This window comes from Paenibacillus sp. 598K (assembly GCF_003851045.1).
GTDB lineage: Bacteria > Bacillota > Bacilli > Paenibacillales > Paenibacillaceae > Paenibacillus_D.
Genome location: NZ_BFBX01000033.1, coordinates 1 through 57,671 on the forward strand (window position 1 = coordinate 1; position 57,671 = coordinate 57,671).

Sequence of the window (57,671 nt, forward strand, 5' to 3'; positions counted from 1 at the left end):
ATCGCACATCTCCGGGCCGCACCCGCGGATTCGGCGATACTTGCGGTGCGATTTATCGCACATCTCCGGGCCGCTCCGATGTGCTTGGGAGCTTTCGTGCTGCTAGGTCACGATTACCTGCAAGTCCGGCAGTTCCTCCTCGGCTTCGCGGAGCACCTGCAGCACACGCTCGCACGCCTCGCTGCCTAACTGTTGACAGGTGGCCTCATAATCGAGCCAGCGAAGCGTCAGAGGCAAGGCGATATATCCGGTCAACGCGTCCCATAGCGCATCGAGATTGGCGCCGTAGTGGTCCGGCAGCTCCAGCAGCTCGGCCAATCGAGCGTGCAGCGCAGCATCATCGGCGATCTTAGCGCCATCCAGTATGATCTCCCTCATCATGCGCTCTCCTCTCATTCGATCTGCTCGAAGGTTTTGTAGTGGTCCAGCGTCACATAGATCAGACCGTCGTTGGAGTAGACGACCCGCTCAGCGCCTCGATGACCGCCCTCATAGCCAATATCGGCTTCGTACCATACTCTGCCCTTGCGGTCCGGGAGAAGGCCTTCGCGATTGCCGAAGCGATCGCCCCCGATACTCATCCCCGGCGCTACCTCGTGCAGATTGCCCTGCTGTGGGTCCCAGCCCAGCTCTCTCGCCTCCCGCTTGGTGAGATAATAATCCGGAAGTTCGCCATGGGACTTGATATAATCAGCCAATGCCGTATATTCCGCGAGGAGGGAGGTTTCCCCATCACTGGCACCGTCGACGGCACCATTACCGCCGCCGGCCTCCTCATCCGTCGCTCCTTGCTGGTTGTCCTCCCTGTCGACGGGGCTCTCGCTGGACGTACCTTCATCGTCATCCGCTCGCTGCTCCGCTCCTTCCTGGCCATGCTGCGATGCAGCCCCCGACGTCTCCGTCTGCGTGGCGCTCGACGATTCGGGCTGCGGCTCATTGAGGAGCCCGCACCCCGTGAGCAACGCCAACACCAGCACGAGCAGCGCCATCGGTCGCCAGCTTGAGCGCAGGGCGGTCCGCATAGATGTCTTTAACCAACTTGTCATTTGTCTAACTCCTTTGTTGCTTTTAGCTCGCCGCCTCGAATCGAGTGGAATGCTTGATCGCGAGCGGCCTGTTATTTATTATCTTCTGACTCCGACGCGAGCGGCTACTCGCTGTCGGGCATCTCCTCCGCGTCGCGCTTGAAGCGACGGCTGTACGCCTCCGGCGTCGTCCCGATGATCGACCGGAAGTCGTGGATGAAGTGGGACTGATCGTAGTACCCAAGCTCGAGCGCCAGCTCCGTCCAGTCGCGACATGTCCCGTCCTCCAGACGCTCGGCCGCATCCTGCAGCCGGTAGAGCTGGATGACCCACTTGGGCGTCACGCCGACATAGCGATGGAACAACCGTTGCAGCTTGCGGCTATTCAGTGCCGCCGACTGACCGAGCTGCTCGACCCGGGTGATGGCGCGATCCGCATGGATGCGCTCGACCAGCTGCTGGACGAGCGCGACCTGAGGATCGACCGTCGTCTGCGCTTGCAGCAGCAGGCGGTCAGCCGCCTCAACCCTGACAGCCGTCTCCTCCGAGCCGGCCAACGCTTCGCCAAAAGCCGTCACCGCTTCGCGGTCGAACACCTCCTCCAGCAGCAAGGCACGGTCAGCCAAGTACGCGACGGGACGTCGTATATACGGATAGAAGCCCCCCGGCTTGAACTTGACACCGAACACGACGCCTCGCCCGCTGAGCCGCTTCGTATACTTGCTGCTGGCCGGTCCGTAGATTGCGCTGCGCTCGCTCTCGACGATGAGGTTGACGCACGGGTTGGGCACGACCTGCTGATCGAACGTTTGCCCGTGCGCCAGCTCCCAGCGCACGACCCAATAGTGCAACACCAGCTGGCGCAGCGCAGGGGCGGGCTCGTGGCGAGTCAGCTCGAACGGGCTGCTGTCGCCGCGCAGCCCGAGTACGCCCATCGCCGGTATTGAAGGTTGATGCTGCATGAGGACCATCCTTTCAGTCGCCATTTATCTCAGCTTGATATGGCTCAACTTGTCCGGATTGCGGACGATATAGACTCGCCGGATCCGATTATTCCATATCTCTATACTGATGACCGCATCGCCGAGCCCGTCTGCGCTGGCGACCAGCACGCCTGGTCTGCCATTGACGAGGATCGGGCGGGCTGTAGTCGTTTCGTCCAGCCTTTTGGCGAGGCCAGACAGGAACGCCGCCACATGCTGCGGGGTCGAGATGGGCCGCGTGGCAGCCGCCACCTTGCCTCCTCCATCGCTCTGTGCGGCGATATCCTCATGCATCAGGGCGATCAGACCGTCCAGATCGCCCGAGGTCGCCGCGCGCATGAAGCGATGCAGCAGCTCCGAAGCCTCGGAGACCGTCCCCTCCTCCGGTTGCACGCCGTTGATTTTTTGGCGCAGTCGACTGTAGATTTTGCGACAGCCGAGCTCTGTCTTGCCCAAGATCTCGCCCACCTCGCTGTAGGCAAATCCAAACGCCTCCCGCAGGATAAAGACGGCTCGCTCCACTGGCGTCAGATGATCAAGCATGACCATTACAGCGTAAGAGATGGAATCCTCAAGCTCCATCGTCTGCAGCGGATCGTCTCGACCCTGGCCGGGCAGCTCTCGCACCAGCGGCTCCGGAAGCCAGGGCCCTACATACAGCTCCCGCTTGCGACGAGCCGACTTCAACACATCCAGGCAGCGATTGGTGACAATTTTGCACAGATACGGCTTCCACTGGTGCTCCTCCGCGCGATCATCGTCGCTTGCGTGCTTCATAGTCAAGGTTACAAAAACATCCTGCACGACGTCCTCCGCGTCGCTCACCGAGCCTAACATCCGGTAGGCGATCGAGAGGAGCAGCGGCCGGTACATCGTATAAGCCGAGCTTAACATAGCGCCTCCTATCTCTGGCTGTTGCGGCTGCCTGATCCCGACGAATCGCCTGCCATATGGCTGGCTATGATGGACGCAGCGGCCTCCCTCGCACTGACGAGCGAAGCCGTCGCCAGCATGCCGTCCCCGACCCAATCTCCCGCCACATACAAGCCCGGTCGCCCGGCCACCGTCGCCTCAGGTCTGTCTACGCCATCAGCCAATGGCTCGGACAAGCGATGCGTCACCAGCATCCGCGGCAAATACCGCCGCTCCAGCACATGCGCCCGCCATCCCGGCTGGATCTCGTCGAGAAACGCTTCGAGCTCCTCCTGCTCCCCGCCTACGGAAGGCGGGGTTCCAGGCGAAAGATACTTCATGACATGCACAACCTGATGATCCAGCGTATCCGAAAAAGAGGAGACGGCTGAATGGTTGGCAAAATACCAGGGCTGATCCATCCCAAGCGCAAAATTCGTCCGCGGCTTGGGCAGCCGGTCCATGATGAGGTCCAAGCAAGCGGCGTACACTGACACGAGTCTATCGTATCGCGAGGCCTCCGTCTGTGCAAGCGGCGGGTCGAGCAACTTCAGCCAGGCCTGGGGGCCGATGGTTGACAGGACATGCGCGGCGTGGAGCATCTCCCCGTCCTTGAGCGCGACGCTCAGCTCTGGGGCCTCCCCCTGTATCTTCGCTACGGCTGCCCCGTTGCGGATGACGACGCCGGCGGCTACAGCTCTTCTCGCGAGCTGATCGACCAGCGTCTCCCACCCTCCACTCACATAGACGACGCCCTCCCGCAGCTTCGCCAGAGCTGCTCCGGCGCTCATCCGCTCAGGCGCATCGCTATAGGTCGCGAGTCGGATGAGCGCCAGCACGATCCGCCGGATGCGCAGAGAAGAGATCGTATCCGTCAGATAACGCTCTACCGAGACGGCTCCGAGCGTCGCCGGATCGACCTGACGGGATTGGATGAGGAAACGGACAAGCTGGATTTTCTCCGGCCATGCGAGCCACTTGCCTAGCAACAGCTGTACAAGCGGGAGCTGCTGCAACGGCTCTCCCTGCGTGCCTGCGACGAACTGAATCGTCGGCTTGGGCGAGCCTCCACGGACCTCGATGCCCTCTTCCTGCAGCAACCGGATGGCGCTGGTCGATAGGCCGCGCGCCCCGGGATTGACCGGTATGCCCAGCAAAGGCGGGCTGGCAGCCCGCCCTCCCGGTCGTATCGAGCGCTCCAGGAGCAAGGTAGTCAGGTTGGCCTTGGCCATGCGCTGCGCCGCCAACAAGCCGGCGATGCCTGCGCCGATAATAATAACGTCCCAACGCGTATGGGGGGTTGTGGTCAAGTCGATCGCATCCTCTCTTAATCGGTCATACACCTACAACGAATGAGCGTCGTATTGTGTGACCGATCTGAGAGACATTATTGCTTTGCCCGATACTGTCCCGGCGTCTGATGCTCCAGCTTTTTGAATACCCGCATCATCGTCTGAAGGTTCGAGTAGCCCGATTTCTCGGCAATCTGCGTCAAGGTCATGTCGGTGTTTTCTCGCAACAACTCCTTGACCCGTTCGATCCGACGGGCATTGATGACCTCGAGCACGCCAGTTCCCTTGTGTTGCTTGTAGACCTGGGACAGATGGGAGATCGACAGATGCACATGGTCGGCCAGCTGCTGCACGCTCAAGGAAGGGTCCGTGTAATGCAGCTCGATATAGCGATCTACAACCTCTAGCTTTTGCTCTGTGGACGGCTCCTTCTCGTCGTAGCGGGTGATCATCGCCTCGATGATGCGCATGATCTCGAGCTTCAGGCTCTGTATAGTCGAAGCGCCCAGCAGCCGCTGCACCGGGTTCATATCGAGATAGAATTGCTCCTCGAGCGGCGTTTTTTTGATCTCGATCGCGTTGAGCACCAGATTGATCAGCCCGAACATCCTGCACTGCAACAGCTGTATCGAAGCGCCGTCCGTATATTCGTAATAGCCGGTAATAACCTCCAGCTTCGTCTTGGCCATCTCATAGTTGCGTTCCATCATATAGGACATGAAGTCCTGCTCGGCCCGGATGATATCCATATGATGCCATGCCGGGGGCAGCTGCGTATAGCTCTCGTCAAAAGGGATAACCCCGCTCTTGCCGGTCATCCTCGCATAGTCCCGCGATTCCCGGGCTTGCAGATAAGAAGAGGCCAGCGTGGACGAGGCATAGCTTAAGCGACTAAGCGCGAGCTGCAGATCGACATCAAAGTAGCGCTTGATGCTTGCTCGCGTCTGCTCAAGTATCGTCGTGATGTAGCGGGCCGTCGTCGTATCGTCGATCGTATCGGACCATATGACGCCCGTAATATCGACATATTTCCAGAAATAGCAAGCGTATTGCGCGCCCAACAGCTCCTTGCCGATGTTGTTGAGGCAGAGCAACAATATATTTTCCTGTTCCTGCGCCGACAGGTCTGCCAGCTTGGCGCCGATCGCTTCCACATGGACGACGCACACCATCCCTTGCCGGAAGGGACGGGCGAAGTTTTCCTGGAACAGCGGCTGCTCCTTCTCTGGCTTCGCATGCTCACGCAGCATATCTGTGAATTTCTGGTTGAGCAAAAGCTCCTGATCTTGCTTTAGCAAGGACGTTAAACGGGTATTGTTGGCTACAACCGTCTGGATCGTTTCCTGGAGATCTTGGAAAATATCCCGATTATGTTGCAAGGCTACATTGCGGCTGAGCGTCAGCACTGGTCGATACCGCCTGCGCGTCTCGTAGTAGACGATGCATGCAGCCAAAATAACGCTAATGCCCAGATAGCCGTACAGCACGAGCCGGAGGTCATACACTTCCTTCAAGTACTGGTCGATCGGCGCAACCGAGATGTACTCCCAGTTGGCCTCTGTCATATGCTGGCTGGTAACGACGGTATTGTCGATATAATTTTCACCCGGATCGAGCTCGCCGTAGCCGTAAGCCGCAGGCGGCGGATGGCCAGAGGCGGCGATCAGCTCGCCGTCTGACGCGATAATATAACTGTAGCTGTCGCTAGTGGCAGGCACGCTGAATAACAACTCGGCCAGATCGTCGACATCCAGCTCGACGATGGCGAGACTGGCTGCCTCGCGCTGGCCGTTGCGGGAGAGCGGACTGAGGAAGTATACCCGATCCTGCAAGACGGCGAAGCCGCTCGTCGTCTGTCGCGACGCAAAATCGGCCCAAGCCCTTCGCTTCAGGCCGAATTGCCGTTCCGTGAATGTATCGGTATCGTCCGCCTTCAGTTGGTAAGCGCTTATAAAACAGTCGCAGCCCGCAAAATAGACGTAGCTATCGCGCACATTGCCATACAAATACAGGCCTCGCAGCTCCTCGCGCGCCTGATGCAGATTATAATAGTCGACATTGTCGAGCGGCTTCGTAATAAAGGAAGCGGAAAGCAGCCGGTCATTGAAAGCAAGCGCCGAGACATCCTTTTTGATATCGAGCAGCTTCAGATCGATCAAGCCCTTCGTCTGCTCCGCCGCTTGCCGCTGGGCCATGACGACGGTTTTCTCGGTCGTGTGCAGAGCGATCAGATACAGGAGCAGGCCGATAACGATAAAGATCAGGATGACGCACATCGAGCTTACGAACCATTTGCGAAAGGTGTGTTCAGCAAAAAACAAATTTTTACGCAGCAACTTCATCCGAACATGCGCCCCTTTGTCATCATCAAGCTGTCATCCTGCGCCTGCGTATCCGCATGACAAGACCATAGCCGGCCATAACTGCCGCCAAGGGCAGCATGTATACCCGGAACATCGCCTCATAGCCGCTGTTGTCCACGATGTCTCCGGCGATGACCGGGGCCGAGGCTTGCCCCAGATCGGCGCCGATATAAAAGGTGCTCGTCGCTGCGCCGCGCCGCTCGGGCGGCACTGCATGCATGACGGCTGCCTGCAGCGCGGGCTGCACCGCGCCGACGCCGATCGCCTTGAGCACGGCAGCGACGGCGAAGATCGTCGCAGCATGGTAGGCGCTCGCCCCGCTGAGCAGCAGGAGCGCCAGCGCTACGCAAGCGAGACCGGGGTACAAGACGTAGGAGAAGCCCTTGCGATCGACCAGCTTGCCGCAGAACATACGGGTCAGCAGCAGCGTAACGGCGCTTAGCGTAAAGTACCAGCCGGCGTTCGCGAGACCCAGCTCCAGTCCATACAAGGCAATATAGCTGGTCTCGATGCCATTGGCCGAGGACAAGGCAAACGAGATGATGCTGAACAGCAGCGCTTGCTTGACGAAAAAATCGCCCCATCGCCATTGCAGTCGCTTCGGTCGATCCGCTCTCTCCTCGCCGGCATCCGGCAGGAATAGCAATGAAATCAAAGACACTATAACACACAATGATGCAAAAAAGAACATGAGCCGCGGACCTGTAGCATGGGCTAGCGCCAGACCCGCGCCCGGCCCGAGCGCCATCGCCAACGTCTGCCCCATGCCAAAGTAGCCCAGACCTTCCCCCATTCGTTCCCTCGGGATAGACGACGCCACAAGCGCCATCGTCACGGTCGTCGTGATGCTGAAGGAGACGCCGTGCAGCAGCCTCACGATCAGATAGGCGACGTCCGAGACGGCTGCGCCGTAGGCGGCGATACACAGACCATTAAGCGTCAGGAAGATCAGCAACAGCTTGCGGGAGCTGAATTGATCGCAGATCCAGCCGCTGAAGGGGCGGATCAGCATCGCCGCCAAGGGCATCGCCCCGATCAATGCGCCCGCCGTCGCAACCGTCATCCCCCGTTCGGTCAGATAGACCGACAAGGTCGTAGAGATCATATAAAAGCTGATATTCAACACGGCATTCATCAAGAAAATGGCGGTATACCGTCGATTCCAGATCCGCGTCATGACCGGAATACTTGGGTCGAGCACCAGGTCATCATGTCAGGAAGGATGCGGCCCCAGAAGCTCCAGTCATGTCCGCCCGCCTGCTGATGCCACTCTCCCGCAAGTCCCAGCTCTCCCGTCACATAGTCATAGGTGCGCCGCGCCGTCTCGAAGGCCAGATCCTCGGTGCCGCATGCGACGAACAGCTTGGGCAGCGGTGTGCCCCGGAGGACGGCCTGCTCGGCCAGATGAGAGATATCATGCTCGGTGCCCCTTAGCTCCTCTGCGATCGTCGTGCGGAACAGCTTGCGATGCACATCCTCCTGGAAGCCGCCAGGCGGGGGATTGCCGAGATCGAGGAAGTTGCCCGCCGACAGCACCGCCATCCCGGCATATCGCTCCGGGTGTGTGAAGCCGAATTTGTAAGCGCCATGCCCTCCCATCGACAGTCCGGCCACGACCTGATCCTCCGGCGCCGAGCTGATCGGCAGCATCCGCCCGAGTAGCTCCGGCAGCTCAAGAGCGATATGATCATAGTAGCGGCCGAGCGGGCCATTGGCATAGAAGCTCAGGTCGGCCGACGGCATGACAACGGCGATGCCATACTCCTCGGCGTACAGCTCGACGGCCGTATTCCTCCACCATCCGCTATGATTGTCGCAGGCCCCGTGGAGCAGCCAGAGGACGGGATACGGCGCGGATGGCGCGCTGCGCTCCGGGACGATGACCGCTACCTCTGTCTGGCGCGTCAGCATCTGTGAGTACAAGTCGATTTGCATAAATGCCACTTGCCGATCACCTCTTTAGTTGGATTGGACAGACAAGGAGCTCAGGAACACCTGAATCCACTTGTCCCAGAATGGCCACTGATGTCCTGCTTGCTCGGTATGAAACTCATATCGGTATGGATTGCCGGGCAGCCCCATAAAATGCTGCCGCAAGGCGAGCCCGACCTCAAAGCCATGATCCTCCGTACCGACCGCATGGAAAATACGCGGCAGCTTTTTGCCTGCCTTGATATTCTCGAGCGACTGGTGCAACACGTCGTACTTCGTCCCCCTTAGCTCGTCGGGATCATCGACGCCCAGATGGATCTGGGGCAGACTCGGCGCGCCGTCGCCGCTGGGCGGCGGCGGGTACCCCGCGATCGTACGCAGATGCTCCAGCGGGATGACCGAGCTCGTCGAGAGCACGCAGACCGCCTCATACTGCTCGGGGTACATCATCGCCAGTTGCAGCGCACCGCCGCCTCCCATCGACAAGCCGCCGATATAGGAGTGCTCCCGCTGCAGCGACGTCTGCGGAAAAAAGCGGCGGATCGTCTGAGGCAGCTCGAGCGCGATATAATCGCCATACGCCGGTCCCCACGCCATGTTCAGCCAGCGGCTCGGACCGGCGGCCGGCATGACGACTGCGAGATTATGTGCTTGCGCATATCGCTCGATGCCCGTCTCGGTCAGCCACGTCATGCTGTTGCCGCTGCCGCCATGCAGCAGGTACAAGACCGGGACAGGCGTTGTAGCCTTGTCGGGCATGACTACGGTCAGTCGGGTTTGCAGATTCAGCGCCTTCGAGTAGGTAAACATCGTAATCCGTGCCATGAGCAACGGCCTCCTATCCTTTGATGGCGCCGATCATGACGCCTTTGGCAAAATACTTCTGAATAAACGGATACACGCACAAAATCGGCAGCGTGCTGACGATCACCGTGCAGTACTTGATCAACGACTTGTAAATGCTGATCGCCGCATTGGCGCCGCCGGAGGTCATGTTCGTATTGCCGTCGATCAGAATCTCCCGCAGGATAATCTGTAAGGGGAACTTGGCCCGGTCGGCCAGATAAAGCGAAGCCGGGAACCAGGAATTCCAGTGCATAACGGCAATGAACAGTACAATGACGGCAATCGACGCCTTGGATACAGGCAGGATGATCCGCAGGAAAATCTGAATCTCGTTGGCTCCGTCGAGCTTCGCCGACTCCTCGAGCGCCGCAGGCACGCCCTGGAACGCCGAACGCAATATAATGAGATGGAACACATTGATCGCTGCCGGCAGCAGCAGCGCCCAGGCGCTGTTGTACAGCCCCAGCTTCAAAATCAGAATATAATTGGGTATCATCCCGCCGTTGAACAGCATCGTAAACACGATGAGCAGCATCAGCGTATTGGCCGGCATAAAATAACGGCGCGACAGCGTGTAGGCGCCAAGGGCCGTCATCGAGATGCCGAGCGCGGTGCCCCCGACTACATACAACATCGTATTAAGGTAGCTCTTCCAGATCGACGGATTGGCAAACACAATCTCATAACCTTTAAAGGTCAAGTCGCCGACCGGAAAAAACAGCAGCGATCGGCTGGCGTTCAACTCCACTGGCGATGAAAGCGATGCTGCCAGCGTGTGCCACATCGGGGCCAGACAGAGCAACGCGATCACCCCGAGCAGCACATAATTAAAGCCGAGAAACAGTCGCCGGCCGACGTTTTTTTCAGAACTCAACGCTTACACCCCCTAGAACAGTCTCGTTTCCGAATATTTCTTGCTCACATAGTTGGCGCTGACGATCAGGATCAGACCGATCACGGAGTTGAACAGGCCGACAGCAGTGCTGTACCCGTAATTATGGCTCAGGATGCCCTGCCTGTAGATAAAGGTAGAGATGACGTCGGCTGTCTCATAGACGGCGCTGTTGTAGAGCAGCAATACCTTCTCAAAGTTCACGTTGAGCATCTGGCCGAGATTCAGAATGAGCATAATGATGATCGTCGACGATATGCCGGGGATCGTCACATGGATACATTGCTTCCAATAGCCTGCGCCGTCAATCTTGGCCGCTTCGTATTGCTCGGAATCGACGCGCGACAAGGCAGCCAGATAGATGATGCTGCTATAGCCCATGAACTGCCAGATGTTCGTCGATACAAAGATCGTCCGGAACATCTCGGGCAAGCTGAGCAGGTTATCCGACCTGCCGAGCAGGGTCGTGATCGGTCCGCTAGACGACGTAAAATCATGAATCAGACCGGCTATAATCGCCGTCGACAGGAAATAGGGCAGGTAGCTGATCGTCTGCACGGCGCGTTTGAACAAGCGGCTGCGGATCTCGTTGAGCAATAGCGCCAGGATGATCGGCGCCGGAAAGCCGAAGAGCAGATCGAGCAGGCTCAGAGCCAGCGTATTGCGCAGCACCCGGACGAAGTTCGGACTCTGAAAAAAATCAATAAAGTTCTGCAAGCCTACCCACTCGCTGCCGAAAATTCCCGTCTTGGGCGAGTAATCCTGGAAAGCCATCATAACTCCGGCCATCGGCACATAATGGAAAACGATAAAATAGAGGACAACCGGCAACGTCATCCAGTAAATCATCGTATGGCGCTTGTAGTTCATCACCAATGCTCTCATAGGCTTATGCTCCTTATTAACGCGCGTTGTAACGGTCCAGCGCCGCCTGGTATACCGCCATCGCCTCTTCGATCTTCATGCTGCGCACTCTCTCCACGAAGGCGTCGTACTTGTCGAACTTCTCGATGCCCATAATAAATTTGATCTGCATCTCTTCGACGTAGTCGATAATATTCGTCATGACCGAGTTGTACACCTTGGACTCCTCGTCGTTCAGCGTCAGGGAGGAGCTGATGATATAGGCGTTGTCGTTCAGCGAATCGTACAACTGGGCCTGCTCGAGCAGCCACGGATCGGTAACCGTGCGGTCGCTGACGATGACGGCCGGCGAATCGGCGATCGAGGTAATCATGTCAATCGGCGCAAAGCCGTCTTCGTTGGCGTACACCTTGGCGTTGAAGCTCATCTTGACCTCTTCATCGACGTCATAATAGCTGGCGTCCGGACCATAGTTGCTGACCAATATCACTTCCGGCGAGTAGAACAGGTCCGCCCATTGCAGCGCGACATCCAGATACTGTGTCTTGGAGCTGATCTGCATGCCCGAGCGGACGAGACTCGCCTGTGTGCCGACATGGATTTTGTCGCCCTTGTTCACAACCGGATGCGGGACGGCGATATAGTCGACGTTTTTGTCTGGCGTCAGCTCGCGGATGACGTTGACGATCGAGATCGGCGCCACCATCGAGCCCGTGCGCGGGTCAGGATAGGCCGAGAATTCGGCATTAAGCGAATTCAGCGACAGGAAGTCCTGGTCGATCAGCCCTTCGGCGTACCATTTGTTCATCATCTCCAGATAGGTTTTGAAGCCCGGCTCGAGCGGCGCATAGCGGATCTTGCCGTCAACCTGGTAGAAGGGCTGAACGGAGCCGCCGTAGTTCATATAGCCAAAGCCAAGTCCGCCGGTGAACATATTCAGCTTGGGAAAGCCGTCGCTATTGAGCAGATAAGGCTTCTCGATGCCTGCTCCCTTAAAGGCGGTCAGCACCTCGTACCATTCGTCATACGTCTGGGGCGCTTCCATGTCAACCTTGTCGAGCATATCCTTGCGCATCAGGATGCCGTACCAGGTCGAGTCCGGGATGTCATCCTGCATGAAGCGGGATAACGATGCCATCTGACCCTCGTCGGAGTAGCTCTCGATCTGCCGGATCTGGCTTCGTTCGAGCTCTCTCTTATAGTTGGGCAGCTTGTCGAGATGCTGCGCGACATCGATGACGACGCCGTCCTTGAGCAGGCCGTAAGCCCCGGTAGGATAGACCAGTCCCGCGTCGAAAAACAAGTCCGGGTATTCGCCCGAGCTGACGAGCATCGCGAGGTTATCCCCTTCGGTCCCGCTGACTGGCGTGATCCATTCGATATGGACGCCGGTCTGCTCCTCCATCCAGCGATTGAACAGCGTATCGTTCCAGCTCTCCATAAGCGTGCCGATCGAGGTGTGCGTCGGCCGCCATGCTTTCAAGGTGACGCTCTTCCCTTCAGGAACGAGGCGGCGCAGTCCTGTCCCGCTCTCGCCTGCTTCGAGATGCTGCTGCAGCTCCTCCTGCGTCACCTTCGATGTCGTCGCATCGCTGCTGCACGCGGATGATAGCGTTGTCAATAATAAACTGCCGACGGCCAATGTTGACCATGCCATACGTCTTTGCTTCTTTTTCATGCTTGCTGCTCCCCGCTTTCGTTTGGTTGTTGACTCCGAACGTTCGCCTTCAGTGTAGCTTATCGGGAGTCGGTTGGTACATCCGCAGTATTTCTTTCCGAATTCTCATTTTTTAAGACCAGGCCGATTGGCGGAATCCCTTGCGCCGCAGCGGTTTTCAGAGGATTGTCCAACAGGAGCGATAGTCATTTTTTTAGGGAGAACTCCCATTTTTTCAGCGCCAAATCTCCTAACAAGAGGAGGGACGCCAACGTTGAAAAGCTGTCCTTGTCCCTATTGTTTGGCGGATTGGCAAATGCTAAACTGGTTGGGCAAGGCCCATTCCATGCTAGGGAGTGAACATTGTGGCGGTTGAAGCCTATCTGCACGCTAAACGCCCCAGATCCCGCTCGATACTGTCCGGACTGTTGTCTGCAAGTCTGCTGTTGGCGCTGCTGCCAGCCTGTACGTCCGGGTCGGACAAGCCGCCCGATACCGATACGCAAGCGCGCATCCTGGAGGTCAAGACCAATCTGGAGGAGAGCAATGGCTGGCTGATTGTCCCGGAAGGCGGCACGCAGCTCCGGGTGGACGTCACAGCCGAGGAAGTCGACACCGTATTGTTCTGGCTGGCTGCCAGCGGTACAGACAGCTGGGAAGCGCGCGAGCTGATCGGCACGGATACGGATGGCAGCGACGGCTGGGCGCTGGATTGGCCGTTCGGCGAGCGCGACTTCCATGATCATCTGCTCATCCAGGCGCTCGGCAGCGATGGCTTGACGATGGCAAGCGAGACGCTTAATCTGACCTCGGCGGAAGAGTAAGCTGTCCCTTTCCTGAGGACGATACACAGCAAGCGAACAAGCAGCGAGAGGAGTATGTTATGACTACTGCTGTTACCCCGGAATTCTCGGTCGAATGCGCAGCCCCGTTCGCGTCATGCCAAATATTCGGCACGGCTGTAACGGCCCGAGCGCTGCCCGTCACCTCCACCTCCCCGTCGCTCAGCGTATGGTCGCTGGATGCGGATGAGGACGAGACGCTGGCGGATCGTCTGTCGGACATCATCGCTGATTATGGGCGGGTGCTGGAACGGCGTCCTGTCGCTTACGCCGGCTGCGAGGGGGAATATGTCAAGCAAGAGGATCGGCTCGTCTATGAGGACGAGGGCATCGATATGAGCTGGTATCGGCTGCGGGCCCTGCTCGCCTCGCCGTATGGCGGCTATATCCAGGCGAGCGCGATGTGCGGCGGCGACGAGCTGGCGTCGGTCGAAGCGGCATTCCATCAGACATTGGGGTCGCTGCGTCTGCTTGGGCAGGAGGATGACGCTCAGACAGCCCGCGCAGCGCACGAAGCACAGGTCGCGGCATTGCTGGAGCAGGCGATGTCCCGCATGGAGCAAGCGTCCATGTCGGCTAGCGATATCGAGGAGCTGGCGGAGCCGCTCGATGCCGAGACGCGATTCGCGCAGACGCTCGGAGCAGCCGGACTGCTCGAGCACGAGACCGCGCTGCGATCGATCGCCCTGCCTGCCTGGACGCTGGTGGAGGCCGGTTCCGCCGACGAAGCGCCGCCCGGCGCGACGCGGATCGGCGGCGGGCCCGACCTGCCCGCAGGCGCAGCTTGGCCGCGCAACGAAGCCGGTCTCTATTACAACTTTCTCGCCCAGATTAACCTGGCCGAGCTGCCGGAGCTTCGCTATCCGATGCCCACGCGCGGCTTGCTCACCTTCCTTTCGGACACCGATCTGCTGGAGGGCAAGGTATGCTACTGGTCAGACACGGATAAGCTGCTGCACTATCCCTTGTCCGAGGATGCGGAGACGACAGCCATTGCAGCGTCGTCCATGCTCGTCTGGGATGAAGAGCAACGGCGGCTGGTCGTAGACCGCCCCGAGAGAGACGGCTATGAGGCGTTCGTCGAGGCGGATGGACGTATCCGGTTCGAACGGAATGGCGGCACCGTGCTGGCGCTCGCCTCCGAGTATGAGATCAGCCACGAGCCGCAGCTGCTGCGCGTCCATCCGTGTCTGCTCGTGCCGTCCGACAGTCCACTCTATGCGAGCTGCGGCATCGCGGAAGGCGAGCTGCTGGCGGAACGTGTCGAGGAGGCGATGCGGATCGGCGAGGGTCCGCAGCACCGTATGCTTGGTCCGATCCGCTCGACCTTGCCGGTAGTCGAGCGAGCCGTGCAATACGCTCGCCGCCAGGGCTGGGACGAGCTGACCGCCAGCGAGGACTGGTTCGTCCTGCTGGCGCTGCGGTCTGGCGGCCGCGCAGGCTTCGCGTTTGGCGATTACGGCGACTTCGTGTACATGGCCAATGCCAGAGATACGGCGCGCGGCGACTTCTCTCGCGTCTGCGCGTTTAATCTATTGGATTAGTGAGATTTTTATTGGAATAGTGAGCAATAGAAAGAAACAACCGGTCCGCTAGCGGACCGGTTGTTCGATTGTACGGATGTGCGGGATGTGTGAGGCTGGCGACAGAGGACTATCCAACCTTATGCGGCCCCCGTGTTGCCGTGCGGCTGGGCTGAGACGCCAGGCTGCGCCTGCGCTCCCTGTTGTGCCTGCCCGGGTACAGCCCCCTGAGACTGCGCGGCACGCGAACTGGCATCGGCCGACGCTGTCTCCGCGAAGCGGAAACGGCTGATCTCGCGCATCAGATGATCGGCCATGCCGCTGAGCGTCTCAGCCGACGCCGACATCTCCTCCGACGAAGCGAGCTGCTCCTCGCAGACGGCGGCGACGCTCTGCGACTCGTCGGAGATCGTCCCGGACAGTTGCACGAGACCTTGCTCGGCGGAGAGGATCTGTTCGGTCATCGCTGTGATCTCTTCGGTCGCCGCAGACACCTCCTGCGCTTGCTCGGCAACCGTCGCGACCGCTTCGCGCACTGCGGCGAAGGCCGCTCCGGTGACGCCGATACGCTCGGCGCCTTCCTTCATCTCCGCTGCGCCGCGCGCTGTCTCGGCCATCGCCTCGCGAATGCCGCGCACCATCTGCTCGATCTCGGCCGCGATCCGCCCGGAGGCGTCGCCTGACAGCTCGGCGAGCTTCTTGACCTCGCCGGCGACGACCGCGAAGCCTCTGCCATGCTCGCCTGCGCGAGCCGCCTCGATCGAGGCATTCAGCGAGAGCAGATGGGTTTGCGACGCCAGCTCCTTGATGAACACCGTGATCTCGTCGATCTTGCGTGACTGCTCGCCGAGCCGATTGATCAACCCCTGCTGCTGCTCCAGCGTCTGGCGGACTTGCTCGATCTGGATGACGGTACGCTCTAGCTCCCGCCCGCCTTCCTCCGCTCGCGACATCGCGTCGGCTGACGACTCCGCCGTGATCGAGGCCGATTGGGCGATGCGCTGCAGACTCTCTACGCTCTCTTGCATTGCTGACTGATTATGCTTGATCCGTGCGACCTGCTCGCTCGCCGACTCCGAGATCGCCTGGATCGCCTCGGCGATTGCCCCGGCTCCGGCAGCCGACTGCTCCGATCCGGTCGAGAGCTCTCGCGATGAGCCACTCACCTCCTGCGCATTGCGATGGATCGTCGCCATCAAGCTTGCCAGTTGATTTTTCATCCGGTTGAAGGCATCCGCCATCTCCCCGATCTCATCGCGCCGGCGCAGCGCCATGTCTGCTCCGGTAAGATCGCCGTCCGCGATTCGCCCCGCCGCCTCGGACACCGCGATGACCGGCCTGGAGATCGAGCGAGTGATGAAAAAGGCAAGCAGCGCCCCGAGGACGATGGCCAGCAGCACCGTAAACAGCAGCGCCTGCTTCACGCCAGATACGACGGCATTGGTCTCCAACTGCGTCTCATGCAGCAGCATTTGCTGATAGTCCTCGAGCTCCTGCGCGGTCTTGGCGATTGCAGTCGCCATCGGCACGCATTTCTCGGCGACCAGTTGTATGTACATCGCATCGTTTCCAGCTTTTTTGTAGTCTGTAATTTCAGTGACTACGGTCGCATATTGCTCTTCCTGGTCGCGTAGCTGGCTGGACAGCGCGATGGCCTGCTCGCTTTCCAGCATGTTGTGCAGCTTCTCCCAGGTCTCGGCAAATACGACGCGATCTTGGCTATACGCCTCCATCTGAGCCGTATCTCCGGTGATCAAGTACCCCCGCACGTATTTCGTCTGATCGGCCGCCAAATATTTGAGATCTTTGACCCATAATATCTTTTGCACCCGGTCGCCCAGCATCTGCTCATACGATTGATTGACGGAGGTTAACTGATACCAGCCGAGCGTGCCGACAACAAGGGTGAGAGCGAGAATAAGGCTAAAGCTGACCATCAGTTTGCTACCGATTTTCATGGGGACATTCTCCTTCGCAGGTCTATAGAATCAGGTCTATTATCCTCTTCCCCACAATACCAAGTTTTGAAACGGGCCCATAGATCTAAATATGTCGAATAAACGAACATAATTCCCTTTGGTTCGACAATTAATACAATTATTCGACAAAACCCCTTTAATTCGAGACTTCCCAGCTTACCGTCACAGCCCCGCTCGCCCGCTTGCAGCTAATGATGACCTGCACCTCCATATCCCGATCCGCCGTCACCTGCAGCCGTCCATCGGCCAACTGCTCCATCCCTATCAACTGTCCATTCGGTCCGGCGAGCGAATAGCCGTAACTCCCGCTCTCGATACGGAACTCAATCTTGTACGTAACCGTCTCCCCTCGCCGCAGCTCGATCGGCACCGGGAACTCGCCATGCAACCAATCAAACTGCGCTGTGAAGGCGGTCTCGCTGCGCTGCTCTGTCCACCCCTCGACCCGAGTGTGATCGGCCAACGCAAGCCACCCGAGCGCTGCGAGCATAACCAGCGCCAAAATGCCGCCGAGCGGCCATCTCCGTCGCAACGAGGCATCAATCCCGTAAAAGCACAGGGCGCATACGAGACCGTATAGTCCGGCGACCACGATAAGCATCGGCTCATGGGAGAAAAACAGAAAAAACGGCGCATACCCGCCTGCTACATATAACAGCACAGAGACCAGTCCGGAATAAGGCCGCCGCAGCTTGAGCGCCAAAGCGTCTACAACCATTGAAAATACAACCGCATAGCCGTAAAAAATCGTCCAGAACGGCATGAAAAACATCGTCTCCTGCAGCTGCACAATATCAAACCGCGACAGAAGCAGCATCAAAGACAGAAATACGATGCCTGCTGCCGCAAGCTTTGCCGACAGATAACCGAGCGCTCGACGCAGAGGATGATCCGCTTGGTGCGCTGAATGGTGCATGGTCGATCACTCCCTCCGTAGTTGGCTTTAGCTTATCAACAAAGCTGCAACCAGGGGAGTTCTAACTTTTGTAGTACCTGCTCGCCAAAACGCCAAATCCCCCAGCCCTTGGTAGTGTAAGGACTGGGGGATCGCGTTGCTCAAGCTGTGAGACTAGATGCGCTCTGTCAACCGGAGGAGCGCGACGACGGCTTCGGCGCGCGTCGCGCTGCCCTGGGGCTCGAATCGGCCTCCGCTGCGTCCCTGGACCAGGCCTTCGGCGGCCGCAGTCGCGACAGCGCCCTTGGCCCAGGCGGGGATCTCCTGATCGTCTGCGAACGAAGTCGCGTCTGACCCGGTCGGCAGCCGCAGCGCCCTGACCAACATCACCGTCATCTCGGTTCTTGTCATCCGGACGTCGGGACGGAACGTCCCGTCCTCAAACCCGTTCACGATGCCAGCCTCTACCGCCAATGCGACGGCATCGCGGGCCCAAGGACGAATCGCCTCCTGGTCGGCGAAGCTCAGCTCGGCTCCCGAGCCTTCCAGCCCTAGCGCGCGCACGAGCAGCTGGGCGAACTCGGCTCGCGATACCAGCGCGTCCGGACGGAAGGTCTGATCCGGATAGCCGCCGGCTATACATTGCTCCGTCGCCCGGATGATCTGGGCTGCCGCCCAGTGGCCAGAGAGATCGCTCAGCGATACTTCCGGGCAAGACGGGGACGGCGCTGGCGCCGCCTCGACGAACACGGCCAGCACTGCAGGCCTGTCGAGCTCAGCCCGGATCGCTCCATCGACGGCCATTCCGCCGAGTGGATACCAGGTATCGTCATCTGCAAGGGCGTACAGCGTTGGCGTTCGGTAATCCGAAGTCAGCGACTCGACGTACGATACGGATACGGTCGCCGGCCGGAGGAACGTGTCGACCTCGCTGGAGGTGATCTTATACACCATACTCGCCAAGCTGTAGCCGGTCATTGTCGGCACCTCCGCCATCGTCAGACGATCGATGGCAAGACGCGTCTGGCGATCCGTCGCTCCTGCCGGTACCTCCAGCTTAATGCCGCTTCCGAGACTCACGATGCCAGCTGCGCCAGCGGCTAGTAATAGCACGCCTTCCGGCTGCTCCGATTCCCCGTCTGGACCCGGTACATAGGGCGGATAGTAGATCGGCGGATTCGGACGCTGGCCAGCAGCAGCTACAGTCAGTGGACGACTGGGGTCGCTCTCATGATGCAGACGATCGACAGCGGTGACCACGTACGTATACGTGCGGCCGGAGATGACTTCGCTATCCGTATAACTGGCGCTACCCGTTCCTTTACGCACGACAGCATGGATCTGCGACGGATCGGCGGTCGATGGCGTCGTCTCGCCCTCCGCTCGATAGATGACATAGTAGGCCGTCTGTTCGTCAGCGTCTGTCCAGCGCAGCTCCATCGACGGATGGCGATAGGTGCCGGATAGCTGCTCCGGAGCGGCCGGCTGCGCGCCGCCCAGCCAAGGCATCGCCGGCACCAGCGCAGGCTGCTGCTGGTATTGTCTCAGGATCTGCTGCAGATGCGTCTTGGCGAGCAGGTCGCGCGTCGTGAACTGGATGCTGCCATGCACATGATCGAAGTTCAGATTATAACGCATCTGATTGATGATCTCATACGGATCGGTGAAATTTTCGTTGTCCTCCACCTTGTAGGCAGCATGGCCGATATAGAGATGGACATCAGCGTCATGCTCAGCGATCAGATCGTCCCACCACTTCACCAGCACCTCGTAGGCTGCGGGCGAGAATCCGAAGTTCCAGTAGATCTGCGGCGCTACATAGTCGATCCAGCCCTCCAGCACCCACTTGCGAATATCTGCATGCAGATTGTCGTAGCTCGGCTGACCGGCTGTCGTATCGGAGCCGAGCGGGTCGACCGATTTGTTGCGCCAGACGCCGAACGGACTGATGCCGAACTTGACATAAGGCTTCTGCGCCTTGATCGAGGCGTTTAACCCTTCGATCAGCGTGTCGACATTATGTCTGCGCCAGGCATTAATATCCGTGTAGCCGTCGCCGAATTGCTCGTAGGTCTGCTGATCCGGATATCCTGTGCCGTCAAAACGGTTCGGGTAGAAGTAATCGTCGAAATGTATCGCATCGACATCGTAATTGGCCACCACCTCATCGACGCTCCGGGTAATGTAGTCGATGACCTCCGGGTGGCCGGGATCAAAGTACAGCCGGCCGCCGTAGCTCATCACCCAGTCCGGGTTCAGCCGCGCCGGATGATCCTCGGTAAGACGGCTCGCGTCGTTATGCATGCTGATGCGGTAAGGGTTGAGCCAGGCATGGAATTCCAGGTTGCGCTTGTGCGCTTCCTCGATCATAAAAGCCAACGGGTCATAGCCCGGGTCCTTGCCCTGCTCGCCGGTCAGCCAGTGCGACCATGGCGCGAGCTCCGAACGGTAGAAGGCATCGGCTGTAGGCTTGATCTGGACGACAACAGCGTTCATGCCCATCGACTGGTGAAAGTCCAACAATGCGATGAAGTCCCGGCGCTGCTGCTCGGGATCGTAGGTTTTGGGCCAGTCGATCTGCTCGACGCTGGCGATCCAGGCCGCCCGCAGCTCATGCTTGGGCTGCTCGACGCCAGCCTTGTTGACCACGACAGTGAAGCTGACGCTCTTGTCTTGGAAGAGCGCCGTAATCCGGGCGATGCCCATCGACAGCGCCTGCACCTTGCCGTTCGCAGTTACAGCGGCAACCGCCGGCTGGCTGGAGGTGAAGGTCACGCCCTCTGTCACCGCCTCCTCGCCCGTATTATAGATAGCCGTAATTAGCGCCTGCCCTTCCTGCCCGATCTCGAGCGGCCCCAGACCGCCGAGCTCGATCCGCTCCAGCACCGGGATCTGTGCACCCACGCTGATCTCCACGGCAGTCGTGCGCCCCCGATACTCCGCCTGCAGCGTCGCCGCGCCTTCGCCCAGAGCGCGAATCACGCCTTGCTCATCGATGACAGCTACCGTCTCATCGCTGCTGGAATAGGCAGCCCCTTGGGTGATCTGCACCCGTTCTCCGCTCCCCGCCATGACAGCAAAAAGTGTCGTAGGCGCCTCCTCGGCTACCTTCATCTCGGCCGGACCGGTCAACAGCAGCTCCTCCACGACAGGCACTTCGTCGCTGACAGTCAGCGAATAACTCGCCTCGAAGCCGCCAGCTTGGGCTGTAATGCGAGTGGTGCCTGGCGAGAGCGCCTGGACGCGGCCCGCAGCGTCAATGCTGGCTACCATGGGATCTTCACTCGCATAAGTTACACCGTCCTCCAGCCGCTGCGGCGCCGAGGCATTCTGACGTGTCTCGAACACGGTGGCGGTCAGCTCCTCTCCCGTCTTCATCGGTGCGAGACCCTGCAAGTCCAGACCGTATCGTCCGTCGGTATCCCCGTAGAACACGCTGACGCGGTCCAGGAAAACGACGCCATCAGTTTTGTTGTCGTTGTTGGTCTGGGTCATGTAGATGCGGCGCAGCTTGATGTCCGTGACCTCGGGTACGCGCAGCGCTACCGGGAGGTCGGCGACAATATAGCGCCAGCCCGTCCAGTTGAAGCCGGTGCTGGTCGTCAGATCCGCAACTGCCGAAGGGATCGGCGATGTCCCGCTCATCGCCGCAAACTCGGCGCGCAGCCAATGCTTGTTGTTGCCGTCGCCGTGCACCCACATGCCGATCTTCGTCGGCTTGCCCGGCAGCTGACGATACGTCGCCTGATCCGGCTCCCACAGGTTGACATACGCTGCCGCCGTCCCGCTCTCTCTGCCAACGAACTGATAGCGCAGCCTGGCCGAATGATTGCCGTACAGGACCGGCTCCGGCCTGTTGGCCATCGCCAGCTCGACACTGGCGCGGACGGCGCTGGCCGTCACCCCTCCGGCTTCGAAGTCCTCTACAATGACAAAAGGCGCAGCGGGCGAGGCAGCAGCAGGTAATAAAGATTCGGTATCAGGCTCGCCTCCGGGGGACAGACCGGCTGCGCCGGCCAACGTGGAACACAATAGTACGATGATGAGTACAAAAGCGGTCATGCCATACATCTTGCGATAAGGCAGATTCATCTCTTACATCTCCTCCTCGTGATATGTATACCATCAGGGCAATGCGAGCTTCCCCATGATCGTCGGTCGCGCGGCTCCTGTCGCTGCAGGTATGTTGTTCGGGACGCCCTGCAGGAAAGCATGGCCGAGCAGCGCGAAGATGACCGCCTCCTTGGCATCGTCAGGCATGCCGAGCTCGCCCGCCCTGCGCACCTGCTGCTCCGGCAGCAGTCTCGCCAGCTGGACCATGAGCGTCCGGTTATGGGCGCCGCCGCCGCTGACGATTACTTCGTCGACCCGGCAGCGCGGCATGACGAAGCGCCTGCACGCATCGGCGATCGAGCTTGCCGTAAGCGCTGTCACTGTGGCGATCGTATCTACACCCGAGAGCCCCCTCTCCGCAGCGAGGTCGAGCACCCGGAGGGCGTAGTCGGCCCCGAACAGCTCCCGCCCCGTAGACTTGGGCGGCGCCAGCGCAAAGTAGGGATGACCAAGCAGCTCGGCCAGCAGCGCCTCGTCCACTGCCCCCTCAGCCGCCCATTGCCCGCCTTCGTCGTAAGCGAGGCGACCGTCCGTCAGGGTATGGACGACTTGATCGATGATCATATTGCCTGGCCCGGTATCGAAGGCCAGCAGATCGTCGGCGCCCGCCCCGGCCGGGATAACTGTACAGTTGCCGATGCCGCCGATATTTTGCAGCAGCCGTCCCCGCCGGGGATCGCCAAACAGGATCAGGTCCCCATACGGGACAAGCGGCGCGCCTTGACCGCCCACCGCCATATCTGCCGGGCGGAAATCGCCGACGACAGGGAGGCCCGTATGCTTGGCAATGACCGACAGATCGCCGATCTGCAGCGTGGCGCTCGGCTTGTATAGCCCCTCCCGCTCCGGCATATGCCAGATCGTCTGACCATGGGAGCTGATAAAGTCGATCTCGGCGACGGCCAGTCCAGCCGCCTCAACCGCAGAGAGCGCGCTATCGGCGAACAGCTGGCCCAGATAGACATTCATCCCCGCCAGCGCCGCGACGTCGGCGGCTCCTGGCGAACAGAGCTGCTTCAACTGCGCGCGCAGCTCCTCAGTGTATGGCAAGGTCGCATAATGCAGCAGCTGAACCTCGGTGTTCGCGCCGCTACCCGCGAGCTGCACGACGGCGGCGTCGATCCCGTCCAGCGACGTGCCGGACATCAGCCCTACGCCGATCTGGAAGGGACGTTCGGATGACCAGCTCATCTTCATCTAGTGGCACCTCCCCTTCGCAGCTGCTCCATAGCCAACAGCACCGCGCCGTACGAGGCGTCGTACTGCGGCTCGACGATGGTCATCCCCGGATAGCGCCCGGCAATCCGTCCATGCAAGGCATCGCGGACATGGCGGTTGGACGTCAGCACGCTGCCGAGCAACGCGAGCGCTCCCTCCTGCAGCGCAAGGCGCTCGGCCACGGCCGCGATCGGCTGCAGCAGCTCGTCCGCGCTCCGCTCGGCGATCCGCAGCGCCTGCTCGTCGCCGGCCTCGCAGGCGACGGAGAGCAGCGGCGCGAGAGCGGCGATGTCCCGCTTGCTGCGCGCCGGATCGTACACATAACCGATCAGCTCGGATACCGTGGAGACGGCGAGCCGTCCATACACCAGCTCCGTGATGAGCGTCGGACCGATGCGACCGTCCGCAGCCTGCACTACCGCAGCGAGCAGGTCTCTCCCGATCGCATAGCCGCTGCCGCCATCGTCGATCAGATGCCCGTACCCGCCGGCCCGATGCGTGTCGCCAGCCGGACTCCGGCCATAACAGATCGCTCCGGTGCCGGCGATCAGGACGATCCCGCTCCGGCCGCCGTGCGCCCCGCAGAGCGCGGTCTCATGGTCGCCGACGAGCAGCAGCTCCCCCTCATAGCCGTATCCGCGCAGGATGGAGGTCAGTCGTCCGGCGACGAGCGGATGACTGATGCCCGCCGCCCCGATGCAGATCGCCAGACAGGAGGTCAAGTGCGATGCAGCGCCCTCGCCTCCGTCCACGCTGCCGCGATCCGTCCCGGAGGTCAAGTACGATGCAGGCCTCTCTCCTCCGCCCGCAATGCGTCGATCCGTCCCGGCAGAGCCGCTCGCAGCAGCGATCGCTGCCGCGAGCCCGTCCGCGAGCGCTTGCAGGCTGCGGGCGACGACCGCTTCGTCCTGGCCGTTATAGTTCAGCGGACCGGCGCTGAAGCTGTGGACGATCTCGCCGTCCGTCCGCGCCAGGACGACGCTTGTGCGCGTCCCGCCGCCGTCGATCCCCGCTACATAATTCATCCCGCTCCCCCCTTCCTTTTTGAACTACCTCTAATAGAGATGGTATGCGCTCTTGCGTTGGGCAAACTGCTCGCTCTCCGCCTCCCACGTCTCAATAATGCTGCGCGGGTCGGCGTTCTCGTCGCGGAGGATCGCGTCGCCGCACAGCAGATCGATAAACGGCCGGCCTCCCTCTCTCACAGGCGGCAAGAAGGCAAACGGCGCAAACAGCTCGCGTATCGTAAACAACAAGGTCAAGCCAAGCGCAACCGGACGGACCGCAGCCTCATCCAGTACATGCACCTGCACGCCCTTGCAGAAGGTTCCGGCATGCTTCGACGTCGAAGGCTTGAATGATACCGGACGGAAAAACACGCCGGGAAGCCGGTGTCCATTCATCGCCCGGGCCAGGCGCTCGCCATCGACAAACGGAGCTCCAATGATCTCGAACGGAGCAGTCGTGCCTCTGCCCTCCGACAGATTGGTCCCTTCGAAGAGACAGGTGCCGGGATAGAGCAGCGCCGTATCGAGTCTTGGGATGCCCATCGAAGGCGGCACCCATACCCGGCCTGTCGCGCTATAGCGGAGCGTACGCTCCCAGCCTGAGCAGCGGACGACGTGCAGCTCGGCTCCCCAGCCGGACTCTTCGTTGGCCATCGTCGCTACCTCGCCGGCTGTCAGCGCATACCGGATCGCCAGCGGATAGTTGCCGACGAAGGAGGTATAGCCGTCCTTCAACACGTTGCCCTCAACCGTCACGCCGTCCAGCGGATTGATCCGGTCGAGCACGACAAACGGCTTGCCGGCCCTCGCGCAATCCTCCAGCGCATACAGCATCGTATAGATAAACGTATAGTAGCGGGCCCCGATATCCTGGATATCATAGACGACGACATCGACCGCTTCGAGCATATCCGCCGTCAGCCGCTTGCTGTCCTTGCGGTACAAGCTGTAGACAGGCACCCCTGTCGCAGCATCGGTGTAGCTGTCTACCAGCGCGCCCGCATCGAGATCGCCGCGCACGCCGTGCTCCGGCGAGAACAGAGCGGCCAACCGGTAGCGCTCGTGGAGGATATCCACAGTCGGCCGGAAGTCCGCCGACAGTCCCGTCGGCGAGGTGATCAGTCCGACGCGTCTCCCCTTCAACAGAAGATCGATACTTGAGATTCGGTCGATTCCGCTGGCGATCATGGACGATGTCCCCCTCTCGTCACGCGTATTTCGCACCACTCGGTGGTCTGTCGTCGATTCATCGACTACAGCTCGCCCTGGCGCAGCTTCATCGTCTCTGGCGGCACCATGAACGTCTCTGCATATTGCTTGCGAGCTTCCAGACCGCGGACGCGGGCCAGCGACTTGTAGTAATCCATGTAATTAAAGGACGTGCTCCCGGTGACGAACCAGTGCGTCGACAACGCTTCGATCCACAGATCGAAGGCTTGCTGGTCGAAATCGACGTACACATACGGCACGTAATCGACCGCATCCTCCCAATTTTCGCCATAATACAATTTCGCGGCAAAATGCGGGGGCAGCTCTCGCTCCAGCGCTCGCAGACTGGCAAAGTAGCGAGCATCGTTGACGATCCGGTGCGTCGTCGCGTGATCCTTATGCATGCTGTTGCAGTGATGCGTAATAATGATATCCGGCTTTACCTCGCGGATGACGTCGGCGACGCGCATCCGGATCTCCTGATCGTCCGGGATCTCCCCGTCCGGGATCTCGAACACGCGCGCCGCGCCTCCGAGCATCTCTGCAAATGTGTGCGCCTCCCTGACCTTCTGTTCCCGATAGGCATGCACATCCTGTCCGGCCGGCACGCCGCGCTCGCCCGCAGTTAGCGCCAGCGTGAAGATCCGGTCGCCCTTCAGATGGTGGCTCGCCATGACGCCTCCGGCGACAAGCTCCACATCGCCGACATGGGCCCCTATGCCCATGATGGTCTTTGGTGTACGATTAGCAGTCATTTCGCTATCTCCTTCCTCATCGTAGCAAATGTTTTGACCGTGCGGAATCCGGCGCGTTCGTAGATGCGCAGCGCTGGATTGTTGCTGCCGGTATACAAGCTCATATAGTCGGCGCCGATCGTCTGGAACGCCTCGCAGAGACGGGAGAACAGGATCGATCCGAGCCCATGCCCCTCATGCTCCGGATGGACGCCGATGCCGGCGAACCGCCCGCGTCCGCTCGGCTCGCGCACGACAGGCCCGGCAAATCCGACCGGCTCGCCATGCAGACTCGCGATGACAACAGGAATGTCCGTTGCAGCTGCGGCAGCAATCTCTTGCTGCCAGAGCGGATTGCCAAGCGCCGCCAGCAGCGCATCAGGCTCGCGATGCTGCCGCCTGTCGAATAGCCCGACCTCGTATCCTGATTCGGCTGCCTTCCGCTCCTTGGCGACAATCGCTTCCGGCACCTCGAAGCTGCCAAGCCGCAAGTACATCGCGCACTGTATGGCTCGCTCCGCATAGTCATTCTTTAGCAAAGCGTCGTGAAACGCGCTTCCGACCGGTACGCCGGGAGCGTTGTTATGTTCATGCCGGTCCGTACCCGGCACATACCACGGCAGCTGCATCGGATTGAAGAAGAGTACCTCGGCCTGCCGTTTGCCGAGCGACACGAACCGCGCCTCCATCGCTGCCAGCAGCCCGGCATAACGGTCTGGCGCTCCCTCGTCATCCGCTGTCACGATACAGGTCAGGTACCCTGCAACATCGCCCAGCGGCAGGTCATCCCCGGTACAGCCGCAAGCGAAGGCGGTTACACGACCCTCGTCCAGCCACACCCATGTTGTCTGCGGATCAAAGTAGCGGCTCTTCGTGAAAATCGCCTCGAACCGCTCGGTATTCATCTCCCGATAGCCGTCGCGCGTCGCATGCGCATTCCAGAGCGCGATGACCTCATCAGCATATCTATTCTCCCATGTAACTATCATGCGAGACCCCTTCCCGGCTGCATCAGCCCTTGACCGCTCCGACAGTCACGCCCTCCAGGAAGTAGCGTTGCAGACTGAAGAACAGGATGAACATCGGCAGCGCCGAGATCGTCGCCCCTGCCATCATCGGAGCAAAGTATGTCGTATTGGCGAAACGGAAATTTTTGAGTCCGACCTGGATCGTCTGCATATCCATCGAGTTGGTGACCAGGAAAGGCCAGAAAAACGTATTCCACGTCTCCATAAAGGTCAAAATGGCCATCACCGCCATCACCGTCTTGGACAATGGCAAAATAATGCGGACCAGCGTCTGGAATTGATTGGCCCCCTCCACCTTGGCGCTCTCGAGAATCTCCTTCGGAATCGAGCTCATAAACTGCTTCGCAAGGAAAATGTTATATACGGTCACCAGTGTCGGCATGATCAGCGCCTTGTACGTATTCTGGATTTCGAAAATATTGACGATCAGAATGTAAAGCGGCACCTGCGTCACCTGATAAGGGATCATCATCGAGCTCAGCAGGATGGCGAACAGCAGACCGCGGCCGCGAAAGTTGATTTTGGAGAAGGCATATCCTGCCGTAGTAGCAAATAATACATTGGATATCATCACCACCGTAGCGACAAAAAGAGAGTTCAGGATCCAACGGTAGGAATACTCGCTGTAGGCAAAGAAAAATTTGTACGATTCCAGCGTAAACTTGCCGGGCCATAAAGAGTAGCTGACCGCGCCCGCCTCCACCGGATCGCCAAATGAAGAGATGAGCATAAAGTAGATCGGAAATAACGTCGCCAGGGCAAACAGCAGAAGAAGGACGATGAGAATCGTATTGCGGACCGTTCTTGTCGTGCGGTTGCCGAGATGATTATTGTAGAGAGCCAAGTCCATTCCTCCTTCTGCTTAATATTCCACGTCTTTGCCGAGAAACTTGAACTGCAAAAACGCTACGATGCCGATCATCAAGGCGAGCAGCAGCGATTGGGCCGCAGCCTTGCCGAATTCGAAGTATTTGAAGGCCGTATCGAAAATAAGCAAGCCAACCATCGTCGTCGCATGATTCGGACCGCCGCCCGTCATCAGATAAGCATTCTGGAATACCTGGAACGAACCGATAACCCCCGTCACCAGCAGGAACAACGTCGTCGGCTTCAGGCACGGGATGACGATATGCCACATTTTCTGGATGAAGTTGGCCCCGTCGATATCGGCTGCTTCATAATAACTGCTGTCGATGCCAAGCAAGGCCGCGACATAGATGATGATCGCCGTACCGTGACTGGAGAGCCAGGACATGAGGACAAGCGAGAACATCGCCGTGGAGCTTGATCCCAGCCAGTTCTGACTGTCGATCCCGAACAACCCGATAAACCGGTTCAGGACCCCGGCCGACATCGGATCGAAGATCCAGAGCCAGACCACCGCCAGCGCCACGCCCGAAGCAACTGCCGGCAAATAGTAGATCGCTTTGAAGGTCGTCTGCAACCGCTTGTGGAGGGGCATGATCATAATCGCCACAGCGAAGGACAGGATCAGGGCGACAGGTACGGTGAGCACCGTATAGACGATCGTATTGCGGATCGATTTCCAGAACAGCTCGCTTTGGAAAATCGAGGTGTAGTTGTCCAGGCCGATGTACGTGGAGCCTCGGGGACTGTATTCCTGGAAGCTGATAATAAATGCGCTAAGCACCGGATACGCTGTGAACAGGGCATAGACCAGCAGGGCAACGATAATAAACGCATAGGCCCATGCGCTGTCGCCGCGGTTCAGACGGTTGCGCGCGCGCGCGTTAGCTCGGCTCATGATGCAGGCTCCTTCCTCAATGAATCGAATGAATCTACCCGTTAAAAGCTGGATAGCCTACCGGATGAGGGCAGGCTATCCGCTGGCGCTTAGTCTTGCACGACGCCGTCTTCGCCAAAGGCGGCAATGGCAGCTTTCTTCACGTCTTCGTACATGACCTCAGGTGTAATCTCCCCGGCCAGCAACGCTTGGAGACGCGGGATGACCGTTTCGTTCTCGACCTTGATCGCCTGGGCGCCGAGCTCTACCGGGATATCCGGGCGCGCTGGCGCAGCATGCTCGAGCATCCGCTCTACGGCAGCTACGTTATCCGGATTGCGATTGGACTCGATGCTTGCCGCCGCTTCGCGCCCGCTCTTGGTGATGTGCGCTGCGAACAGATCGCTATTGGTTGTCGCTGCGACATTGCCGCTCGCCAGGAAGTATGCAGCTTTGACGACATTCGCTTTATGCTCATCTGTAGGCTCCTTTTTGCCGCGGAAGGCGACATAGCCATCGACAACGGCGTAGGATACCGGATCATGATCGCCAAAGGAAGGCATCGGCAGCACGATATAATCGACTTCGATACTGTCAGCTACGGCACTGCCGTCGCCCGCTTTGAGCTTCTCGTTATTTTTGTTGGCGGAGTTTTCGAATACCGCCAGTCCTTTGCCCGTAATCATCGTCTGGCCGGTCAGGAACATGTTCCAGCGTTTGCCGGCATCGACCGAGCTGAGCTCCTTGGGCATCGAGCCGTCATCGATCATTTGACGGATCGCCTTCAGTACGTCCAGATAATTTTTGCTTGTGTAGGCATATTTCAGATCCTCGGTAAATGGTGACGGCATGCCGGCATTTTTGACCAGGATGGCCAGATAATCCTTGGAGGCTACACCTGCTGTAGCGAACACGAAGCCGTATCGGGTGTTTCCGTCTTGCTGTACAGTGCCGCTCTTGATCGCCTCGCGGAACTCATCATAGGTCCAGCCGTTCTCCTGGACGCTCTTCCAGTCGATGCCTGCCTCCTCCATATATTGCTTGTTGCCGCCGATCGCATGGACCTCCATGTAGGCCGGGAAGCCATACAGACCGTCGCCATTCTTCATATATTCCAGCGGCGCTTCGTCAAAGTCGGATACCATCTCGGGAGTGACCAGATCCTTGATATCCATCAGCATATCCATCTGAGCATACTTGGAGATGCCGTCCGAACCGATGAATGCCAGATCCGGCGGGCTGCCCGCATTAACCTGGGTATCGAGCTTCTGGGTCATATCCTCCCAGCTTGCCGGCTCGATCTTCAGCGTCAGGTTCGGGTACAGCTTGTTGAACTCCTCCTCCATCTGCTTGAAGTTCTCTTGGTACGCAGGAGAGACAGGCGGCAACAGCGCTGTGATCGTGTCCTTCGCATCGGAGCTGCCTCCACTCTCCGCAGGACCGTTCGTCGTGCCGCCGTTGTTGGCGGGCGGATTGTTATTGCCGGACGAGCAAGCGGCCAGCGAGCCTGTGGCCAAAGTCAGAGCGAGCAGCATAGCGGTCATTTTTCGTTTCGTCGTCATTCGAGTGAAGCCTCCCTTAATTGATGATCTTTTTGTATGATGCCCATCTGTACCAAGCGTCTCTAGATCGCTTGGTTGCAGATGCGTATAGCCTGCTTGAGATTGCCGTTGCATGCTTCCAGCGCGGCTGCAGCTTCGGCCGGACCCAGCTTGGACTTGATCATCATGATCGCCAGCTTGCAGTCCATATCGGCCTCCTTGAGATAACGGGCCGCTACCTGCTCCTCGACCTCCGCAGCCGCCATGATGATGCGCAGCGAGCGGTTGTAGAGCTTTTTGTTGCTGGCCTTTAGATCGACCATCAGGTTGTTGTAGGTTTTGCCCAGTTTGATCATCGTCGAGGTGGTGAGCATATTGAGGACGAGCTTCTGGGCGGTGCCTGCCTTCAGCCGGGTCGATCCGGCGATCGCCTCCGGCCCTACGACCGGGGCGATGCAGATGTCGCTCACCTGCTCGAGCCGGGTGTGACGGTTATTGACGACGGAGATCGTCACCGCGCCGAGCTCCCTGGCCCGCTGGAGCGCCTCGATGACGAATGCAGCCGTGCCGCTCGCCGAGATGCCGACGACCGCATCGTTTGAGGTAATCCCCAGTTGGTCGACCAGAGCCCGGCCTGCTTCCCCGTCGTCCTCGCAGCCTTCGACCGCCATGCGCAACGCTATATCGCCACCGGCGATATGACCTTGCACCAGCTGAGGGTCGACACCAAAGGTCGGCGGACACTCCGAAGCGTCCAGCACACCTAACCTCCCTGAAGTTCCAGCGCCGATGTAATGCATTCTACCACCTGATGAAAGGGATTTAGATAGCGCTTCCACGGCAAGCGCAATGGACGGGATTTCAGCAGCGACTGCTGCCGGAACCTTCGAATCTTCGTCATTCAGCATCGAAAGAATCTGTTCCGTCGAGCTTTCGTCAATGGATCGGGTACCTGAGTTGTTGCCCTCCGTGGTCAGTTTGGCTAGATCATCTGTCATCGTGTATTCCCCTTATGTTTCTGACTTCTGACTACATATTAAACGCTGAACCCCCAATTCGTCAATAAATTTCGAAATAAATTTTCAGTCTGCAATATATTTTCGGTTTTTAATTCTAATAACTATCATAGTATGTTAAGTGTGAGTTCGGTTTTATTGACCTTGAAACCGTACAGGCACAAACAAGCCCCTGCAAGAACATGGATGTCCTTGACAGGGGCCTACTGCAAGCTGCAACGTCGATTTACTTTTTACGCTTGCTGGATATAATATCATGGCTTTTGGCCAAATACGTTTTGACCTGATCGTAATCCGCACTCGCCACGCCTGCAAACAGCATGTCGATCACCGTCAGCATCGCTATCCGCGAGCCCATCGCCCCACTGCGGATCGTAATCTCGGGCGTCGAGATGCTGAGTACGGCATCGGCGCTCTCGGACAACGTGCTTTTGTTATACTTGGTAATCGCGATAGTGTAGACGCCATTCTTGCGGACGATGTCGAGCGAGTCGAGGATCTCGAGCGTCTCCCCGGAGTTCGAGACGAAGATCGCGACGTCGCCCTCGGTCATGAGCGAAGCCGCCGTCAGCTGACCGTGGCCGTCGGTGTAGGCACGGCAGTTTTTGTTGATGCGGCTGAACTTCTGCTCGGCGTCCTGACAGACGATCCCCGAGGCTCCGATGCCGAACAGCACGATCCGCTTGCTCTCCCTCAACACTTGCACCGCGCGCGTCACTGCGCCATGCTCGATGACGCGCATCGTATCCTCGATAGACTGAATATTGTTATAGCCAATATTGGCGATAATCGTCTCCAGCTCATCTCCCGGTTGAATATCGGTATATTGTTCGCCCACAGGCTCTTCCTTGGCGCTTAGCGAGGCTGAGATGCTGACGATGAAGCTGCGATAGCCGCCATAGCCCATCGTTTTGCAGAAGCGCAGCACCGAGGCATCGCTAGTTTTACTGGCATGCGCCAGATTTTTGATCGACAGATGCGGGATCTCCTCGCGGTTGGCCAGGATATACTCGGCTACCCGCTGCTCCACCGGCGTCAGACTGGCCTTGCGGTCGCGGATTCGGATGAACAGATTATCGCTTATCGTCATGGCATGCTCCCTGGCTTATCCAGACTGCCCACAAAAGAAGCCTACGGTCACGGGATCGATCTTCCGATCGCTGTTGTCCCCAGATTTCTTGATTATTAACCGCTTTTGCGGTTGAAATCCGGGGACAAAGGTGAACTACACGCTTTCTGCAAGAAAGCGACTTCGGAAGCATCATCTTCGCTTCTCCAGTAACGATCCCGTGCCTCTTCGGCCTTTGAGGGCAGTCTGGTAATTTTTGTTTATCAAAGCGCGCATAAGGTGACAAGTTTCTTATGCAGTCATAGTGTAATTTTATTTCAAAGTCACACGAAAATGCAAATGAATATTTTAAGAACAGGTTTTATTTGCGAATCTCGCTGGGCGTGGCGCCCCAATGCTTGCGGAATACTTTGGCGAAGTAGCTAATATCCCGGTATCCTACCCCCGCTGCCGCATCGAATACCTTGGCTCCGTCCTGGAGCAGCTTGCGTGCCCGTTCCATCCGGCGCTCCTGCACGTAGACGGAGAATAACGTGCCTGTTTCCTTCTTGAACAGACGGCTTAGATAGGAAGGGTTGACATACATCTGCTCCGCCAGCGTATGCAGCCCCAGATCCTCGGACAGCTGCGCCTCGACCGTCTCGACCAGCTGGCGCACGAGATGGTGGCTGGTCGTGCGCCGGCTCTCCTCGGCATAAGTGCGGATATGTCCGACGACGCGTCTGCTCCATGCCCGGATCTGCTCGCTGCTGAGCAGCGATTGCAAGGACAGGAAATAGCCATAATCGTCGCCAAGCACCCGCTGTAGCGACCAGCCTTGGCCCTGGATAAGACGGACGAAGCAGCTGCTAATGACGAGCAATTGCTCGTACACCCGATCCGACGAGCCCGCCTGCTCCAGCAGCTGCGCCATATAGTTGTCGACCAACTCGACCATATGCTCCTTGGTATCCATGTAGATCGCGATCTCCAGCTGCTTTTCGAACGCGGCGTCGAGCTGCAGCGGAGGGGGCTCATCCTTGGCCGCCAGATAGGGGATCGCCAGCTCATGCCCATAGACCGCCCGCTCCCTGAGCGCCAGACACGCCTCTCGATACGAGGTCTTCGCCTCGGCGAGTCGACACGCGCGGCCGACGCCCGCGCTGGCAGGCACCTTGAGACATTCCTTGACGACCTGCAGCAGCCTGGCGCACCGGATATGGACCCGCTTCATCAGCTCGTTGTCCGACTCGCCGGGCGCACCGACGAACAGCAACACCGCTTGCCCGTCGGCCCCGGAGAACGCGTAGCCCTCGGAGGCAGGCAGGAACTCGCGGGCGATACTCGTCAGCGAGAAGGCCAGCAGCGGCATATCGGATGCAGTGAAGCGACGCTCACCCTCGGCCAGCGGATCGATCGAGCATACCACAACTGCATAGCGGCTGTCTGCCGGCAGTCGGAGTCCCAGCTCCTCGCCATGCCGCAGCAGCTCCCAGCCGTCATAGCCGTCCTGCATCCAGCTCCGCAGGAACGTCTCCTGGAGCTGCGGCAGCCTGGAGCGCCACTTGTGCTGCAGATCCGCCAGATTATGACGCTCCACCAGCTCGGCGCGCACCTCCGCCGCCGCCTCCAGCACGGTCTGCAGAATCTCGCCCTCGCCGGCCGGCTTTAGCAGATAGCGCTTGATGCCGAGTCCTACCGCGCGCTGGGCAAAGGTGAAGTCATCATGGCCGCTCAGGATGATCATCCGAATATGCGGCGACTCGGCAGCGATCCGCTCCGCCAGCGACAAGCCGTCCAGCTCCGGCATCTCGACATCGAGCAGCACGATATCCGGCTTGCGCCGCTCCAGCAGCTCCAGCGCCTCGCGGCCATTCTCCGCTGTCGCTACCACCTCTACCCCATGCTGTTCCCACGGGATGTTGTGGACGAGCGAATTGAGGATCCGTATCTCGTCCTCTACGATCATCAGATTCATGCCATCTCCCCCTCCTGTTCGCTGCGGCAGCTGGCCAGCGGCAGCGCCAGTATAGCGGTCGTTCCCTTACCTGCTTCGCTGGCAATCGTCAGGCTGGCGCTGTCGCCATAGTAGAGTCGTATCCGCGAGGCCACGTTCAATAGTCCAAAAAATTCATCCTTGCGCTCGGCCCCGCCTGCTGGCACATTGTCCGTCGCTGCAAGCGCCTCGCGAATCAGCCGGAGCCGCTGCTCCTCCATCCCTTTGCCGTTATCGCTCACAGTGAGCAGCAGCTGTTCGCCCTCCAGACGAGCCGATATCGCCAGCTGCCCGCCTCCCTTCCGCTTCTCCAGTCCATGCAGGATCGCATTTTCCACCAAGGGCTGCAGGATCAGCTTCAGCACATAGAGGTTCGCCGTATGCGGATCGGTCACGAAGCTCACCGTGAACTGGCCGACAAATCGCAGCTGCTGCACGCGAATATAATAGTTCAGGTGGGTGAAGGTCTCCTCTACCTTAAACGTCTCTCTGCCCTTGCTTAGACTGAGCCGGAAAAACTGCGACAGATTAAGCACCATCTCGCTAATCTCCTCGGCGTCGTAGTTTTTGGCCGACCAATAGATCGAATCCAGCGTGTTGTAGAGGAAATGCGGGTTGATCTGCGACTGCAGAAACTTCAGCTCGGTCTTGGTCAGGCGGAGCTGCTGCTCATAAATATCCTGGATGAGATGACGCTGCTGTTCGGCGGTCTGGTTGAACGCGTCGGTCAAATACCCAAGCTCGTCCTGGCGGTTGTGGACAAGTCGGGTGTCGAGATTGCCTAGTCTGAGCTGCCGCATCCCGGAGACGAGCGACGACATCGGCGCTGCGATGCTGCTATAGATCAGCCAGGCGATCCATACCGCCAGCAGACAGCTGATCAGGATGATCCAGTACGTAAAAATTTGCAGCGGCCGCGACTTCTTGTAGATCTCCCGCTCCGGTTGCTCCAGGACAAGCGACCAGCCGCTGCGAGGCGAATCGATGCGCAGCATCATCTGCTTCTCTGCGCGTCCCGGGAGCTGCGCCACCGATACTTCGGAGGCCGGGATGTCCTGATCCAGATGAGGCTGAGCCGAGTCATTATTAGAGACGAGCAGCCTGCCCTGCTCGTCGTAGAGCGACACATGGGAGGCCGGGCTGGGCGCCAGATGCGCGATGTTGCTGAGCAGGGTGCGCTTGGGCAAGGACAGCATGAGCACATTGTTGCCTCTATCTCTGCTGTACAGATCCATCAGCTGCATGAGGAGCAGCTGGCCTTCATTATAGATCGGGTCCGCCCAACCCATCAGCGCTTCCTCATGACGGCTCGGGTTATACAGGACGATCGAACGGCCGGTCTGCACGAATTCGTCATACCAGTCCTCTACTGTATGCAGCGGACGGTCGAGCATGCCGATGCGGCTGGAGAGCAGCTTGCCCGAGCCTCCGTGATAGATCGAGACGCCGGAGAGGATCGGGTTGACCGCATTGACATTGGAGATATACGACATCACGGAACTAAAGTCGATGAGCATCTCCGGCGTCAGCTCGGCGCTTCGATGCTTGAGTCTGGAGGTGAGGCTGCCGTCGGTTGCCAGCATCGTCGAGAGCTGCTCGAGCGACTGCAGCGTCTGGTCCACATACTCCAGCGCCGAGTCCATCCCGCTCATCGTCCGCTCTCCCAGCTCCTGTTCCAGGATACGCTGCGATTGCTTGTTGGCATACAGGCTGAACAGGATCAGCGGCAACAGGATCAGTATAAAGTAGCAGGTCAGCCGGACCTGGATCGACCGGCTGAACCGCTCGCGCAGCGTACGCAGCCATCTCATGTTCTGCACCTCCCGTCCGGACAGCGGCAAAGTGGCGCCCCGGATCGGAAGCGCCACCCTTTCATTCACCCAGTCATTGGATGAATGCCTTGCTTGCAGTTGCTATGCCGTTATTTATTCGCGGCGTACCACTCGTTTACCTCTCGGGTAATCTCGTCGCCGCCCCGGCTTTTCCATTCGCGGACGAAGTTGTCGAACTCATCGAGCGGCGACTGACCGACGATGATCTTCGTAAAGTACTCGATCTCCAGCTTGTTCAGATCGGCCGAGTAGGAGCCCATCGCCGGGGTCGGGATGCCCAGATATTCGTCGCGAATGACGGCATCGGCGATCTTATCGATATTGGCGTTGAGATCGAACTCCATGCCCAGCGAGTCCAGACGATCGCGCTCCTCGTCCGCCTGATACGGCCGGATCGACCCGCCCAGCGTCTGACGGTAGATATGCTCGTTGTGCTTTTCGAAGTCCGTGACGATCTTGCCGTCCTCCTCCCTCCACACCTCGCCCTCGAAGCCGAGCAGCAGCGTCCGGTAGCCCTCGCCGTTCATGAAGTTCAGCATCCGGACGACGGCGTCCGGGTTTTTGCTCGTCACGGGGACGACATTATAACCGTAGATGTAACCGTAGCCCATCGTTCCTTTTTTGCCCTCGGGTCCCGCAGGGAACTCCAGCGCCAGCCATTCCGCTTTCGGGTCGTTGTTTTTGTTGGTCAGGATCGGTCCGCGGGTATCGTACCAGAAGGCGGAGAACAGGCCCACCTTGCCGGCGGCGATCTTCTCGGTGAAGTTCGCTTCCTTGTTAAGCGGCCATTCCGGGTCGAGCAGCTTGTCGCGATGCAGCTCCGCCAGGAAGCCGAGCGCCTCCTTCATCTCCGTCAGCGTGCTCATGTTCACTAGCTCGCCGTCCCGCTCGGTCCACATGCCGCGCTGGATGCCAAAGGCGCCCAGGATCGGCGCGATCCGCGCCAGGTTCTCCCCTGTGATGAAGCCGTATGTATCGTCCTGCCCGTTGCCGTCGGGATCGTCCTGCGCAAAGGCCCGCATCACCTCGCGGTACTCCTCGAGCGTCTGCGGCGGCTCCAGACCCAGCTTGTCGAGCCAATCCTTGCGCACATACATGATCTCATTGCCCGGCACGGCATTCATCGACGGGATGGCGTAGATATTGCCCTCGATCGTCACCGTCTTCCATGCGTCCTCGGGAATATTTTTTTTCAAGTCCGGTCCATACTTGTCGATCCATTCGTCGAGCGGCTGCAGCGCGTTCTGCTGGACATAGTTCTCGAACCAGCTAGAGTCACTCGAGTAGATCAGATCCGGCAGATTGTCGGAGGCCATGATGACGTTCAGCGCATCCTGATAGCCGTCCGCCGGCGGGATCTGCATCGTAATGTAAAGATTGGTGTTGTCCCGGATGTAGTCGATATAGGGGTTGTTGTTCTCGTCCATGCCGTCAGGAAAATTGCGCCCCGAGTTGTTGAAGACAACGCGGATCGACTTGCGCTCTATCCCCTCTTCGCCGTTTTTCCCGGTAGACGGATTGCCTCCTGTCGCCCCTCCCCCGCCGCCCCCGTTCGAGCAGGCCGCGAGTATCGTCAGCGCACCTGCCATCAACATGCCTGTTCCTTGCTTCCATCGTTTTGCGTTATGCATGGGATGTGCCCCTCTCTTTTCTCTTGTCTAGCCCTTGACCGAGCCTAGCATGATGCCTTTGACAAAGTACTTTTGCAGGAACGGATAGACGATCAGGATCGGCACCGTGCTTGCGATGAGCGCTGCCGCCTTGATCGATTCGAGCGCCAGCAGGGCGCTGTCCATATTGGCGGAATAGCCGGAGTTGTTGTCGATATTGGATTGATTGAACATAATCAGCTCGCGCAGGTATACCTGCAGCGGATACATCTTGCGGTCCGTAATGTAGAGCACGGTATCAAAGAAGGAATTCCAGTGGCCCACCGCATGGAACAGCGTAATCGTCGCGATCGCTGGCATCGACAGCGGGATGACGATCCGGAACAGGATGCCGAGATTGGAGCCCCCGTCGATCTTCGCCGACTCCTCCAGCTCTACGGGCACGCTCTGGAAGAAGTTTTTCATAATAATGACGTTGAATGCGCTGATCGCTCCAGGAATGATAAACGCCCAGAACGTATTGAGCAGCCCCGTCGCCTTGACGACCAGGAAGGTCGGGATCATGCCGCCGCCGAACATCATCGTGAAGACGATCAGGAACATAATCGTCGAACGTCCCTTGATGTACGTCTTGGACAGCGGATACGCGAGCAGGCAGGTGAGCGCCACATTGACGAGCGTCCCGGCGACGGTCCTCAATACGCTGATCTGGAAGGCGTTCAGAAACGCCTGTTCGCTAAGCACCCGGCGGTATGACTCCAGTGTAAAGTCAACCGGCAGCAGTGTCACGCGTCCCGTCGTGATCGCATCGTGACTGCTGAGCGACTGCGCCAGCACATGGACAAATGGCAGCAGCGCAAGCAGGCCGAGCGCGCCGAGCAGCGCATAGTTGATAAATGAGGCGAATTGCTCGCCTTTGCTTCGTCTCATGGATACGCCTCCCTTACCATATGCCCTCCTGCCCGAGCTTCTTGGCGCCGCGATTGGCCATCATGACCAGCAGCAGCCCGATCACCGCCTTGAACAATCCGACGGCTGTCGTGAAGCTGAACTTGGCCTGCTGGATGCCTACCCGGTACACATACGTCTCGATCACATCCGAGACCTCGTAGACGAGCGGATTGTACAGCACGAAGATCTGCTCGAAGCCGACGTCCAGCACATGTCCGAGCCGGAGCAGGAACAGGATGACGATCACGCCCATCATCGCCGGCAGGGTGATGTGGAGGATCTGCCTGAACTTGCTGGCCCCATCCATAATCGCCGCTTCGTAGAGCTGTGGGTCGATCCCCGCGATCGCCGCCAGATAGATGATCGCTCCCCAGCCGATCTCTTTCCAGATATCGCTGATAACCAGGATGCTGCGGAACCAATCGGGGTCGGCTAGGAAGTAGATCGGCTCGAAGCCGAGCATCGTGATCACCTGGTTGACTACGCCCGACGCAGGCGACAGCACATTGACCATAATCCCGCCGACGATGATCCAGGACAGAAAGTGCGGCAGATAGACGAGCGTCTGGATCGATCGCTTGTAGAGCATATTGCGGATCTCATTAAGCATAATCGCCAGGATGATCGGCCCCGGGAAGCCCCAGATTAGCTTGTAGATACTGATCAGGAGCGTATTGGCGAAGATGCGGTAGAAGTCGCTGTTGGCGAACATCGTCTTGAAGTGCTGCAGGCCGACCCAGTCGCTGCCGCCGATGCCGCTGAACACGCTGTAATTCTGAAAGGCGATGACGATGCCCCACATCGGGACGTATTTGTAGATGACGAAGTACAAAAGCCCGGGTACCATGATCAGATACAGGTCCCAATGCGAACGCAGCGCGTGAAAGCGTCTACGCTTCTGCGGACGTGTCGCCGCTGCCTCAACCACGACCTCGGCTATGTCAGCCATGACGGTGCCTCCTCTCGTTGTGTTTATAAATTAACTTTAAAGGCAGACGCCCGTTTTGGTTAGAGGATCGGGATGACCATTGTCGGTAGTATTTTTACCTTGTGCGACATCTAGGCGCAACTTCCACTCGCCTGCTGCCGTATAAGGTAAAGGCGGTTAATTAAGGAAGCATCTGGAATGGGGTAATAGCTATGAAGAGTAAGCTTGTACCAAAAGCATGGATACTGCTGCTTGTCCTCGCTGTCGCGGCGGTCTGGGGCGGCAATTATTACTATTATTACGCGCACAAATTTGACGGAGCGGTCATGCTGGAGCACTACTTTGAATCGCAGGTGTTGCCTGGGGAGCCTGTCCATTTCTATTATGTCACGCATCGCAGCTCCTCCAAGGAGCTGATAGCAATCCGCTTGTCAGATGAACAGTATTGGTACGCGAAGTTTCAACAGCAGCATGGGGAATACGGTCCGTATGCGCTCAAATCTGCCGTCGTGGAGATCACTCATCCCGAGCAACCTCTGCCGGATCAGACGTATGAGCGGTTCACAGAGATCGAGGCCTGGTTCAATGACGGGACCAGCGACATGCTGCCTGTAGGCAGCATTCAGTTTTTGCCCGCTGCGCCCTCTGTCTCCCACTTGATCGATTCGACATTCGGGTCCAGCAGCAACACTGGCGAGCATCGCAAAGGCTTCCGCGTGCTGGAGGATGTCCGTATTATGGATGTACAGACGACGATGGCAGACCGGATCGGCGATGCGGTCGACTACAAGTTCCTGAGCAGCCCGCCGGAATACACAAGGGTAGAACAGGCGATCGAGGCCGGTTTGCCGCTCAAGCTGAAGCAAGGCCAGGCAGCCTCCCTGGACTATACGTTCCGTGTACCCGGTCAGGACCAGAGGTCGCTCCACGTCTACCGGTCTTCGCTACGACTCTCGCTGGAGACGGCCAGCGGAGAGCGCTTGGCCTGGGATCTCCAGCTCAGGTCGACCCCGCAAGCGAGCAAAGAGGCGATTAAGGCATTGGTAGCCCAACGAATGGAGGCTTTTCGCCATGAGGACTAATTTCCGCAAGCTGTCCTGGGGATTTCTGTTCGTCCTCCTGGATATTCGTCTCGGCTTCATCGATATTTTGCCGGACTTTGTCGGGTACTTGCTGATTCTCTCTGCCCTGCGCCAGTTGGACCGCCACTACCCCGGCTACAACAAAGCATGGCCAGCGGCTGTCGTACTGTGCCTGGCTTCACTCGTCCCGGTCGGACCGCAGTTTAACCTGCTGCTGCAACCGCTCCCTCCTTCTCCGCTATGGGTGGGACTGACCGGCCTTCACCAGCTGCTGCTCCTGGCGCTGGTCGTTGCGATCTTCGGCACCCTTACACGGCATGCTCGCTCGCAAGGCAAGATAGAGCTGGCCAATGCCAGCCGCAACCGGATGCGATTGTTCGTCCTGCTGCAACTGGCATTGTTGTTCACACTCCCTTACAGCCTGAATACGACCGATACAGTGGGTTTTATCATCCCTCTGACCATCTTAATGCTGCTGGCGATGATCCTCCTCGTGTTCCTGTGCCGCAAAGCGGCTAAGACGTTCGCTGGGGAGTACACTGGAAGGGAGCATTGAAATGCTAGAAAAAACTTTCCGTAACAAACTAACTCCACATGATGAGGCCTTTAAAAAGTTGTTACAAACTTTCTTCAAGGAATTTATTGAGCTATTCTTTCCCGAATTACATCGTTTGTTGGATTATCGCCAAACCCGATTTCTCATGCAAGAGCTTTTAGTTGATATCGTTGGACAGGAGTCTCGAGATCTCGACTTGTTGTTGGAGACCAAGTACACGGAGTTAGATGCATATATCCTCATTCATTTTGAACCACAATCGGTATCGAGAAGTGGATTTCCACGAACGGATGTTCATTTATTTCAGTCGATTATTTGAACGACATCGGAAAGAACATAAATTAATTATCCCCATTGCTATTTTTACGTCTGATGATGTTAAGAATGAAGTTGATACCCTTTCTATGTCCATCCCAACACATGCAATACTGCAATTTCAATTCTTAAAGGTCGAGCTTCGCAACAAAGACTGGCGTCAGTTCATTGAATCCGACAATCCAGTAGCTGCTGCTTTGTTGGTCAAAATGGGGTATAATGAAAAAGAGAGAAGAGAAGTTCGCATAGCATATCTAAGAATGATTCTGCGCTTAAAAAGAAAAATCGATGATGCTCGACTGGAGCTCATCATGTCGGTGGCTGATTTGTATTTTAAGCCCAATATAGAAGAAGATGAAATAATATTTCAGGAATTGCGAAGACAAAACCCAGAGGAAGGTGAGCAGATCATGGAGCTAATGCCAGCATGGAAAAAATGGGGAAAAGAAGAGGGTTATGATGAGGCAACGCAAGATATTATTCTCAAAATGCTCAATAAAGGATTCGATCCAGAGCAAGTAGCCGATGTACTGGAACTACCTATCGATGAGATAAAAAAAGCGCAAACCTCCAGAAATAAATGAAGCAAAGAAAAGGAAAGGGAAGATAAACTCCCTTTCCTTTTCTTTTTCCCATCGATCCCTTACGCCCCGCTGCTATTGCTTCGTCTGCCAGAACGCCGGGCTCCACGACGCCTCCGCTCGCTTTCAGTTGATGGCGCATTCAGCTTATTTGTAGTGGGGGCCTATGCCGAACCTGTGCTATACTACCACTGATACGACTCATGAGCTTCTGGAGGGATTTCCATCGAGAGCGTTCTTATGCTTCGCGCAGCCGATTTCTTCCGGGGATCGATCCCCTTCCATATCCATACGTACCGCTATGATCGATACGACGAGCTGAAGATGCATACGCATGATTTCATCGAGCTGGTCTATGTGTGCGAGGGGCGAGGCGTGCATCAGGTTCGTCAGCGCACCGAGAGCGTGCAGGAGGGCGACTTGTTTATTATCAATTACGAGACGCCCCACTGCTTTTACCCTCGCGATCGGCACAATACGGATGGGCTGACCGTCATCAACTGCCAGTTCACCCCTGACTTCCTGCGCGCGATGCAGATCGAGCTGCCCGCGATGCGGGGCATGACGGAGCTGTTCCTGCTCAAGGGACTGTATCCCGGGGAAGCCGAGCATGCCCCCGATCTGACGCTGAGCGCCCAGCGGAGGCGAGAGTTCGAGTATACGCTGCGCAAAATGCTGGCCGAGTACAACGACAAGCCGGACGGCTACGAGGACGTCCTCAAGCTGCAGCTATGCGAGCTGCTCATCCAGATCCACCGCTCTTACAAGGACGTCTACCACGGGCAGCCGCATCCCGACTCGTACAAGCTGTCCCTCATCCGGGAGTCGATCCACTATATGCGCGGCAATCTCTCCGCCTCGCTGCAGTTGACCGAGCTGTCGCAGCAGGCGCTGCTCAGCAAGAGCTACTACTCTGCCCTGTTCAAGCAAGTGACCGGCCGCAGCGTCATCGATTACTTGCAGCAGCTGCGGATCGAGGAGGCTTGCCGCTTGTTGGCCGGGACCGACCGCGCGGTCTCCGACATTGCCGAGCAGGTGGGCTATGCCGACTATCGCTTCTTCAACAAGACGTTCCAGAAGATCACCGGGATGACCGCCTCTGCCTATCGCAAGCGAGTCGATGATGGCCTCAGATGACCCGCACGCCGGGAGGGGCCGATATCTCGGAGACGATCTTCCCGTCCTCGCCCTTCTCATGTCGGACACGCAGGATGCCATGCGGCGTCGGGTAGGTCCCTTCGACCCATGCGAGATCGCCGAGCTGCGGACGGATGCGGACGACGGCGCAGCCCGGCTCGACCACCTCGACGCCCAGTACATGGCGGCTGAGCCACGCGGTCGGGCCCGATGCCCAGCCGTGGCACAGGCTATGGCGATAGCCGATATAACAGAACCGTCCATAGGCGCCGTGCACATCGATCTTGCCCTCGGGCGTCAGCTCGTCGATCCGCGCAGCGTCCTCCATCCACGCCAGATCGAAGTCCTCCCAGAACGTCGTCGCGCCCAGCGCGAGCATCGCTCCCCAGTACTCTCGGATACAGTCCAGCGCCCCTTGAATATCCCCGGCGTCGGCCCGCGCTTCCAGCATATAGTACCCGTAGAAGGTAGAGACGCCCTGCGATCCGCCGACCGCGATGACGTCGCGATTAGCCTCTGCGGCATCCATCAGACCGGCCAGCGCGAGCAAAGCGGCCGCTTGCTTGCTGCCCGCCGGGTCCGGCCGGTGCAGACGCAGCTTGGCCAGCGCCGCCTCGCAGGCTGCGACCTCCGGCGTCAGCTCCAGGATCTCGCATAGCTTCGCTCCGCGATCGAGAGCGAGATAGAACAGCGCATGCAGCCCTGCCCGGACGCCTGCCGGATTGTCGTGCGAGGGCCAATCCAGGAACGGGTTGGGCGCGTCGTTGGTCCCGTCCTCACGGATCTCCGCGATGATCTGGGCCAGCAGTCCGCGTAGATAAGTCGTCTGTTCCTGCAGATAAGCCAGGTTGCCGTGCTGGCGGTACCAGTCGTACTGGATGATAATCCACCATAACGAGTAGCTGGGGAAGGTGTTCATCCAGCCCGGCAACGCCGTGTCGTCGCGGATAAAATCAAGGCTGGCCGGCACGATCTCCTGCTCCCCAAAGACGGCCTGCACCGTCGAGGTCTCGGGATGCAGGTCGCCGATCCAGACGAGTCGGTCCCGCTTCACCCCGTCGAACAAGTATTCCTGCATGTTCAGATGTACCGTGTACGCGCCCGTCATCCAGATCTGGTCCAGGAGCGGATCGGAGCTTGCGAAGCTGCCCTTGTACTCCAGGTCCCGATAGACAAACACGGCGCGCACGCTTTTCAGTTGGACGGCGACGTTCGTATCCATCAGGTCGATGCGGACGAAGCGGAAGCCGGTCATGCCGATCTCCGTCGTGCCGAGGAAGCTGACGTCGACGAGCTGATCCCGAACGGCGTGATCGTTGGTCGCGCCGCCCGGCCCGCCCACCTCGCTCATCGCCTCCATCGCGGACTCTCCGAAGCGGACTCGCAGCTTGGCGTTTTTCTGATCGCCCTCCATGTACAGGCAAGTGATCTGGACGCCGCCGTTCAGCTCCTTGCCATAGTCGAGCAGGACGCTCCCGCCCGAGCGCAGCACGCACGGGGAGTCCGCATGGAAGGACGCCTGACCCCCGTGTCCTCGCAGCAGCCCCTCTACATTGTCTGCTTGCTCTGTCGCCCACACCACCCGCACCGGGTTCAGGTACTCTCTGACTCTTGGATCTCTCAATTGCGAACACCTCGTTTTCGTAATCATCAGCCTGCCCTCAAATAAGGCCTCTTCGGACTTTGAGGGCAGGCTGTAATTTACTCCTATTATAAAAATAAAAGCCGCGGCTCGACTAGACGTCTGCGCGGCCTTCAAGTGTGGCGATCTTACTTTTTTGCGGTCTGCGGGTCGGTGTTGGCCATCATAGTCCGCATCGCTTCGAGATGGCGCTCGAGCGTCGTGGCGTCATACAGCCCCCAGCGGTGGTCGACGATCCTCGCCTGACCGCGGCGAGCAGCCGACTGTTCGCGCCAGCTCCGACTGTCGGTGATAGCGCGGAAGGCAGCTGCTTGGCGATCCCGATCCTCAACGGTCAGGAACATCCAGTCTGCCGCATAGTCGGCCAGCTCCTCGGTCTTAATACACCGCCACTTCAGAGGAAAGCCGCCGCTCGTCATCCGCTCGTGCAGTCGCTCAGGCGGTTGCAGGCCCAACCCCGAATAGAGCGTATGGCCAAAGTTGTGGCCCCCATACACATACAGTCGTTGCTCATGGAAGGTGAAAGCCGCTGCCGTACGATCCCGCAACGCCACCTCTTCCCTAACATGTGCGGCAGTCTGTGCGTAGCGTCCCAACCACGCCTTCGCCTCGGCGCTGCGATCGAGCAGGCGGCCCAGCTTGGCCAGGCGATCCCCGATCGGATCCTGCCAGTCCAGCAGTACTGTAGGCGCAATCGACGATAGCCGTGTATGCATCTCCTTAGGCAAATAGCTCGGACAGACGATCAGATCCGGGCGCAGCGCAGCCAATTGGTCCGGGTTGGGCGGATCATCCAGCGGCTCGCAGTCCATGTAGCCGAGCCAGGTCATCTGCGTCCGCGTGGAAGCGACCGGACGGATACCCAGAGCCAGCAAATCCCCTAGCGAATGGACGGCACAGACGCGCAGCGAAGGCACCGCCGTCATCCGCGCGTATACGCTGGGCGATACGCCGACCTCCTGCTTGAAGCGCCTGCTGAAGTAGTATTCGTCCCGGAAGCCTACCTGCTCGGCGACCGCGCGCAGACGCCGGGTTGGATCGGCAAGCAACCGCTTCGCCTGGTCCATCCGCAGCTCGGTCAGGTATTGCAGCGGCGTTCCCCCGGTCATCGATTTGAACAGTTGGTTGTATTGCCACCGGCTGAGTTTCGTCTGCTCCGACAGCTGCTCGATGCGGATATCGCGGCGATAAGCATGATGTAGATAGACGATCGTGTCCTCCACCTGCTGCCGCATATCCTCCAGCGACCTCGTCTCCTGGAGCTGCAGGAAATCCAGTTGCCTGACCATCATCGACTGGAAGCGACTCTGCGTCCGCAGCAGCCCGAGCGGATCGACGTCGTCGATCGACTCCGCCAGCTCCTCCAGATCGGCGCGCCACCCTGAGTCGCCCGGCAGCAGGACCGGCTCCGAGCGCTGCAGTGACTCCAGCTCCGGACTGACGCGGTACCTGAGCAGCCACACCTGCAATGGCAAGCCATCATCGCCATCGGCCGTTATCTCAACGTCCACGCCCGCCGGCAACAGCGCGCAGCCGGTATCCTGCATCGGGTAACTACGACCAGCGACCGTTAGCCGGACCGCTCCCTCACTTAGCCAACATAACGCTGGATGAGGCCGAGCAGCGATGATCGCCGAGTGGCGGTGTCGCTCAATCCCGAGCAAGGTCAAGCCAGGCCAAGGATGTCCCACAGACTCAACAGCTTGTGCGTCCACTTCCAGTCCCCCTCATCGACTCTCATCGGTTATTCTCCGAGCAGCTTCTTCGGCATTTCCTCGAGCAGCCACTCCAGCGTGACCGAATCGTTGAACGACCAACGACTACTGACGATATACGCGTTGCCGTTTTTGACGGCGGGCAGGTTGCTCCAGAGCTTGCTGTCGATCAGTTCGCTTGTATCTTCGGTAGAGGTGTCCTGGTTATCCGGCGTCACAAGGAACAGATGATCGCCGGCATAGTCCGCCAGCTGCTCCTGCGAGATCTGATACCACAGCTCGCCTGGCTGATCCCGGAACAGCTGCTCCAGCGCCTCGGGCGCGCGCATGCCTAGCGCATCGTACATCGTCGGACCAAACCGTTGCGGACCGTAGACGTAGAGCTGCTTGTCCATATAGACGACAAACGCCGAGACCGTCTCGTCCGAACCGATCACATCTGTTAGCTCGCGTCGCTTTGCCTCTGCCTTCGCCTTGTAGTCGGCGATCCAGTCCGCCGCCTGCTGCTGCATACCGACGATCTCTCCGAGCGCCGTCATCCGACTGAACACATCACTGCTATAGTCCACTGTGACGGTCGGCGCGATCTTGGACAACGCCTCCAGCCCCGCCTCCTCCAGGAAGTCCGGCACGATGATCAGATCGGGGTCCAGCTCTAGCACCTTCTCCAGATTAGGGACGAACGTATCGCCGCCCACATCCTCGACGCCCGCCAACTCCTGCTCCTGGAGCACCTTCTGGGCATTCACATAGTTCGTACCGACCATGTTTGCTCCCAGCGTGACCATCTCGGGCGCATAGAAATGGGCGATAATGCGCTGCGGATGAAGCGGGATCTCCACCTCGCGGTCCGACGCATCTCGATATAGCGTCGTTTGCGCGCCGCCGTCTGCTTCATCAGACGTATCTATCGATTTTTCAGTCGGGTCGGCGGTCCCAGCAGCCTCTTCGGTTGCATTGGAAGCTTGCGCCTCGCCCCTCGCCTTGGAAGATTCCGACGGAGCCGGGGACGCGCCGCATGCCGTCAAAGCGATGATCAAAAGCGACACCGTCATCCACTGGACTACCATTTTGCTAATGCCTTGCATATTTACTCTCTCCTCTTAGTTGATAATGATTATCAATTGACATTCTTCATTTTACGGGAGAGAGCACAGCTTCGGCAATGGATTATTTTTTAATGCCGTTTGGACATTTTGGGAGAGGTGATCTATAGCGGCCAATCGAGCATTTGGCCATCCTGCTCCAGTCTCGCGCGCAGTCGGCCGTAATCGACGTCCTGCACAGGCACATCGGCTTCGAGCGCCAGCGCCGCTGCCGTGGCGGCCGACTGACCAAGGATCATGAACACCGGCTCCATGCGGATCGAGCCGAAGGCGATATGTGATGATGATAGACAGACAGTTTGTCGTCTGGTGTCATAACTTCGGTTGAGGGCACATAAAAATTGAAGGAGACTTTGTAAAGCCGAGAGGAGAACTGATCGTGAAGCAAATATTGATACATAACATTTATGATGTCTATAATCGCCGCGATCCAAATTTGTCTGAGAAGCCATTTAAAAGCCTTGCGGATAACTTGGAAAAATACGGATTTGATTTAAAATTAATTTCCGAAGGAGATCCTGTTTTTTGTGATTATTTGTTATTTTACGATTTGCCCTCTTTTATCCTAAACGCAGAGAATTCTTATTTCACCAAGTACTTGGCAAGTGAAACCTTTGAACGCAAGATGCTTCTCGTCCTGTTTGAGCCTCCGCTTGTCTATGAACCTAATTGGAGTACAGCCAATCATCGATACTTCGGTAAAGTACTTACTTGGATGGATGATTTGCTTGGCGATGAAAAGTATGTCAAATTTCATTGGTCCCAATCCGATGCCCGATATCCCCGGATTCCGTTTGAACAAAAAAAACTCTGTACTCTGATTAACGCCGATAAATATTACTCACATCCTCTGGAACTCTACTCAGAACGAAAACAGGCTATTCGTTTCTTTGAACAACGATGTCCAGATGAATTTGATTTATTCGGAAGAGGTTGGAGCTCAGCTGATTACCCATCTTATCGGGGGGCCGTTGGAATTAAGGGCGAAACTCTGCGGAATTACAAATTCTCGATCTGCTACGAAAATGCCCGCGAATTGAACGGATATATTACCGAGAAAATATTCGATTGCTTTCATGCCTCTTGCGTACCGATTTACTATGGAGCCCCAAACATTGAGAACTACATCCCCTCCGACACCTTCATTGACTTCAGAAAATTCCCCGATTATGACAGTTTGTATGCTCATATCAGCGCCATGTCTGCCGAGGAGCATGAGGCGTATCTGGATCGGATCGAACAGTTCCTTGCCAGTCCAGCTTATTTGTCGAAATTCACCTCTGAAGCTTTCAGCCGTACTATTGCTGAAACGATTCTCGAAATGGACCCAAACCGGTAGGCCTTAATCGGCTTGTCGTCTGGTGCTACATACAAATTTAAGGGGACTTCGTAGAGTCAGAGAGGAGAATTGAGGGCATGAAACAGATCGTGACTCATAACCTTTATGATGTGTTTAATCACAGTAACGTGCTTTTTAATCCAGATTCGCCTTACAACCATGATAATTTACTTCAGCCGTTCCACCATCTTAAAAAACATTTGGCGAGCCAGGGATATAATTTGGTGCCAATCGCTGAAGGAGACCCCGTCTTTTGCGATTATTTGCTTTTTTTTGACATGCCCCCCTTTATTTTAACCGCCGAAAATTCTTATTTTACAAAATACTTGGCAAGTGAAAGCTTTCGACGCAAAATGCTTCTCGTCCTGTTTGAACCTCCAGTTGTCTATGAACCCAATTACATTGCCTCCAATCATCGATATTTCAGTAAAGTACTTACTTGGATGGATGACTTGCTTGTCGATGAAAAGTATGTCAAATTTCATTGGCCCCAATCTAATACCCGATATCCCCGGATTCCGTTCGAACAGAAAAAAAATTGCGTTTTGATTAACAGCGATTTATTTTCTTCTCATAATCTGGAACTCTACTCGGAACGAAGACGAGCTATTCGTTTCTTTGAACAACGATGTCCAGATGAATTTGATTTATTCGGAAAAAATTGGAGTTCGGCTGCCTATCCCTCTTATCGGGGTACCGTTGCAAGCAAAGGCGAGATACTACCGCATTACAAATTCTCGATCTGCTACGAAAATGCCCGCGAATTGAACGGATATATTACCGAGAAGATATTCGATTGCTTTCATGCCTCTTGCGTGCCGATTTACTATGGAGCGGCTAACATTGAGAAGTACATACCCGCGGACACCTTCATTGATTTCAGAAAATTCCCCGATTATGACAGTTTGTATGCTCATATCAGCGCCATGTCTGCCGAGGAGCATGAGGCGTATCTGGACCGGGTCGAACAGTTCCTTGCCAGTCCAGCTTATCTATCGAATTTCACCCAAGATGCTTTCAGCCATAAAATTATTGAAACGATTCTAGAGATGGGTCAAAACCGGTAGGTAGGATGATAATATGAAGTCTTCATTACCAGGAGGCTTCGTAAAGCCACGGAGGAGGACTGATCGTGAAGCAAATATTGATGCATAACAATTATGATGTCTATAATCACCACATTCCAGATTCACCTCAGCCATATTGGTATCTCAGAGAATATTTAGAGAAAAAGGGGTTTCATACGATTCCAATTTCAGAAGGAGATCCTGTTTTTTGTGATTATTTACTTTTTTTAGATCTTCCCTCTATTGTTCTAAGCGCACAGAATTCCTATTTCACAAAATACTTGACAAGCGAAGCATTTCGGCGCAAAATGCTGCTCATTACGTTTGAGCCTCCGGTTGTCTATGAACCTAATTGGATTACCTCCAATCATCGATATTTCAGTAAAGTATTTACTTGGATGGATGACTTGCTTGTCGATGAAAAGTATGTCAAATTTCAATGGCCCCATTTCGATGCCCGCTATCCCCGGATTCCGTTTGAACAGAAAAAAACCTGCGTTTTGATTAACAGCGATAAATTTTATTCGCATCCTCTGGAACTCTACTCAGAACGAAGACAGGCTATTCGTTTCTTTGAACAACGATGTCCGGAGGAATTTGATTTATATGGGTATCATTGGAGTCCGGATTCCTATCCATCTTATCGAGGTACTGTTACAAGCAAAGGCGAAATACTACCGCATTACAAATTCTCGCTCTGCTACGAAAATGCCCGCGAATTGAACGGGTATATTACCGAGAAAATATTTGATTGCTTTCATGCCTCGTGCGTGCCGATTTACTATGGAGCCCCTAACATTGAGAAGTACATACCCGCGGACACCTTCATTGACTTCAGAAAATTCCCCGATTATGACAGCTTATATGCTCATATCAACACCATGTCTGCCGAGGAGCATGAGGCGTATCTGGATCGGATCGAACAGTTCCTTGCCAGTCCAACCTATCTGTCTAAATTCACGCGGGAAGCGTTTAGCCGCACCATTACGGATACAATTCTAGAATTGGAGCAATCCCGGGATGCCTTTCTTTAGAGTTAAGACAGTTTGACGAGCGTGATTTGAGCAGCGCTACTAGAGACAACCAACCCTCCTGAAGAAGTAAAAATCGTATTTGTTGTACCGCCGAAACGGTACAAATCCAGCATATCGCCAGCAGCTAAACTGACCAGAACGGTTCTGGAGTTGGACGCTTGAGTATTGAAGCTTACCGTACCTGACGAAGAGCCTGTTTCAGACCCCACATCCACCTGGTTTTTCCTCAAATTCACAAAAACATATTGCCCTCCAACATCAACAGAATAATTGTAAGTAACCAGATAGACCCCCGTTTCCGGAACAGTGATAACCCCATTGAGCAGTACGAATCCAGCCGTATTAGCTCCATTGGATACATTAAGCGGTATGATTGTATTTGGAGGCACTGTTACAGTGCCGCACCAGAAGCTGGCGTAAGATGGAGAGAACACTCCATCTTCTCCGGTGGCGCCCGTTGCCCCCATTGGTCCGGTTGGACCGGTAGCACCCGTCACGCCTATCGAGCCGGTTGAACCAGAGGCACCTGTCGAACCAATGGGACCTGTGGGACCTGTAGCACCCATTGCTCCTGTCGGACCCGTTGAGCCCGCAGCGCCCGTTGGTCCGGTTGTCCCCGCTGCTCCTGTCGGCCCAGTCGAACCGATGGGACCCGTGACGCCTGTTGCCCCTATCGGTCCGGCAGTACCCGTGGCTCCCGTTGGACCCGTTGGACCTGGAGGGCCGCCGGATGGACCGACGGGTCCTGTTGGGCCTGTGGGGCCTATCATCGTACTTGCATTTAGCGCGGACTCCAGCTTGTGCTGCAAAAGAAATTGATTTCGTGTCGCGCTATCTATCGTGCTCCTCACACTTTGATTAACGGACAGCAGGTCGTCTAGCGTTGGCGCCAACGTGGTTCCTCCTGGAAGGGTGCCTAATACATATTGTATTTTTTCTCCTTCGGCATTAAGGATATGGCTTAATCCCAACTCTTCCATCGCGATAGACGACAGAATCAGATTAATGGCATCGTCTCTGGTAAGCGAAACCGCTGGCGTTATATTGGGTAGATTGGGCTGTGACATGCTAATAAGCCTCCTTGTTTCAAACTGAAGAGAAAGGCGATCTTTTCCCATCTTCTATAGCTTATTCACAAAAAATGCATGTGACCGGGCTTGCTCAATTGGACGCCTACAGGTCTGCCATAATGTAGTTGGGAGCGTCATCTGATCTGGCCGATCGCAGGGTGAAATCTGTAAAAAAGACACGAGCGCATCCGCTCGTGTCTTTGGTTTGGTATGGTTCGCCAAGCTATGCTAGCTTCACTAGGCTGTAATTTTTTTTGCCTTTGCGAATGATGATGAAGCGGCCGCCGATCGCATCCTCTGACGTGACGTCGCGGGCGACATCCGTCACCTTCTCGCCGTTCATCGTAATTGCGCCTTTCGTAACATCCTCGCGAGCTTGACGCTTCGACGGTTCGATGCCAAGATCGACGAGCCAGTCGACGATGTTTTTGGATTCCTGCGTAGCTTCGAACGTTGGCATTTCCTTGAAGCCCTGCTCGATCTCGTCTGCCGTCAGCGACTTGATGTCGCCGGTGAACAGCGCCGCCGTGATCCGCTTGGCCTGCTCCAGCGCCTCCTCGCCATGTACGAAGCGCGTCATTTCCTCAGCCAGCGTTTTTTGGGCCTCCCGCTTATGCGGCTCGGATTCGACCTTCTCGGCCAGCGCGTCGATCTCCTCCTTGGTCAGGAAGGTGAAGTACTTCAAGTATTTGATGACATCGCGGTCATCTGTATTAGCCCAGAACTGGTAGAACTCGAACGGCGTCGTCTTTTTCGAATCAAGCCAGATCGCGCCGCCAGCGGTTTTGCCGAATTTGGTGCCGTCCGCCTTGAGCATGAGCGGGATCGTCAGGCCAAAGGCTACCGCCTCCGAGCCTTCCTTGCGCCGGATCAGATCAAGACCGCTCGTAATGTTGCCCCATTGGTCGGAGCCGCCGATCTGCAATTGCACATCCTCCGACTGGTACAGGTGCAGGTAATCAAGCGACTGCAGGATCTGGTACGAAAATTCGGTAAACGAGATACCGCTATCCAGTCGGCTCGACACGACATCCTTGGCCAGCATCTGATTAATGCTGAAGTTTTTGCCGTAGTCGCGCAAAAATTCGATCACATTAATTTTGTGTATCCAATCGTAGTTGTTGACCATTCGAATCTGGTTGTCGCCCTCTGTTATGAACAGCTTGCGCAGTTGTGCAGAGAGTGCCTCGACATTGTCCTGGATCTGCTCCAGCGTCTGCAGCGAGCGCTCCGACTGCCGGCCGCTCGGATCGCCGATCGTCCCGGTCGCGCCGCCGATCAGGATGACCGGACGATGGCCCGCCAACTGGAATCGCTTGAGCACCATGAACGGAATCAGGTGACCGATATGCATGCTGTCTCCCGTCGGGTCGACGCCGCAGTATAGCGAGATCGACTTCTGCTCGGTCAGCTCCCGCAGCCCCTCCGCGTCCGTCTGTTGATTAATGGCGTCGCGCCACGTTAGTTCATCGATAATATTCATTGTGTAACATCCCTTCGTCTCTATTCTAATCCTGTCCAAACGCAAAAAAGCCCCGTGTCTACTAACACAGGGACGATTGGATAACCGTGGTACCACCCAGATTGCAAGATTAACGGAAGCCGCGCGCACTTCCCTTCTTGCCACTCGTTGACGAGATATCGTTCGCCAGACCCGCCCGGCATTACCCGGGATACTCCAGAGTGTAATTCGCCGCCGTCGTGTGTACCGGGTTCCATCAACCCCCGGCTTTCTGTTACAGGGACTAGGCTGCTACTGGGTTCCTTCAACGTAAAGGTGATATAACATTACAAGCATTATAGAGAAATAAATATCCACTGTCAACTCTGTGTTCAGGCGAAATGTTGGCGCCTGTCTCGACTAACTAAAACTTGGGTCGAGCCTGGTACACATTACCAGCGCCTGATGCGGCTGCAACTGCACCCGCTCGAGCCGCTGACCTGCAAGCGCGGACGCGGGGTCGCTGTCCACGACGACGCTCAGGTCGCATGCGGAGCAGGCCGCCACAGCAGACAGCTCGATAGGCGAGGACCGCAGCTCGCTCAGATTGAAGCAGGCCGCCATACATGCCTTCCCGTCCCGGTAGCCGTAGATGACGACGCCGTCAGGAGACTCCGCGGTGAAGAAATTCGCCGGACGCATGAGCGGCAGCAGCGCCCTCCTCACGTCGCTAAGCCGCTCCAGCAGACCGATCATCGGCGCGGGATTGGTCCAGTTGAGCGTCATCTCATGGAAGAAGGCGCGCGGGATATCCGCCCCGTCCGTGTTGTCTCCGAGGCCGCAATTCATCGGCTGCGCCTCATTGAGCTCGAAGCCGGTAGCGAGGAACGGGATCGCCTGCGGCAAAAAGTGATTGAAGACGGAGATCATACGTGCGACTCCAATCCCGCCGCGACTGACGATCCTCGGCGTATCCGCCGTCTCGGCGCAGGCGAACACATGGATATCCAGTCTCGGCAGCTCCTCCACATAAGCGAGCAGATTGTCCTTGGTCATATCCGTCATCACATTCCAGCCGCTGCCGAGCATGATATTGTAGCCTACGGCAGCGGCTTTGCTATGATTGCGGTTGAACAGATCCTCGCTGATGAGCAGCGCCTGCGGGCGGATCAAGCGGATCGTATCGAACACCTCCTGGAGCAGCGGAGTCGGCAGTACATGGCCGATATCGATCCGGAAGCCGTCGATCCCGTAGCGATCCAGATTATATCGGACTCCCTCCAGCAGATGCTCCCACAGCTCCCGGTTCGGCTGCTCCGCTGGATAGTAGTTGCACTTGATCGTATCGAACAGCACATACGGCGCCTGGTCGTCACGGATGTATGGGCGGACGACGGGCGAGAAGTCGCTGTATAGCCGCAAGAACGTAATATCGGTCCAGATCGGCTGCACGTCGTTGATCCAGTCCGAATGCGCCGGAGAGGTAGTGATCCCCATCTCCTCCTCCACCAGCGTCAGCAGCTCCTCCCCGGTCGCTTCGGCGCGCGCCCGCAAGCGCTCCCACAGCTCGGGGTCCAGCACATTGGGCGGATGCGAGAACTTGTCCAGGAACGCAGCGGTCTCCGCGCTCCGGTAGACAGTCTCCAGCTTGTCCGGCGTACACTCCTCGAAGAAGCCCAGCTCCGGGATATGCGGTGGCCGGAATCCGTCCAGCTCCTCCTTGCGTATCCAATAGACCCACTCCGGATGCTCGCGGATCAGATCGCTGTTCCGTGCGGTGACGCGAGGGATGAAATCGACGACGACCCGTATCCCGTGTAGATGACACGCCTCCACCAGCGCGGACAGCTCGTCGTGGATCGTCAGCTCCGGCATCCCGTCCAGCAGCGGGTCGTGCAGGCGAGGGTCCAGGTCGAACAGCGACTGCACGGCGTACGGCGAGCCGATATTGCCTTTGAGATGCAACGTGCTGTAGCGCGTCACCGGCAGCATATAGAGGATATTTACCCCCATCCGCTTTAGTATCGGCAGCAAGAGCAGCATCCGCAGGAAGGTGCCGGATTGGATGCGGCCGTCATGATCGTAATCCCATGCTGTTGAGTAGCGCACGAGTGAGGAGTAGATGACGCTCTCGTCCAGGTCGACCGCCTGCCGATCGGAGACCGCGTCCGGCCCGCCGGTCTCCAGCAGCGCTTGCAGATGGGCTGCGATGAATTGGACGGCGTTCACCCGGATCTCTCCCCCGGACCGATCCTCGATCTCACGATATTCGCAGCTATTCCAGAGCTCCGGCACCCAGAAGCTGCGGCCTTCCTGACCCTCCTGCACCTCAATTAAATAATCGGCTATGCGCTGCAACGGCGAATCCATCGGCATCGTTACCCTCTCCCCTCGGTATAAATGGCGGCTTGAACCTTCCTGTCCAGCCGTTCGTCTTCCTTGTATTGGAATTGCGAGAACTCGGAGGTATGGTTTGTCGGCTCCCACGTCTTGGAGAAGATGCCGATCTGTCTCACCTCCGCAGGGATCGGCAGCTCGCAGAGCCTCTCCCACTGCTCTTCCTCCCCGTGCCTGGCCAGAAAATGCAAACGCCCGGAGCCATCGGCTTCCACGCGAAGGTCATGAAGATCATTAACCTCAGACCGCGCATACCACTCGTAATTATCCGTATGCTCCGGATAAAATACCCCCAGCAGCTTGCGCCGGGCGCACCCGAACATGACCTTGGCGGTATCGCCGAATTTGACGATAATGCCGTTATGGAAGCAGGGTCCGTAAGTGTTGCGACTGTGCACGCGAACCTCGAAGGAGAAGCGCTCGCCGACCGGGCGAAGCAGGAGCTGCGGCGCTTCGTCCTTGACGATCCACGTATCGTCCGGCCTCTCCTCCGTATGCGTGATGCGGACCGACTGCTCGCCCAGCTCCATCTGCGTGCCGTTCGGATTATAGACTAGCATGCGGCCGGCGCCCCGGATGTCATACTCGCCAGAGCTCCTGACGACGGTCGACCTGTCGATCCGGCGCAGCGCCGCCAGCATCTCCCCGAAGAATACATGCTCGCGCGCCACGATCGCAGCCATCTCCGCGTGCAATGAAGCATAGGCGGGCGAGGGCTCGCCGATCCGGTCGAACAACTGCAAGCGCGCGGCCTCCCACGCCTGTGCCAACTCCAGACTGCGGCTGCGCAGCCCCTCGATCGACTCGCTGTCGATGCCCGCCTGCCCGAGTAGACGGAACAGCACGCTGTAATACACTCGCTTGTAATTGGGCAGCGGGATCAGCTTCATGATCCGGGCCGCATCGCCGCTCGCCTCGGCCTCGCGCGCCATCTCCTGTTCGATGAATCGTAGGGCGGATTCCCCACGCGCCCACCGCTCCAGTTGCTCCTGATGATAGTCCAGCGCTTGCAGCGGCGTAACGACGTTCTCGTCCTGCTTGCTGAGCTCCCACAGATGGGGCTTCGTCCCTGCGCCGCACCAGTTGTCCGCGTAATAGCGGCTCATCTCGTACAGGTCCCCGAGGCGGATGACAAAGTCGGTGTAGAGCGGCCTTGTCCCTTCCTCCGTGTGCATATTGTCCAGCAGATATACCAGCCCCCGCTTGGCA

The 57,671-nt window shown here is 57.7% G+C and carries 47 protein-coding genes, 1 pseudogene and 1 other annotated feature (1 of these 49 running past the window's edge); of the genes and pseudogenes, 10 read left to right on the plus strand and 38 right to left on the minus strand.

Going from position 1 to position 57,671, the window contains the following annotated elements; all coding sequences use genetic code 11:
* Positions 1-102: 102 nt before the first annotated feature.
* From PA598K_RS11740 to PA598K_RS11795, 12 genes and pseudogenes are all read right to left on the minus strand, one after another.
* Positions 103-378 (minus strand): barstar family protein, encoded by a 276-nt coding sequence (locus tag PA598K_RS11740; RefSeq protein ID WP_128657145.1) that lies wholly within the window; start codon positions 376-378, stop codon positions 103-105.
* A 14-nt stretch (positions 379-392) separates the two neighbouring features.
* Positions 393-695 (minus strand): annotated as a pseudogene (locus tag PA598K_RS11745) (ribonuclease domain-containing protein); the annotation flags it as partial.
* A gap of 455 nt (positions 696-1,150) precedes the next feature.
* The gene (locus PA598K_RS11750; RefSeq protein WP_128657146.1) at positions 1,151-1,987 is read right to left on the minus strand and encodes a helix-turn-helix domain-containing protein; all 837 of its coding nucleotides are present in this window, start codon (positions 1,985-1,987) and stop codon (positions 1,151-1,153) included.
* Between the two features lie 24 nt (positions 1,988-2,011).
* Positions 2,012-2,902 carry an RNA polymerase sigma-70 factor gene (locus PA598K_RS11755; RefSeq protein ID WP_128657147.1) on the minus strand — a complete coding sequence of 297 codons (891 nt, stop codon included), beginning with the start codon at positions 2,900-2,902 and terminating at the stop codon, positions 2,012-2,014.
* An 8-nt stretch (positions 2,903-2,910) separates the two neighbouring features.
* Entirely contained in the window at positions 2,911-4,230 is a 1,320-nt protein-coding gene (locus PA598K_RS11760) for a phytoene desaturase family protein (RefSeq protein ID WP_185601855.1), read from the minus strand.
* A gap of 77 nt (positions 4,231-4,307) precedes the next feature.
* The gene (locus tag PA598K_RS11765; RefSeq protein ID WP_128657149.1) at positions 4,308-6,554 is read right to left on the minus strand and encodes an AraC family transcriptional regulator; all 2,247 of its coding nucleotides are present in this window, start codon (positions 6,552-6,554) and stop codon (positions 4,308-4,310) included.
* 25 nt (positions 6,555-6,579) lie between these two features.
* Positions 6,580-7,752, minus strand: a complete 1,173-nt coding sequence (locus PA598K_RS11770) for an MFS transporter (RefSeq protein ID WP_221414124.1) — start codon at positions 7,750-7,752, stop codon at positions 6,580-6,582.
* Positions 7,749-8,510 carry an alpha/beta hydrolase gene (locus PA598K_RS11775; RefSeq protein ID WP_260405372.1) on the minus strand — a complete coding sequence of 254 codons (762 nt, stop codon included), beginning with the start codon at positions 8,508-8,510 and terminating at the stop codon, positions 7,749-7,751. The genes PA598K_RS11770 and PA598K_RS11775 overlap by 4 nt, the downstream gene beginning before the upstream one ends.
* A gap of 24 nt (positions 8,511-8,534) precedes the next feature.
* Positions 8,535-9,332: an alpha/beta hydrolase gene (locus PA598K_RS11780; protein WP_128657152.1), complete on the minus strand. Its 798-nt coding sequence runs from the start codon at positions 9,330-9,332 to the stop codon at positions 8,535-8,537.
* Between the two features lie 13 nt (positions 9,333-9,345).
* Positions 9,346-10,227, minus strand: coding sequence for a carbohydrate ABC transporter permease (locus PA598K_RS11785; RefSeq protein WP_260405366.1), 882 nt, complete (start codon positions 10,225-10,227; stop codon positions 9,346-9,348).
* 12 nt (positions 10,228-10,239) lie between these two features.
* Complete coding sequence (locus PA598K_RS11790) at positions 10,240-11,130, minus strand: ABC transporter permease (RefSeq protein WP_128657153.1); 891 nt, start codon at positions 11,128-11,130, stop codon at positions 10,240-10,242.
* Between the two features lie 16 nt (positions 11,131-11,146).
* Positions 11,147-12,787 carry an extracellular solute-binding protein gene (locus tag PA598K_RS11795; RefSeq protein WP_128657154.1) on the minus strand — a complete coding sequence of 547 codons (1,641 nt, stop codon included), beginning with the start codon at positions 12,785-12,787 and terminating at the stop codon, positions 11,147-11,149.
* A 344-nt stretch (positions 12,788-13,131) separates the two neighbouring features.
* Here PA598K_RS11795 and PA598K_RS11800 point away from each other — a divergent pair, with 344 nt between their 5' ends.
* Both PA598K_RS11800 and PA598K_RS11805 read left to right on the plus strand, forming a co-directional pair.
* Positions 13,132-13,590, plus strand: coding sequence for a hypothetical protein (locus tag PA598K_RS11800; RefSeq protein WP_260405367.1), 459 nt, complete (start codon positions 13,132-13,134; stop codon positions 13,588-13,590).
* Between the two features lie 59 nt (positions 13,591-13,649).
* Positions 13,650-15,152, plus strand: coding sequence for a DUF1963 domain-containing protein (locus PA598K_RS11805; protein ID WP_128657155.1), 1,503 nt, complete (start codon positions 13,650-13,652; stop codon positions 15,150-15,152).
* 119 nt (positions 15,153-15,271) lie between these two features.
* Here PA598K_RS11805 and PA598K_RS11810 read toward each other — a convergent pair whose 3' ends face one another.
* The 18 genes from PA598K_RS11810 to PA598K_RS11895 form a co-directional block, all read right to left on the minus strand.
* Positions 15,272-17,089 (minus strand): methyl-accepting chemotaxis protein, encoded by a 1,818-nt coding sequence (locus PA598K_RS11810; protein ID WP_128657156.1) that lies wholly within the window; start codon positions 17,087-17,089, stop codon positions 15,272-15,274.
* Positions 17,090-17,246: 157 nt separating this feature from the next.
* Positions 17,247-18,026, minus strand: coding sequence for a hypothetical protein (locus tag PA598K_RS11815; protein ID WP_128657157.1), 780 nt, complete (start codon positions 18,024-18,026; stop codon positions 17,247-17,249).
* Between the two features lie 153 nt (positions 18,027-18,179).
* Positions 18,180-22,097: a family 10 glycosylhydrolase gene (locus tag PA598K_RS11820; RefSeq protein ID WP_128657158.1), complete on the minus strand. Its 3,918-nt coding sequence runs from the start codon at positions 22,095-22,097 to the stop codon at positions 18,180-18,182.
* 33 nt (positions 22,098-22,130) lie between these two features.
* Entirely contained in the window at positions 22,131-23,315 is a 1,185-nt protein-coding gene (locus PA598K_RS11825; RefSeq protein ID WP_128657159.1) for an anhydro-N-acetylmuramic acid kinase, read from the minus strand.
* Positions 23,312-24,361, minus strand: a complete 1,050-nt coding sequence (locus PA598K_RS11830; protein ID WP_128657160.1) for a BadF/BadG/BcrA/BcrD ATPase family protein — start codon at positions 24,359-24,361, stop codon at positions 23,312-23,314. The genes PA598K_RS11825 and PA598K_RS11830 overlap by 4 nt, the downstream gene beginning before the upstream one ends.
* Before the next feature lie 30 nt (positions 24,362-24,391).
* Positions 24,392-25,531, minus strand: a complete 1,140-nt coding sequence (locus tag PA598K_RS11835) for an exo-beta-N-acetylmuramidase NamZ family protein (RefSeq protein WP_128657161.1) — start codon at positions 25,529-25,531, stop codon at positions 24,392-24,394.
* Positions 25,532-25,596: 65 nt separating this feature from the next.
* Entirely contained in the window at positions 25,597-26,307 is a 711-nt protein-coding gene (locus tag PA598K_RS11840; RefSeq protein ID WP_128657162.1) for a PIG-L deacetylase family protein, read from the minus strand.
* A complete protein-coding gene (locus PA598K_RS11845; protein ID WP_128657163.1) occupies positions 26,304-27,275 on the minus strand; it encodes a GNAT family N-acetyltransferase in 972 nt (323 codons plus the stop codon). The genes PA598K_RS11840 and PA598K_RS11845 overlap by 4 nt, the downstream gene beginning before the upstream one ends.
* 22 nt (positions 27,276-27,297) lie before the next feature.
* Positions 27,298-28,158, minus strand: a complete 861-nt coding sequence (locus tag PA598K_RS11850; RefSeq protein ID WP_128657164.1) for a carbohydrate ABC transporter permease — start codon at positions 28,156-28,158, stop codon at positions 27,298-27,300.
* Positions 28,159-28,176: 18 nt separating this feature from the next.
* Positions 28,177-29,079 carry a carbohydrate ABC transporter permease gene (locus tag PA598K_RS11855; RefSeq protein WP_128657165.1) on the minus strand — a complete coding sequence of 301 codons (903 nt, stop codon included), beginning with the start codon at positions 29,077-29,079 and terminating at the stop codon, positions 28,177-28,179.
* 89 nt (positions 29,080-29,168) lie between these two features.
* Positions 29,169-30,620: an ABC transporter substrate-binding protein gene (locus PA598K_RS11860; RefSeq protein ID WP_128657166.1), complete on the minus strand. Its 1,452-nt coding sequence runs from the start codon at positions 30,618-30,620 to the stop codon at positions 29,169-29,171.
* A gap of 62 nt (positions 30,621-30,682) precedes the next feature.
* Positions 30,683-31,597, minus strand: a complete 915-nt coding sequence (gene murQ / locus PA598K_RS11865) for an N-acetylmuramic acid 6-phosphate etherase (RefSeq protein ID WP_128657167.1) — start codon at positions 31,595-31,597, stop codon at positions 30,683-30,685.
* 244 nt (positions 31,598-31,841) lie between these two features.
* Positions 31,842-32,705: a MurR/RpiR family transcriptional regulator gene (locus tag PA598K_RS11870; RefSeq protein WP_128657168.1), complete on the minus strand. Its 864-nt coding sequence runs from the start codon at positions 32,703-32,705 to the stop codon at positions 31,842-31,844.
* 340 nt (positions 32,706-33,045) lie between these two features.
* On the minus strand, positions 33,046-34,641 hold the full coding sequence (locus tag PA598K_RS11875; RefSeq protein WP_128657169.1) for a response regulator: 1,596 nt from the start codon (positions 34,639-34,641) through the stop codon (positions 33,046-33,048).
* Positions 34,638-36,470, minus strand: coding sequence for a sensor histidine kinase (locus PA598K_RS11880; protein WP_128657170.1), 1,833 nt, complete (start codon positions 36,468-36,470; stop codon positions 34,638-34,640). The genes PA598K_RS11875 and PA598K_RS11880 overlap by 4 nt, the downstream gene beginning before the upstream one ends.
* A gap of 110 nt (positions 36,471-36,580) precedes the next feature.
* Positions 36,581-38,122: an extracellular solute-binding protein gene (locus PA598K_RS11885; protein WP_128657171.1), complete on the minus strand. Its 1,542-nt coding sequence runs from the start codon at positions 38,120-38,122 to the stop codon at positions 36,581-36,583.
* 27 nt (positions 38,123-38,149) lie between these two features.
* Positions 38,150-39,031, minus strand: coding sequence for a carbohydrate ABC transporter permease (locus PA598K_RS11890; protein WP_128657172.1), 882 nt, complete (start codon positions 39,029-39,031; stop codon positions 38,150-38,152).
* 13 nt (positions 39,032-39,044) lie between these two features.
* Positions 39,045-40,001 (minus strand): ABC transporter permease, encoded by a 957-nt coding sequence (locus tag PA598K_RS11895; protein WP_128657173.1) that lies wholly within the window; start codon positions 39,999-40,001, stop codon positions 39,045-39,047.
* Positions 40,002-40,192: 191 nt separating this feature from the next.
* Here PA598K_RS11895 and PA598K_RS11900 point away from each other — a divergent pair, with 191 nt between their 5' ends.
* The 5 genes from PA598K_RS11900 to PA598K_RS11920 all read left to right on the plus strand — a co-directional run bounded on the left by PA598K_RS11900 (position 40,193) and on the right by PA598K_RS11920 (position 43,651).
* Positions 40,193-41,062: a hypothetical protein gene (locus PA598K_RS11900; RefSeq protein ID WP_128657174.1), complete on the plus strand. Its 870-nt coding sequence runs from the start codon at positions 40,193-40,195 to the stop codon at positions 41,060-41,062.
* Positions 41,052-41,618, plus strand: coding sequence for a hypothetical protein (locus PA598K_RS11905; protein WP_128657175.1), 567 nt, complete (start codon positions 41,052-41,054; stop codon positions 41,616-41,618). The genes PA598K_RS11900 and PA598K_RS11905 overlap by 11 nt, the downstream gene beginning before the upstream one ends.
* 1 nt (position 41,619) lies before the next feature.
* Entirely contained in the window at positions 41,620-41,937 is a 318-nt protein-coding gene (locus tag PA598K_RS11910) for a hypothetical protein (protein WP_128657176.1), read from the plus strand.
* Entirely contained in the window at positions 41,909-42,517 is a 609-nt protein-coding gene (locus PA598K_RS11915) for a hypothetical protein (RefSeq protein ID WP_128657177.1), read from the plus strand. The genes PA598K_RS11910 and PA598K_RS11915 overlap by 29 nt, the downstream gene beginning before the upstream one ends.
* A gap of 237 nt (positions 42,518-42,754) precedes the next feature.
* Positions 42,755-43,651 (plus strand): AraC family transcriptional regulator, encoded by an 897-nt coding sequence (locus PA598K_RS11920; RefSeq protein WP_128657178.1) that lies wholly within the window; start codon positions 42,755-42,757, stop codon positions 43,649-43,651.
* Here the strand turns inward: PA598K_RS11920 and PA598K_RS11925 are convergent.
* From PA598K_RS11925 to PA598K_RS37870, 4 genes are all read right to left on the minus strand, one after another.
* On the minus strand, positions 43,644-45,275 hold the full coding sequence (locus tag PA598K_RS11925; RefSeq protein ID WP_260405368.1) for an alpha-L-rhamnosidase-related protein: 1,632 nt from the start codon (positions 45,273-45,275) through the stop codon (positions 43,644-43,646). The genes PA598K_RS11920 and PA598K_RS11925 overlap by 8 nt on opposite strands.
* 146 nt (positions 45,276-45,421) lie before the next feature.
* On the minus strand, positions 45,422-46,840 hold the full coding sequence (locus tag PA598K_RS11930; RefSeq protein WP_185601857.1) for a helix-turn-helix domain-containing protein: 1,419 nt from the start codon (positions 46,838-46,840) through the stop codon (positions 45,422-45,424).
* A 197-nt stretch (positions 46,841-47,037) separates the two neighbouring features.
* A complete protein-coding gene (locus tag PA598K_RS11935) occupies positions 47,038-48,096 on the minus strand; it encodes an ABC transporter substrate-binding protein (protein ID WP_128657181.1) in 1,059 nt (352 codons plus the stop codon).
* A 122-nt stretch (positions 48,097-48,218) separates the two neighbouring features.
* The gene (locus tag PA598K_RS37870; protein WP_260405369.1) at positions 48,219-48,566 is read right to left on the minus strand and encodes an FAD-dependent oxidoreductase; all 348 of its coding nucleotides are present in this window, start codon (positions 48,564-48,566) and stop codon (positions 48,219-48,221) included.
* On the opposite strand from PA598K_RS37870, the gene PA598K_RS11945 reads away from it, so the two are divergent.
* From PA598K_RS11945 to PA598K_RS11955, 3 genes are all read left to right on the plus strand, one after another.
* Entirely contained in the window at positions 48,494-49,453 is a 960-nt protein-coding gene (locus PA598K_RS11945; RefSeq protein WP_128657182.1) for a glycosyltransferase family 10 domain-containing protein, read from the plus strand. The two genes, PA598K_RS37870 and PA598K_RS11945, sit on opposite strands and share 73 nt — an antisense overlap.
* Before the next feature lie 77 nt (positions 49,454-49,530).
* Complete coding sequence (locus tag PA598K_RS11950) at positions 49,531-50,520, plus strand: glycosyltransferase family 10 domain-containing protein (protein WP_128657183.1); 990 nt, start codon at positions 49,531-49,533, stop codon at positions 50,518-50,520.
* A gap of 65 nt (positions 50,521-50,585) precedes the next feature.
* The gene (locus tag PA598K_RS11955) at positions 50,586-51,554 is read left to right on the plus strand and encodes a glycosyltransferase family 10 domain-containing protein (protein ID WP_128657184.1); all 969 of its coding nucleotides are present in this window, start codon (positions 50,586-50,588) and stop codon (positions 51,552-51,554) included.
* A 2-nt stretch (positions 51,555-51,556) separates the two neighbouring features.
* On the opposite strand, the gene PA598K_RS38765 is transcribed toward PA598K_RS11955, so the two are convergent.
* From PA598K_RS38765 to PA598K_RS11975, 4 genes are all read right to left on the minus strand, one after another.
* A complete protein-coding gene (locus tag PA598K_RS38765) occupies positions 51,557-52,120 on the minus strand; it encodes a collagen-like triple helix repeat-containing protein (protein WP_221414125.1) in 564 nt (187 codons plus the stop codon).
* Positions 52,121-52,847: 727 nt separating this feature from the next.
* Positions 52,848-54,107: a tyrosine--tRNA ligase gene (gene tyrS / locus PA598K_RS11965; protein ID WP_128657186.1), complete on the minus strand. Its 1,260-nt coding sequence runs from the start codon at positions 54,105-54,107 to the stop codon at positions 52,848-52,850.
* A 65-nt stretch (positions 54,108-54,172) separates the two neighbouring features.
* Positions 54,173-54,403, minus strand: a binding site (T-box leader).
* 82 nt (positions 54,404-54,485) lie between these two features.
* Positions 54,486-56,441, minus strand: a complete 1,956-nt coding sequence (locus PA598K_RS11970; protein ID WP_128657187.1) for an alpha-amylase — start codon at positions 56,439-56,441, stop codon at positions 54,486-54,488.
* 2 nt (positions 56,442-56,443) lie between these two features.
* On the minus strand, positions 56,444-57,671 hold the end of the coding sequence (locus PA598K_RS11975) for a non-ribosomal peptide synthetase (protein ID WP_185601859.1). It continues 3,737 nt past the right edge of the window; only the last 1,228 of its 4,965 coding nucleotides appear in the window; its start codon lies off the right edge, out of view — the gene reads right to left on this strand; it ends in the stop codon at positions 56,444-56,446.

What these genes read in the sequence shown, in the direction of transcription:
- PA598K_RS11740 (WP_128657145.1), bottom strand. Translation starts at nt 378, where the DNA reads ATGAGGGAGATCATACTGGATGGCGCTAAGATCGCCGATGATGCTGCG.
- PA598K_RS11750 (WP_128657146.1), bottom strand. Translation starts at nt 1,987, where the DNA reads ATGCAGCATCAACCTTCAATACCGGCGATGGGCGTACTCGGGCTGCGC.
- PA598K_RS11755 (WP_128657147.1), bottom strand. Translation starts at nt 2,902, where the DNA reads ATGTTAAGCTCGGCTTATACGATGTACCGGCCGCTGCTCCTCTCGATC.
- PA598K_RS11765 (WP_128657149.1), bottom strand. Translation starts at nt 6,554, where the DNA reads ATGAAGTTGCTGCGTAAAAATTTGTTTTTTGCTGAACACACCTTTCGC.
- PA598K_RS11770 (WP_221414124.1), bottom strand. Translation starts at nt 7,752, where the DNA reads ATGACGCGGATCTGGAATCGACGGTATACCGCCATTTTCTTGATGAAT.
- PA598K_RS11775 (WP_260405372.1), bottom strand. Translation starts at nt 8,510, where the DNA reads ATGCAAATCGACTTGTACTCACAGATGCTGACGCGCCAGACAGAGGTA.
- PA598K_RS11780 (WP_128657152.1), bottom strand. Translation starts at nt 9,332, where the DNA reads ATGGCACGGATTACGATGTTTACCTACTCGAAGGCGCTGAATCTGCAA.
- PA598K_RS11790 (WP_128657153.1), bottom strand. Translation starts at nt 11,130, where the DNA reads ATGAGAGCATTGGTGATGAACTACAAGCGCCATACGATGATTTACTGG.
- PA598K_RS11795 (WP_128657154.1), bottom strand. Translation starts at nt 12,787, where the DNA reads ATGAAAAAGAAGCAAAGACGTATGGCATGGTCAACATTGGCCGTCGGC.
- PA598K_RS11805 (WP_128657155.1), top strand. Translation starts at nt 13,650, where the DNA reads ATGACTACTGCTGTTACCCCGGAATTCTCGGTCGAATGCGCAGCCCCG.
- PA598K_RS11810 (WP_128657156.1), bottom strand. Translation starts at nt 17,089, where the DNA reads ATGAAAATCGGTAGCAAACTGATGGTCAGCTTTAGCCTTATTCTCGCT.
- PA598K_RS11815 (WP_128657157.1), bottom strand. Translation starts at nt 18,026, where the DNA reads ATGCACCATTCAGCGCACCAAGCGGATCATCCTCTGCGTCGAGCGCTC.
- PA598K_RS11820 (WP_128657158.1), bottom strand. Translation starts at nt 22,097, where the DNA reads ATGAATCTGCCTTATCGCAAGATGTATGGCATGACCGCTTTTGTACTC.
- PA598K_RS11825 (WP_128657159.1), bottom strand. Translation starts at nt 23,315, where the DNA reads ATGAAGATGAGCTGGTCATCCGAACGTCCCTTCCAGATCGGCGTAGGG.
- PA598K_RS11830 (WP_128657160.1), bottom strand. Translation starts at nt 24,361, where the DNA reads ATGAATTATGTAGCGGGGATCGACGGCGGCGGGACGCGCACAAGCGTC.
- PA598K_RS11835 (WP_128657161.1), bottom strand. Translation starts at nt 25,531, where the DNA reads ATGATCGCCAGCGGAATCGACCGAATCTCAAGTATCGATCTTCTGTTG.
- PA598K_RS11840 (WP_128657162.1), bottom strand. Translation starts at nt 26,307, where the DNA reads ATGACTGCTAATCGTACACCAAAGACCATCATGGGCATAGGGGCCCAT.
- PA598K_RS11845 (WP_128657163.1), bottom strand. Translation starts at nt 27,275, where the DNA reads ATGATAGTTACATGGGAGAATAGATATGCTGATGAGGTCATCGCGCTC.
- PA598K_RS11855 (WP_128657165.1), bottom strand. Translation starts at nt 29,079, where the DNA reads ATGAGCCGAGCTAACGCGCGCGCGCGCAACCGTCTGAACCGCGGCGAC.
- PA598K_RS11860 (WP_128657166.1), bottom strand. Translation starts at nt 30,620, where the DNA reads ATGACGACGAAACGAAAAATGACCGCTATGCTGCTCGCTCTGACTTTG.
- murQ (WP_128657167.1), bottom strand. Translation starts at nt 31,597, where the DNA reads ATGACAGATGATCTAGCCAAACTGACCACGGAGGGCAACAACTCAGGT.
- PA598K_RS11870 (WP_128657168.1), bottom strand. Translation starts at nt 32,705, where the DNA reads ATGACGATAAGCGATAATCTGTTCATCCGAATCCGCGACCGCAAGGCC.
- PA598K_RS11875 (WP_128657169.1), bottom strand. Translation starts at nt 34,641, where the DNA reads ATGAATCTGATGATCGTAGAGGACGAGATACGGATCCTCAATTCGCTC.
- PA598K_RS11880 (WP_128657170.1), bottom strand. Translation starts at nt 36,470, where the DNA reads ATGAGATGGCTGCGTACGCTGCGCGAGCGGTTCAGCCGGTCGATCCAG.
- PA598K_RS11885 (WP_128657171.1), bottom strand. Translation starts at nt 38,122, where the DNA reads ATGCATAACGCAAAACGATGGAAGCAAGGAACAGGCATGTTGATGGCA.
- PA598K_RS11890 (WP_128657172.1), bottom strand. Translation starts at nt 39,031, where the DNA reads ATGAGACGAAGCAAAGGCGAGCAATTCGCCTCATTTATCAACTATGCG.
- PA598K_RS11895 (WP_128657173.1), bottom strand. Translation starts at nt 40,001, where the DNA reads ATGGCTGACATAGCCGAGGTCGTGGTTGAGGCAGCGGCGACACGTCCG.
- PA598K_RS11900 (WP_128657174.1), top strand. Translation starts at nt 40,193, where the DNA reads ATGAAGAGTAAGCTTGTACCAAAAGCATGGATACTGCTGCTTGTCCTC.
- PA598K_RS11905 (WP_128657175.1), top strand. Translation starts at nt 41,052, where the DNA reads ATGAGGACTAATTTCCGCAAGCTGTCCTGGGGATTTCTGTTCGTCCTC.
- PA598K_RS11910 (WP_128657176.1), top strand. Translation starts at nt 41,620, where the DNA reads ATGCTAGAAAAAACTTTCCGTAACAAACTAACTCCACATGATGAGGCC.
- PA598K_RS11915 (WP_128657177.1), top strand. Translation starts at nt 41,909, where the DNA reads ATGTTCATTTATTTCAGTCGATTATTTGAACGACATCGGAAAGAACAT.
- PA598K_RS11920 (WP_128657178.1), top strand. Translation starts at nt 42,755, where the DNA reads ATGCTTCGCGCAGCCGATTTCTTCCGGGGATCGATCCCCTTCCATATC.
- PA598K_RS11930 (WP_185601857.1), bottom strand. Translation starts at nt 46,840, where the DNA reads ATGCAGGATACCGGCTGCGCGCTGTTGCCGGCGGGCGTGGACGTTGAG.
- PA598K_RS11935 (WP_128657181.1), bottom strand. Translation starts at nt 48,096, where the DNA reads ATGCAAGGCATTAGCAAAATGGTAGTCCAGTGGATGACGGTGTCGCTT.
- PA598K_RS37870 (WP_260405369.1), bottom strand. Translation starts at nt 48,566, where the DNA reads ATGGCTTCTCAGACAAATTTGGATCGCGGCGATTATAGACATCATAAA.
- PA598K_RS11950 (WP_128657183.1), top strand. Translation starts at nt 49,531, where the DNA reads ATGAAACAGATCGTGACTCATAACCTTTATGATGTGTTTAATCACAGT.
- PA598K_RS38765 (WP_221414125.1), bottom strand. Translation starts at nt 52,120, where the DNA reads ATGGGTGCTACAGGTCCCACAGGTCCCATTGGTTCGACAGGTGCCTCT.
- tyrS (WP_128657186.1), bottom strand. Translation starts at nt 54,107, where the DNA reads ATGAATATTATCGATGAACTAACGTGGCGCGACGCCATTAATCAACAG.
- PA598K_RS11970 (WP_128657187.1), bottom strand. Translation starts at nt 56,441, where the DNA reads ATGCCGATGGATTCGCCGTTGCAGCGCATAGCCGATTATTTAATTGAG.